Source organism: Nocardiopsis sp. MG754419, assembly GCF_018207095.1.
Classification (GTDB): domain Bacteria; phylum Actinomycetota; class Actinomycetes; order Streptosporangiales; family Streptosporangiaceae; genus Nocardiopsis.
In genome coordinates this window covers 1-47,137 of record NZ_QOCZ01000028.1, presented here as the reverse complement: position 1 = coordinate 47,137, position 47,137 = coordinate 1, and the positions used below count along the sequence as shown (strand labels likewise).

The window sequence follows — 47,137 nt, the reverse complement described above, 5'->3', positions numbered from 1 at the left end:
CTGCGGGCGGGCCCCTCCCGAACCCCGGTCGGCCCCAGGGCCAAGGCCAGGGGCCCGGGTGGTACCAGAACCCCGGTGTGACGACGGGGCACCCCCAGAGCGTCGGCGGGCCGCAGGCCTCCGCCGGTACCGGACACTTCGCGGTGCCCCCGGGCGCCCCGCAGCAGGCGTACCCGGCCGCCGAACCCCGGCGCACCAAGCGCGGGGTCCCCGCGTGGATGGCGCTGAGCGGCATGCTCGCGGCCGCCCTGATCGCCGGCGGCGCCGGTGGCGCGGTCGGCACGATGGTCACCTCCGCCGGCGGCTCGGCAGGGGCGGACCACCCCGACCAGCAGGGGCCGGACATCAACGAACCACCTCCCGAGGCGCCCGAGCGCGACCCGGAATCGGTGGCCGGTGTGGCCCAGCGGGTCAGCCCCAGCGTGGTGTCGCTGCGCAGTGCCGACCCGAGGATCGCCGGCGGCGGGTCCGGGTTCGTCATCGAGGGCGACTACGTGGTCACCAACGACCACGTCTCCTCCGAGCTGGAGGGGGAGGGGATCATCATCGAGTACAGCGACGGCAGTAGCAGCGGCGCGGAGGTAGTGGGCTCCGACCCCAGCTCCGACCTGTCGGTCCTCGAACTGGACGAGCCCAGTGAGGTCGACGCCCTGGAGTTCGGTGACTCCGAGGAGGCGATCGTCGGAGACGAGGTCATCGCGATCGGTGCCCCGCTCGGTCTGGCGGGCACCGTCACCCAGGGCATCATCAGCGCGCTGGACCGCCCGGTGAGCCCGGACGGCGGCGACACCCAGTTCTTCGCGATCCAGACGGACGCGGCGATCAACCCCGGCAACTCCGGCGGTCCGCTGGTCGACCTCCAGGGGCGCGTCATCGGGGTGAACTCGATGATCTACAGCATGGGCGGCGGTCCGTTCGGCGACCAACCGGTCGGCAGCATCGGCCTGGGCTTCGCGATCCCCTCCACCGAGGCGGAGACGGTCATCAACCGGATGATCGACCATGGCGAGGAGTCCACGGCCTACGCCGACCTGGGGGTCGCCTACGACCACGAGAGCACGGTCGTGGGCGCGGCGATCGCCGACGATCCGGACGCCGTCGAGGCCGGCGGGGCCGCCGACCAGGCCGGCCTGGAGCCCGGGGACGTCATCGTGTCCTTCGACGGGCGCCGGGTCAACTCCGGTGGTGAGCTGCAGGCCATGGTGCGCGACAAGAGCCCCGGCGACGAGGTCGAGGTCGAATACGAGCGCGACGGAGAGCGCGCCGAGGTGACGGTGACGTTGGGGCCGGACGAGTAAGGAGCACGCCCCCGGCTCCGGGTCTGCCGGTCTTGGGAACACCCCCGTGACTCACAAGGCGGTGCCCGGGCCGGGGGCGTTCTTCGGCGGGGTCAGCGCCGGGGTGCGAGCGTCTCCAGTAGTGCGGTCCACTCGAAGGCCCCGACCTCCAGATGGCCGTGGTCCCGGTGCCGGGTGTCCCTGATGCCGGTGACGCCGCCCTCGCTCACCTCGACACAGTCGCCCCGGGCACCGCTGTGGCTGGACGTGTGCCACGCACCGGTCGAACGGTCATTCACTGAGGCCTCCTAAGGCTTTCGCTATCAGGTCACGGGAGGCCACAGGGGGCACCGCCCACGTCTGCAGCTCCCCGTACACGGCCACCAGGCGGGTGACCGTGCCGCCGTTGAGCAGTTCCCCGCCCGAGGCGTGTTCCACCTCGACCACCGTGGCCCGGTCCTTGAACGACAGCAGACGAAAAGGACCCGAGGAACCTCCGTGGAAGGGGGTGCTCAGGGGTAGTACGAGGATCCTCACGACGCCGCCGGCGTCGAGTTCCAGAAGGTGCTCCAACTGCTCCCGCATGACGGCCGGTGAACCGACCACGGTGCGGATGACCGCTTCGGAGATGATCGAGAGCAGCCGGGGGTCGTTCTTCGCCCGGAGGGTCTCCAACCGGTCGACCCGCAGGTCGACCAGGCGCTGCACCTCCTCCTCCGAGTCCAGGGGGCCGCCGTCACGGAAGACCCGGTAGGCGTACCCCCGGGTCTGGAGGGGGCCGGGGACCAGGAGCGGGCTCCACATCTTGATCTCGGTCGCCTGCTCCTCGCCGTTGACGACGCGGCGGTGCCAGTCGGGGTCGAGTTCGGAGCGCTTGGCGTCCTCCCAACTGCGGACGAGTTCGCCGTCGGAGTGAAGAACGTTTTCGGCCTTGTCGATGAATGATCTTTTCGGGGATCGGTAAGCATTCTCGTACTTACTGATGGTCGATGATCCATATCCGGTCAGAGTGGACATGGTGTCGATCGTGATGCCGCGCTGGCCGCGAAGCCTGCGGAGATGCTTCCCGAAAGAGGTCCACGCGGGTTGGGGGGTCTCGGGCATGTACAGAACTTTACAGGTCCGCCCGGCGTCCGTGTGCTCTTCCGGTTGAATTGTCGTCGCAATCTGTAAAGCCGTTGAATGCGTCGGAATCCGCACGCACTATGGGAAACCCTGGCACACGAGGTCCGTGCGCGTGGCCGGTGGTCACGAGGGCGCACTGAGGGCCGATGCGGCGCATCCGGGACTCCGCCCCACCGCGAACTCCAAGGTGCAGGTGAGGCGAATGCGGAATATCGTCCCGGAATCCCGGGTCGCAGAGGTGCGATACCCGAGAAGAATAAGATTCGCAGATCAGAGCAAAACAGGCATTGTGCTCGGTGCTGAACAAGAATACCGGCCATTGATCACGTGGTGCCTGCGCGCCCTTCCCGGGATGGACGGACACCGGCTGGCCAAGGTCGCCCTCGCGCTCGTCCGCAACGCCCACCACCACTCCCGCTCGGGCGAGCCCGGAGGCACCGTCCGCGTCGTCCTCGATAGAGGCCGGGCCTGGCTCCCTCACCTGCTGGTCATCGACGACGGGCCGCCGGACCCGCCCCACCTCACCTATCCGCGGTTGGAGCGGGTCTCCGCGCACAGTGGTCTCGCCCTCGTCGAACGGCTCACCGTCTACTGGGACTGGAGCTGGCGCTGGAACGGCGCCGCGGTGCGGCCTCTCACTGTCCACGCGGTCCTGGAGTCCCAGGACCGTTGAGCGCGGCGCCGCACCCGACGGTCCCGGTCCGACTCCGGACACACGGCGGCCCCCCGGTCGGGTGACCGGGGGGCCGTACGTCCGTCCTCCACCGGATCCGGAGGTCGTCGACCACCGGGGCGCCCGCACACCGGCCGAAGCGCGGCGCAGACCCCCGGCGAGAACCTCTAGCGACCGGCGGGGGAGATGCCCAGCTGCATCCCGGCCAGCCCACGCGGCTTGGCGACCAACTTCTCGGCGATCGTGGTGATCACCTGGCCGGCCTCCGAGTCGGGCGTGGTCAGGACCAGTGGCCGACCCTCGTCGCCGCCTTCGCGCAGACGGGTGTCCAGCGGCACCTGACCCAGCAGCGGGATCTCCGCGCCGAGGGTCTTGGTGAGGGCGTCGGCGACCTTCTGGCCACCGCCCTGACCGAACAGGTACACCGGCTCGGCGTCCGGGGTGGGCTGGTAGTACGACATGTTCTCGATGACACCGGCGATGCGCTGGTGCGTCTGCGCGGTGATGGCACCGGCGCGTTCGGCGACCTCGGCGGCGGCCTGCTGCGGGGTGGTGACCACCAGAAGCTCGGCGCCGGGCAGCATCTGCGCGACGGAGATCGCGATGTCGCCGGTCCCCGGCGGCAGGTCCATCAGCAGGACGTCCAGGTCGCCCCAGAAGACGTCGGAGAGGAACTGCTGGAGGGCGCGGTGCAGCATGGGTCCGCGCCACACGACCGGGGTGTTGCCCTCGGTGAACATGCCCACCGAGATGACCTTGATGCCGTGTGCCGTGGGCGGGAGGATCATGTCCTCCACCTTGGTCGGGAAGTCCGACGCGCCCAGCATGCGCGGCACGGAGTGCCCGTAGATGTCGGCGTCGACCACACCGACCTTGTGGCCCTCGGCGGCGAGCGCCGCGGCCAGGTTGACGGTGACGGAGGACTTGCCGACGCCGCCCTTGCCGGAGGCGACGGCGTAGACCTTGGTGAGCGAACTGGGCTTGGCGAAGGGGATCTCCTTCTCGGCCTGCCCGCCGCGCAGCTTGGTCTGGAGGTCCTTACGCTGCTCCTCGCTCATCACGTCGAGTTCGACCTTGACGGAGGTGACACCGGCGACCTTGGTCACCGCTTCCGTCACGTCCTTCTCGATGCGACCCTTCATCGGGCAACCGGCCACCGTGAGATAGATGCCGACGCCCACGGCACCGTCGTCGGCGATGTCGACGCTCTTGACCATGCCGAGGTCGGTGATGGGACGGTGGATCTCCGGGTCTTGCACCGTGGCGAGGGCTGCTTGTACCTGCTCGGTGGTTGGTGTGGAGGACATGTGCCCAATCGTAGGTCAGAGGACGGGGTGTGAGACCTGATGGTGTCGCCCCCAGGTCCACTCGGTTCAACAGGCGGGCGGCGCCCCGCTATTCCGATGGCGGCGCGGTTCGGTTTCGGGTGGATTCGTACTGTGATCAGGTGATAACGGCGTGGCCTTAACGCAGGCAATACACGGCCGGATAGTAGTCTCGGCGCACCATGGGAAATGTGCCGCCACCGCCTGGTTCGTCCTGGCCCGCCGCGCCCGAAGGGCCGGAGGGGCGGGCTTCCGGTGGCCTCGAACAGCCCCAGGAACAGACCTGGGCGTGGCCTCCCGGGGGTGCGAGGCAGACCCCGCCCGGAGGGCATCCGGCGTTGACTCCGGCCCCTTCCGTGTGGGCCTGGCCGCCGCCGCGCCCGGTGCGCACGAACGAGTTCGCCCGCTCGGAGATCCCCGAGGGTGAGTCCTATCACAGGCTGGCCCACACGCCACTGTATCGCTGGTGGGTGCCGCTGCTGGCGGTGACGGTGTTCGCGGTGCTGCTGTTCTTCCTGTGGGTCGGAGTGATGGTCGTGATGACCATCGTCGCCATCCTGGGCGGCAGTGGCCTGGCGCTGGACTCGGTCCGGCTGGGGGAGGTCGCCGGGCTCGCCTTCGGGCTGGCGTCGATAGCCCTGCTCACACCCCTGGCGTTCTTCGTGACCCGGGTGGTGCAGTGGCGCCGGACCGGCTCGCTGGTCTCGGTGACCGGCCGCGTGCGCTGGCGCTGGTTGGGCGGCTGCCTGCTGATCGCCCTGGCGCTGGCGTTACTGTGCGCACTCCTGGTGCCGTTGTTGCCCGGCGCCGCCGCGGCCACGGCCGCGGTCGAGGCCGAACCCGCCGGGACCCGCGGTGGGATCCAGGTCCTGCTCGCGGCCATGACGGTCATCGTCCTGCTGGTGCCGTTGCAGTCGGCGGCCGAGGAACTGACCATGCGCGGGCTCGTGATGCAGCTCGTGGGGTCCCTGGGCTCGTCCGACGGCCGGAGCGCCTTCTCCCGCGTGATGCGATCGCCGTGGCCGGCGATCCTGGCCGGGGGCACGCTGTTCGCCGCCCTGTTCGGCGCCACCCATCCCGGCCAGCTGTGGACCACGGCGTCCCTGGTGGTGTTGGGTCTGGGCATGGCGTGGGTGACCTGGCGGACCGGCGGACTGGAGGCCGCGATCGGCCTGCACATGGTCAACAGCCTGTTCCAGTTCACGCGATGCGTGCTGGAGGGACGGCTCTCGGAGGTGGGCACCGGGATCGTCCTCGGTGCCGGGCTGCCGATGGGCACCGACACACCGCTCACGCTCGTCGTCACCACGGTCCAGGTCGGGCTGTACACCTTCCTGGTCGCGCGCGTCGCCTCCCGCAGGGGCGTGCTGCGCCGCAGTCCTGTGCGTTCCTGACGGAGCGTGTCCGGACCCCGCACCACGCCGCGTCCGGTCACCCGAGGACCCGTCCCGACCGTGGCCCCGCGACGCCCCCGGATCAGGTGTTGCCGCTGTGCTCGGGCCGATCGACCGGATCGGTGACGGTGTCCTCCGATCGGGCCGGGGCGTGTTCCTCGCCCTCGTCCGGCCGGGTCGGAAAGACCCACGCCCGGTAGGAGAAGAACCGGAACAGCGTCCCCAGACCCACCCCCACGACGTTGCCGGCGATGTTGCTCGCCAGACGTCCCTCCAGGCCCAGCACGTACACGGCGAAGCCCAGACAGCCCACCTGGATGAGCATGCCCACCCCGTTCATGACCAGGAAGAGGAAGGTCTCCCGGCCGTAGCCGGTCCGGGCCCGGTCCGCGAAGGTCCAGAAGCGGTTCCCGACGAACGCCACCGCGATCGCGCAGGAGGCGCCGATCATCTGACCGACCAGCAGGGACACGTCGGTGACGGCCCACACGAGGTTGGTGACGGCCACCTGCACCACGTAGGCGACGGCCCCCACGGAACCGAACTTGCCCACCTCGGCGGCGAGCCCGGCGACGCGGGGGTGCCGGGCGAGGAACTCGCGCACGGGATGCGCCTCCAGTCCTGAGGGGGTGCGGCCGGGCGGGGGAGCGGGCCTCGGGTGGCCGGCCCGCACGCCCTAGACTCTAGCCGGGGACTGTGAGGAAGACCCCGGCCGCGGGTTCCGAGCCGAACGGCCAGGTTCCGCCGTGTGCGGGGCCGCCCCGCATCCGCGGTTGACGAGCATTGAGTTGAGGAACTGTGAGCGAGCGTAACCGCATCATTCCCCGCGTGGGAATGGTGGGCGGAGGCCAACTCTCCCGGATGACGCACCAGGCCGGTATCGGTCTCGGGGTGGACTTCTCGGTGCTGGCCGCGAGCCCCACCGACAGCGCGGCCCTGGTCTGCGGAGACGTCACCCTCGGTGACGACCGCGGTCTCGACGACGTCCTGGCGTTCGCCAAGGCGCACGACGTCGTCACCTTCGACCACGAACACGTGCCCGAACCGGTCCTGCGCGCCGTGGAGGAGGCCGGCGGTCTGCTGCGCCCGGGGCGTGACGCCCTGCGCTTCGCCCAGGACAAGCTGCGCATGCGCACGCGCATGGCCGAGCTGGGCGCCCCCTCGCCGCGCTGGCGGGCGGTGACCACCCTGGAGCACGTCACCGCCTTCGCCGAGGACACCGGATGGCCGGTCGTGCTCAAGGCCGCGCGCGGGGGCTACGACGGCAAGGGCGTGTGGGTCGTGGGCGGCCCGGAGGAGGCCCGCGAGGTCGTGGCGCGGGCAGCGGCGGAGGAGGTGCCGCTGCTGGTCGAGGAGAAGGTCGACTTCTCCCGCGAACTCGCCGTGCAGGTGGCCCGGTCCCCGCACGGTCAGGTCGCCGTCTACCCCGTGGTGGAGACGGTCCAGCGCGGCGGGATCTGCCACGAGGTCATCGCCCCCGCGCCCGGACTGGACGAGGAGAAGGCCACCCGGGCCCAGGAGCTCGCCATCGAGATCGCGCACGCGCTGGACGTCACCGGTGTGCTCGCGGTCGAGCTGTTCGAGACCGAGGGCGGGGTGGTCATCAACGAACTGGCCATGCGTCCGCACAACTCGGGTCACTGGAGCATCGAGGGTGCCCGCACGTCCCAGTTCGAGCAGCACCTGCGCGCCGTGCTCGACCTGCCGTTGGGATCGCCGCGCACCAACGCCCCCTACACCGTCATGGCGAACCTGCTGGGCGGCGAGGACCCCGAGGTCTACCGTCGGTACCTGCACGTCATGGCCAAGGACCCCGAGGTGAAGGTGCACTTCTACGGCAAGGACGTGCGTCCGGGCCGCAAGATCGGGCACGTCACCGTGATGGGCGACGATCACCGGGACCTGCTGGAGCGCGCCCGGGACGCCGCCGACTACCTGCGAGGAGACGACAAGTGACCGATGGTGGGCCCCTGGTGGGCATCGTGATGGGGTCGGACTCGGACTGGCCGGTGATGCGCGAGGCGGCCGAGGCCCTGCGCGAGTTCGACGTGCCGTTCGAGGCCGACGTGGTCTCGGCGCACCGTATGCCGCACGAGATGATCTCCTACGGCGCCGAGGCGGCCGGGCGTGGCCTGAAGGCCATCATCGCCGGCGCCGGTGGCGCCGCGCATCTCCCGGGCATGCTGGCGTCGGTCACCACGCTTCCGGTGATCGGTGTGCCGGTGCCGCTCAAGTACCTGGACGGGATGGACTCGCTGCTGTCCATCGTGCAGATGCCCGCGGGGGTGCCGGTCGCGACGGTGGCGGTGGGCGCGGCCCGCAACGCCGGTCTGCTGGCGGTGCGTCAGTTGGCGGCGCACGACCCTCGCCTCGCCGAGCGGATGACCCGTTTCCAGGAGGAGCTCAAGTCCCAGGCGTACGCCAAGGGCGAGCGGTTGCGTCGTGAGGTCGCCGAGGGCGGGAAACCCGCCGGGTTCGGCCGCTAGGTCGCGATCGTTCGGGGCCTCGGCCGCGCTGCGTCGCCGCACCGCCGGTGCACCGCTGACGAGGGGCCCGGTCCACCGAACACGCGACCCCCGTCCGTGGTCCCGCCGCCCCTGGGGTGGCGGGACCACGGCGTGTCCGGGGTCAGTCCTTCGGGGGCAGGAGCGCGCGGAGCCCCTCCACCGCCTGGTCCACGGTGGGCAGGGCGTCGGGCGCCACCAGGTGCTGGAGCACGTAGCCGCCGACGAGGTTGTAGACCATGGAACCCAGGCCCGCGACGGTGGCCTCGTCGACCTCGTCGAGGGGGACGCCGAGGATCAGGGCGCTGAGCTCCCGCCGACTGCCGATGATCCCCTCCGCCAGGGTGGCGCGCAGCCCGTCGTCGAACTGCGCGTGCGCGAACGCCTGCACGCTCGCCACCATGAGGTCCCGGTGTTCGGGGAGGGTGGCGAACAGTGCGGTGAGCAGTCGCCGGGTCCGGTTCTCCGCGGTCGTGGCCCCGGCCTGCTCGATGGCGGCCGCCAGAGTGTCGCCCCATTCGCCGGTGGCCTCGACCAGGGCGGCGTTCATCAGGTTGTCCTTCGACCCGAAGTGGTAGCCGATGGAGGCGAGGTGGGCGCCGGAGGCGGCGGCGATGTCCCGCGCCGTGGTCTTGTTGTAGCCCTTCTCGACCAGGCACGTCTTGGCGCCGGCCAGGAGGTCCTCGCGTTGACTCATGGGCCCATCCTATAGCGCTTTGACGGACGTACATATTGACAGTTGATTTTGACGTACGTACGATAAAGCCATGCGTACACCACCCTCCGGCCGCGCCACCGTCCGCACCTGGGGCGGGCTGGTCGTCCTTCTGGTCCCCGCACTGTTGGTCGCCATGGACCTGTCCGTGCTCTTCGTCGCGGCGCCCGCCATCGCGCTCGACCTGGAGCCCACCGCCACCCAGTGGCTGTGGATGATGGACGTCTACGGTTTCGTGCTGGCCGGCCTCCTGGTCACCATGGGCTCCCTCGGTGACCGTCTGGGCCGTCGTCGGCTGCTGCTCGCGGGGGCCCTGCTCTTCGGAACCGCCTCCGCGCTGCTCGCCTTCGCCCCCTCCAGTGAGCTGTTCATCGCCGGCCGGGTCCTGCTCGGGGTGGCCGGCGCCACCCTGGCACCCTCCACGCTCTCGCTGATCCGCGGGATGTTCACCGACCCCCGGCAGCGGGCCGCGGCCGTGGGCGCCTGGACCGTCGCGTTCACGGGTGGGGCCGTCGCCGGGCCCATCCTCGGCGGCCTGCTGTTGGAGTTCTTCCCCTGGGGAACGGTGTTCCTCATCAACCTGCCCCTCATGGCCCTGCTGCTCCTGACCGCACCCTTCCTGGTTCCGGAGTCACGCGATCCGCGGGGCGCCGGGTTCGACCTGCCCGGGGCGGGGGCGTCCCTGGTGGCCGTCCTCGGTCTGGTCTACGCCGCCAAACGCGTCGTGGAGTACGGCGTCGAGCCCCAGGGGATGGTCGCCCTGGTGCTCGGCGGCCTCTTCCTCGGGCTGTTCGTGGTCCGCCAGCGCCGTGCCGCCCACCCGCTCATCGACCTCTCGTTGTTCGCCCGTCCGGCCTTCAGTACCGCCGTCGGCGGCAACGCCGCGGTGTCCTTCGCCGCCGCCGGGATGGGACTGCTGACCTTCACGTTCCTCCAGAGCGTGCACGGACTCAGCCCGCTGTTCGCCGCGCTGTGGGCGATGCCCACCTTCGCCACCACGGCTCTCGGCGCCGCGGCGGGAAGCCTGCTCGCGCCACGGGTGCGACCCGCTCCGCTCATGGCGACCGGACTGGCCGTGGCGGCGTTCGGGTTCGTTCTCATCGCCCTGGTGGAGCCGGCGACCCCGGTGCCGATGTTCATCGGCGCCTACGGGCTGATCAGCCTCGGGGCGGGGATGGTGGGCACCCTGGCCAACACCCTCATCCTGGCCACCGCGCCGCCCGAGCGTGCCGGAGCCGCCGCCGGAGTGTCCGAGACCAGTGCCGAGTTCGGCGGCGCCCTGAGCATCGCCGTCCTCGGCACGATCGCGACCGGGATCTACCGCTCACGGATGGAGGGGGTCGACGGACCGGCGGGGGAGACCGTCACCGGTGCCGTGGCCGCCGCCCCCGACCTGCCGGTGGAGGAGGGCGTGGCCCTGTTGGACGCGGCCTTCCTCGCCTACACGGACGGTCTCAACATCGCTGCCCTCGCCGCCGCGGCGGTGCTCGCCTCCCTGATGGTCGCGGCGCTGGTCACCCTGCGCCGGTTGCCCTCCGGAGTCGCCGCCCCCGACCCGCACGAGGCCGACCCAGGGGAGGACACCGCCGCGACCCGGGTCGCGGTCCCGGGTGACGGGGCCTGAGGAGACCGACGCGGGGAGGAGACCGGACACGCCGTTCCGTCAGACGGAGTACGGGGCGATCGGACCCCACTGCGGGGTGGCCGGCACGACCACCCCGTGGTGGCCGTCGACCCGTCGCGCCCCGCCCGGCGGGGCGTGCTCGGCGCGCGGCGCCCCCGCCGAGGCCCCGAAGCCCCAGGGGAGTGGGCCGAAGCGGTCCCGCATCCACCCCTCGGGCAGCCTCCGCAGATCCCGGGTCGAGCGCCCGTCGGCCGCCGCGAAACCCTCGTGCCCCGCGTGGTGCCGACTCCGGTCGTCGACCCCGTGGCCGGGGAAGGCGACCGGAGAGGGGGCCCCGGGGCCGTCGTCGGTCACCGGCGTGCCCAGCGCTCCGCCGGTGGACGGCGCAGTCGGCGGTGGGGGCGTGGTCTCCCCGGCGAGGACGGGAGAGGCGCTCAGCAGCAGGGCCAGACCTGTGGTGGCCGCCGCACGATCGAGGAACATCGGACTCCGTTCGGACATGAGTCACGCATGGTCTCATGAAAAACACGGAGAGTAGTAAGCCGTGGCGGGGGCCCGCACACGACACGACGGCCGCCCCCGGGCAGGGAGCGGCCGTCGTTCGGGTGTGCGCTACTGACGACCCAGGGCGCGGTAGGTCCACCCCGAAGCGCGCCAGTACGTCGGGTCCAGCGCGTTGCGGCCGTCGACGATCCGCTTCTGCGCCACGACCGCGGACAGCTCCTCGGGGTTGGCCTCACGGAACTCGGCCCACTCGGTCAGCAGCAGGACCACGTCCGCGTCGCGGGCGGCCTCCAGCATCGAGTCGGCGTAGTTGAGCTGCGGGTGGGCCTCACGCGCCCGCTCCAGCGCCTGCGGGTCGTACACGGTCACCCGCGCGCCCAGCGAGGCGATGGTCGAGGCCACGTCCAGCGCGGGCGAGTCACGGATGTCGTCGGAGTTGGGCTTGAACGCCGCACCCAGGACCGTGACGGTGCGTCCGGCGAAGTTGCCGCCGATCAGCTGGCGGGCGATGTCGATCGTGCGCGCCCGACGGCGCTGGTTGATCGCGTCCACCTCGCGCAGGAACGACAGCGCGGGCTCCACGCCCAGCTCGTCGGCGCGGGCCATGAAGGCACGGATGTCCTTGGGCAGGCAACCGCCGCCGAACCCCAGGCCGGGCCCGAGGAACTTGCCGCCGATCCGGTCGTCGTAGGACAGCGCCTCGGCGAGCTGGATGACGTCGGCGCCGGCCACCTCGGACACCTCCGCCATCGCGTTGATGAAGGAGATCTTCGTGGCCAGGAACGCGTTGGCCGACACCTTGACCAGCTCCGCGGTCTGCAGGTCGGTGACCAGGAACGGGGTGCCCTCGTTCACCGGCTGCTGCCAGAGCGCGCGCACGGCCTTCTCGACCCGGGGGGAGTCGGTGCCGATCACGATGCGGTTGGGGCGCAGGGTGTCCTCCACCCCGAAACCCTCGCGCAGGAACTCCGGGCTCCAACCGAGCTCGGCCTCCTCGCCCACCGGGGCCAGGGCCGCGAGACGGGCGGCGAGGGTGGCGGCGGTGCCCACCGGCACGGTGGAACGGCCCACGACCACGGTCGGTCGGGTCAGGTGCGGGGCGAGGTGGTCCACCGCCGAGTTCACGTAGCTCAGGTCGGCGGCGCCGGACTCGTCGCGCTGGGGGGTGCCGACGCAGATCAGGTGCAGGTCGGCGAAGCCCGCCGCCTCGGCGAAGCTCGTGGTGAAGCTCAGCCGTCCCGACCGCAGGTTGGCCTCGAGCAGCTCGTCCAGGCCCGGTTCGTAGAAGGGGACCCGACCGGAGCGGAGCAAGTCGATCTTGGCCTCGTCGACGTCGAGGCCCAGGACCTCGAATCCCATCTCGGCCAGGCAGGCGGCCGTGGTGGCGCCGAGGTAGCCGGTCCCGATGACGGAGACCCGCATACGTTCCGCTTCGACCACTGGTGTTCCTTCCTTGCTTCCGCGCACGCCTCGTACCGAATGTTCCCGTTCATGGCGGGCGGCATCCCGCACGGGGGCGGATCGCGGACATGGGTTCGGCCGACGTGTGATGCCGGGATGGGGCATCACACTACGGGGCAGGGTGTGGCGCGGGATCCAACAACACGTGAACAGTCAGGCGCACACATTACCGGTGGGTGTTCGGGCCCGGACACGAGGGGACCGATGACGGCGACACGGTGTCGGGACGGGTGTGGACCGGGGTCAGCGGCCCCGTTCGTCGTAGGCCCGGGTGTGGCCGGGCTCGTCGTCCACCGGGGTCCAGACCGCGCCGCCCTCCCCGCGATGGAACGGTGTCGTGGTCTTGTTCGGATCGTCATACTCACGCCTCGGGGAGGAGGGCGGCGGAACCTCCGGGATGGTGTCGCCCACCGGGCCACCGTCGTTCCACGGCCGTGCGACCGGTTCTCCGGGCCCCTGCTCGGCCATCGGAGGCGGCTCCTCGGCCGGTGCCGAGCGGTACCCGTCGCGGTCCACGCTCGCGACCACCCGACCGCGCGGGAGCGGTCCGAGGTCCTCGGCCGCCCGCCACCGAGCGGGCAGCGTCGCCGACCCCAGGAGCAGCACACCCAAGGGCAGCGCCACCCCGAGTCCGTTGCCGTCCGGGTACAGGAAGCTCTCCTCGTTCAGTGCGCTCAGCCCGACGGCGAGCGATTCCGGTGCGAGGATCGGCCACAGGCACAGGGCGGCCAGAAGGAGCCCGGCGGCGCCGGCGACCAGGGGTGAACGGCGAGAGGCGACCAGGTAGGCGCCCACGGCGCCCACCAGACACAGCACCACCACCGAGGACACCGAGGCGACGTCGACCTCACCCTGGGTCGCCCGCGGGAACTCCTCGGCCGACCAGGCGATCCCGACCCACAGGACGGGGGCCAGTGCGACTCCGGCGAGTAGTCCGACCAGGTGGCGGAGCACGTCTTCCCCTCCCCGAGGGGCCGTTCCCGACCCCTCTCTCCTCACAAGGCTATGCGCAGATGTTCTCTTGGGCGGTCGTGGTGGCCGGCCCGTCCGACGCCGCCGGATCCTCCGGTTCCTCCGTCGGTGCCTCCTCCACCGACGCGGGCGGGTTGAACGTGGTGTGGTTGAAGCCGATCACCACCTGGATACCGCCCTCCAGGGTCCGGTCCTCGACCGTCTCCGAACCCGGCAGCATCTCCGCCATGTAGGCGGCCCGTTCCTCGTCCTGCGGGCCGTACCGCACCTCGGTGCGGGCCAGACTCCGGTCGGTCCAGTTCTCCGCCTCGTCGGTGACGTCGAACCCGGCCTCAGTGAACCGGTTGTCCATCTGGGCGCCCAGACCGGGGGTGGCGGTGCCGTTGAACACGCGCACCCGGACGTCGTGCGGAGTGAGCTCGGCGTCCTCCTCCTCGTCCGCGGCCTCGGGCTCGGGCTCGGTGAGCGGCCGGTCGGCGTTGATGGAGGCGAACATCTCCCGCGCCATGGGCTCGTCCCACAGCAGGGCCACGTCCCCACGCGGCGTCCAGTGCTCCATGTCCGCGATCGGGACCTGGGCGAAGGTGATGTTGCCCGGGTCCACGTCGCGCATCTGGTAGGCGAGGTCGTTGATGGTGCTGGTGTCGAGCCCGTCGTCCACGGTCACCGAGGAGAGGGCGCTGTCCAGGAACGCGGTGAGCCGGCCCGGGTCGGAGAGCGTCCGGCTGCTCAGCGCCTTGTCGAACATGGCCGACAGCACCTGCTGCTGACGGTCGATCCGGTCCAGGTCGCCCCGGGCGGTGGCCCGGGTGCGGGCGAACGCGAGCGCCTCGGCCCCGTCCACCTCGTGGGTGCCGGCCTCCATCTGCAGGTGCGCCTTCGGGTCGTCGATGGCCTCGGGCAGGCACACCTCGATCCCCTCCAGCGCGTCCACCACGTCCACGAAGCCGTTGAAGTTCACCTCGACGTAGTGGTCGATCCGCACGCCGGTCGTGGACTCCACGGTCTGCACCGCGAGCTGCGGGCCGCCGTAGGCGTAGGCCGCGTTGACCTTGTCCTCGCCCTCGCCCGGGATGTCCACCCAGAGGTCACGGGGGATGCCCACCACGGTGAGGTGGTCGCGCTCGTGGTTGAGGCGCACCAGCATGATCGTGTCGGAACGCTGCCCGGCGGTGGAACCCACGCTGAGCGCGTTCTGGTCCTCGGTGCTCATCTCGCCGCGGCTGTCGGAGCCGATGACGAGAAAGGTGAGGCCGCCGGTCTCCTCGGGGCGGTCGTCGTCGGACAGACCGCTGAACACGTCGAACCGGTTGATCGAACCCGACATCCACCCCGTGATCGCCCAGGAGGTGCCCGAGGCCAACAGGACCAGCACCGACAGAACGCTCATCATCAGCAGGCCGTTGCGGCGGCGCCGGATCGAGGCCCGCGGCACGGTGATCCGGCCGCTGCGCTGTGACCGGTCGGGTGGCACGGGTGAGGAGCGTTCACGACGGAACTCCCCCGCTGGTCCGTGCCGTCCGGCGCCGTCGTCGCTCATCGACATCCCCGTCCCAACCGTTCCACGGTGTCCTCGTCACCTAGGTTGTCACCCGATCGGCCGAAGGGCGCGAGATGTCAACCCTCGGCGTGTTGTTCTCCCCTTTGCGTGGGACGCGTCGAACAGCGGAAGTGTTCGCCACGACCCGTACGTCTCGGAACCTTCTGCCCCACAGAACGCGGTTCCACACCCGTGTGACACGGATGAGCGGTGGGCCCGCGTGCAGTACGGTTGAGCCCGCGTACACCCTTGGTGCGCAGTTCCGACACGTCTTGAATCCTGGGAAGTGCCCGTGTCCTGGCCGCCTGTCTCCGTCGTCATGCCCGTTCTGAACGAAGAACGCCACCTCGCCGCCGCGGTGGAACACGTCCTCGCCCAGGAGTATCCGGGCGAGTTGGAGGTCGTGCTGGGCGTCGGTCCCTCCGGCGACCGCACGCGTGAGGTCGCCGACGGTCTCGCCGCGGCCGACCCCCGGGTCAAGGTGGTGGACAACCCCACCGGGAAGACGCCCGCCGGCCTCAACGCGGCCATCGGCGCGGCCTCGCACGGCATCATCGCCCGTATCGACGGCCACGCGATGATGCCCTCCGACTACCTGCGGGTGGCCGTGGAGACCCTCGACGAGACCGGCGCGGATAACGTCGGCGGCATCATGGCCGCCGAGGGCACCACCCCCTGGGAGCGGGCCGTGGCCGCCGCCATGACCTCCAAGGTCGGGGTCGGTAACGCGCGCTTCCACACCGGTGGCGAGGGCGGTCCCGCCGACACCGTCTACCTCGGTGTGTTCCGCCGCTCCGCCCTGGAGCGCGTCGGCGGGTACGACGAGGCCTTCCTGCGGGCGCAGGACTGGGAGATGAACCACCGCATCCGCACGACCGGCGGCACGGTCTGGTTCCAGCCGCGCATGCGCGTCTCCTACCGGCCGCGGCGCAACGTCTCCCTGCTGGCCAAGCAGTACTTCCACTACGGCCGGTGGCGGCGTGTGGTCGCCCGACAGCACAAGGGCACCATCAACCTGCGCTACCTGGCCCCGCCGGTGGCGGTGGCCGGGATCGTCGCCGGACTCGTCGGCGGTTTCCTGTTCTGGCCGCTGTGGCTGGTCCCCGCCGCCTACCTGGCCGCGATCACCGCCGCGTCGGTGCCGCTCACCCGTGGATTGGGAGCCGCGGCCTGGCCGCTCATCCCGGTCGCGCTCGCCACCATGCACATGTCCTGGGGCGTCGGCTTCATCACCAGCCCGCCCGGGCTGGGCGCCGACTCGCGCACCGCCCAGAGCGCCCGCTCCTGACCCGAAGGCCAGGGAAACGGTCTCCCATCGCGGCTCCGGTTCTGCTAGCAAGAAGGGTAGGAGAGCCGGAAAGGGAGCCATGGACGAATTGCGCGGGGATCAGGCCGTATGGGTGTTCGACAGTGAGACCGTTCGCATCCGCTTCGAGACCAAGGGTTGGTTCAAGAGTCCGCTGTTCAAGCTCCTGGGCTCCCTGGAGTTGCCGGTCGGGGCCGTCCAGGAGGTGGATTTCCTTCCCGGCGTCGGCCACAAGAACGGCTGGGTCCTCAACCTGCGCCTGCGGGAACGCATGGATCCCTTCGCGGCCGTCGGCTCGATGCTCGACGACAAGTACCAGCCGTTCCGCCTGACCGGCCCCGCCAAGAGCGAACTGGTCGCCGAGTACCTGGCCGACCAGTTGCGCTTCGCCGCGGGGCGCGCGGAGGCGCCCGACCCGCGCAGTGTGATCGACCTGGTCCCCTCCCCGCCTCTGCACGTGCTCACCTCCGAGGGCACGGCCCGCTTCGAGTCGGACCGCCTGTCCCTCGTGTGGTCCGGCGGATACGCCAGCGGCTACAAGAAGAAGAAACAGCGCCGTGAGTTCGACCTCGCCGAGATCACCGGCCTGGAGTGGGCGCCCGTCGACGACTGGGGCTGGGGCTTCGTCCGCGTGGTGGGGCGGGGGCGTCCCGTGGACGCAAAGCCGAAGAACGACCTGAACGTGCTGCGCGCGGGGGAGGAGGGCAACGAGATCCACCAGGCCTTCCTGCTCGCCGCCACCGTCACCGCCCACATCTGGGCGCGGGAGAGCGCGGCCGGGCGGGCGTTCGGGCCCGCGGGCGCTGGGCTCTCGGCTATCGCCCTCGACGACCCCGAGTGGTGGAAGCGGACCGCCCGGGGCGCGGTCGAGGCACTGAGCGGCCGACGTGTCGCCCTCGGAACGTCCGCGGACGGTGGGGGCGCGGAGGTGCCCGTCGAGGCCGGAGACGGCGGATACGAGGCCCTGGAGGCCCCCGCGGAGGAACCGGCGGCCGTTCCGGAGTCCGCGCGGCCGGCCGACACGACCTGGATCTTCGAGCAGATCGAACGCCTCGGTGGGCTGCACGCCAAGGGGCTGCTCACCGACGAGGAGTTCAGCACCAAGAAGGCGGAACTCCTGGACCGGATCTAGGCGCGTCTCCTTTTCTCGGGACTTCCGCTGTTGTGCTCGCTCCGGCCCCTGTTCGGGCGCCTCAAGGCGAGGCGGGAACCCTCGGGCCCCGGCGTGAGGGATCGTTCCTCGCGATCCCACCCACGGCACCTCCCTGGGTTTTCGGCAAACACGGTCCGACGGCGCCCGAACGCACACCCCCCTGACCCGGGGAGCCGTGCGCACACGGGACACCCATGCGGTGTGGGGCCTCACAGGGGGATCGGCGTGCAGGCGTGAGAGCCGTACGGCGGTCGGGCTCAGCCGGCGCGGGTCCCCTTGAGCGCCGTCACCACGCCGGGCACGTCGTCCACCACCACCGCGTCCATCCCCGCCGCCGCGAACCGCGCCGCGTCCACCGGGTCCGGGCACCAGGACAGGATCTCCAGGCCGGCACGGTGCGCGGACTCCACCGTGTACTCCAAGGAACGTCGCCCGGGGCGGGGCTCCTCGTCGGCGAGCCCCAGGGCGCGGGCGTCCACCGCCACGATCGGGCAGCCCAGACCGACGGCGCCGGGGATCGCGGAGTCCGCCGGGTTGCGCACGTACGGCATCCACGCCGTCGGCGCCCCCGGCGCCCCCTCCCGCACGGTCAGGAGCAGCCCCGGGTCGAAGGAGCACACGAACACCCGGCGGCGCTCGGCCTCGCGGCGCAGGTGCGGAAGGAGCAGCGACACGGTCCGTCGTGCCGGTGCGTCCACCGCGTCCTCCATCACCGTCTTGACGTCCACGTCCAGACCGATGTGGTCCGGGAGGACGGAGAGTCCCTCCTCCAGCGTCGCCAGCCCGGCCTCGCGACACTCCGCCAGCGGCAGGTCGACGATGGCGCGTCCGTCGTCGAGGGCGGCGTTGTGGTAGAGGACCAGAGCGTCGTCGCGTGTGCGCCGCACGTCGATCTCGATCCAGTCCGCGCCGGTCCGGGCCGCCAGGTCGAACGAGGCCAGGGTGTTCTCCCGCGCGCCGTCCACCACGCCGCGCCCCGCGCCCCGATGGCCGATCACCTCGGTGGCCTCGAAGATCCCGCTCACGGTGCCACCCCCGGCACCAGACGCTCCGCCGGCGCCGCGTGCGCGCGCATCCGCCGCAGCAACGTCTCGGCGACCTCCACGTCACCCGGGTTGGTCACCTTGATGTTGGTCTCCTCGCCCGGCACGATCCGCACCTCTTCCTCGGGCAGGTACCGCAGCACCACCCCGCAGTCGTCGGTGGCCACCAGATCCGGGTCGGCCATGGCCAGGTCGTAGGCGCGACGCACCACGCCGAGCCGGAAGCCCTGCGGGGTCTGCATCCGGCGCAGCGTCGACCGGTCCGGGGTCTCCGCGATCACCTCACCCCCGGTGCGGCCCTCGGCCACGCGCACGACGGTGTCCCCGCTCGGCACCGCCACCCCCACCGCTCCCGCCTCGCCGAGGGCGGAGACGCACGCCGCGACGGTCGCAGGACGCACCAGGGGACGGGCGGCGTCGTGCAGCAACGCCAGGTCGGTGTCGGCCGCGGCGGACATCGCCGACAGCGCCGCCCGGGACGTGTCGGTCCGCGTCGCGCCGCCCGGCAGCACCCTCGACACCTTGGTGAACCCGGCGTCGGCGACCAGGTCCTCGACCCGACCGACGTACTCGGCCACCATCAACACGACGACCTCGTCCACCTCCGGACTGGCCTCGAACGCCGCGATGGCGTGTTCGATGAGGGGACGACCGGCCAACGGCAGGAGCTGCTTGGGGGCGGGCGCGCCCATGCGCGCGCCGACCCCACCGGCCAGCACCGCCGCGATCACCCGTGGACCTGCGGACATGCTTCCTCCGTGTTCACCCTCTGCGTCGCCCGACCCTCGATGGACGCCCGCGGTGCGGTCCCACCGGCCGCTCGGACCCCGAGGGGCGGGGTGGGCCGCGGGGCTCTCACGGCCCGGCGGCGTCCCCGGCGAGAGCGCGTCCTGTGGTGGGATATCGATGCCAGACCCTAGCCGACGCGGCACGGTCCGGGACGGATGCGCGTGGAACGGCACGTGGTTGGCACGGTCTGTCCGATGCAGCGGTAACCTATGGACGCCTGTTGAGCGTGACCGGTCCCTCCCTCCCATCGATTCGGACGTGGAGCCGGGCGTGGTCCGTGACATCCCCCGACCTTCCGGACAGCCCCCCGTTCCGGTTCGGGTGTGGGCGGGACCGTGTCGAAGGTCCGGTGCGCGCAGGCGAGTTCATGGACGCGACAGTCCGGCACTTCGTGAACCGGACGATCTCAAACCTTGGAGGTGGCGGTGGCGTCAAGGACGCTGGCCGTCTGGGAGCACCGGAAGGTCGTCGGCCTCCTGGTCCGGCGCGACCTGAAGGTCAAGTACCAGCAGTCCGTGCTGGGATACGCCTGGACGATGTTGGAACCCCTCGCCCTGACGTTGGTGTACTTCTTCGTCTTCGGCATGGTCCTCAACGCGGATCGGGGTATCCCCGAGGAGGCCAAGCCCTACGGTGGCTACATCCTCTTCCTCGTCGCGGGCATCCTGCCCTGGACCACCTTCGGTGCCATCCTCAGTGAGGCGCCGCGCGCGATGATCACGCACTCGAAACTCATCACCACCATGAAGGTGCCCCGGGAGATCTTCCCGATGGCCACGGTGGGCACCAAGTTCGTCGAGTACCTGCTGACCTGGCCGGTCCTGCTGATCTTCGTCTTCGCGATGGGCGGGCGGTTCACCTGGGAGGGCATGCTCGTCTGGCTGCCGCTGGCCATCATCCTGACCTTCGTGTTCGGACTGGGTGTGACCCTGTTCCTCGCCTCGGTCAACGTGTTGCTCCGTGACGTGGAACGCCTGACGCGTATCCTGACCCGACTCCTGTTCTACGGATCGGCGATCCTGTTCCCGGCCGCGTTGGTGCTCAACGCGGACGGCGTGCCCGGGTGGGCGAAGACGATCTACGAGCTCAACCCGCTGATGGGTATCTTCCAGATGCACCGCACGGTATGGTTCGCCGGATTCGAGGAACTCACGCCGAGTGCCCTCGCGTTGACCTCTGCGGTGGTCGGTTCGATTCTTATGCTGATCATCGGATACTGGACGTTCCGCCGTCTGGAGATGTCAGTTCTGAAGGAGTTGTGATGGCGTCCACCTATCAGGCCGCGGTCTCCGGCGGCCCGGTCATCGAGGCGAAGAACCTCGGTGTGAAGTTCGCGGTGAACCGCCGACGCAAGCGCAGCCTGCGTGAGATGTTCATCCACGGCAACAAGCGCGACCCCAACGCCGAGGGGAACGACTTCTGGCCCCTGCGCGACGTCTCCTTCGAGATCGCCAAGGGCGACTGCGTCGGCATCGTCGGCAAGAACGGCACCGGTAAGTCCACGCTGCTCAAGATGATCGCCGGTGTGCTCCTCCCGGACGAGGGCAAGGTGAGCGTGCACGGCAAGGTGGCGCCGCTGCTGGAGCTGCGGGCCGGCTTCAACGACAACCTGACCGGACGCGAGAACGTGTACCTGGTCGGCTCGTTGCACGGCATGACCGAGCAGCAGATCGACGAGCGCTTCGACGAGATCGTCGACTTCGCCGAGATCAAGCCGAAGTTCGTCGACACGCCGGTCCGGCACTACTCCAGCGGCATGAAGGTGCGCCTGGGCTTCGCCCTCATCTCGCAGCTGGAGCACCCGATCATGCTGGTCGACGAGGTGCTCGCGGTGGGGGACAAGGCCTTCAAGCGCAAGTGCTACGAGGCCATCGACCGGATGCTCGCCAACGAGCGCACCATGGTCCTGGTCTCGCACAACGAGAAGGACCTGCGCCGCTTCTGCAACCGCGGTCTGTACATCAAGGGCGGCGAGCTCGCCCTGGACACCGACATCGACTCCGCCCTGGCCGCCTACAACGACGACACCAAGGTGGAGATCGAGGAGCGCAAGAAGAAGGACGCGGCCAAGAAGAAGCGCGCGGAGGAGGCGGCAGGCACGGTCCAGGCGGAGGAGAACGCCACCGGGCCCGAGGCCGAGACTCCTAAGGACGACGGTAAGGACGGTGGCCAGGCCGCCTGACCCTAGCCGTTCGCATCGCGGGAAGAGCGCACCACGGAACGTTCCGGAGGTGCGCTCTTTCGTGTCCGGGCCTGTCCGAAACGCCGCTCTGAGGGCCGAAGGGGCGTATCGAGGCCCTTGAGCGTGTCGGTGATGGATTGCGCACAGAGCGTGGGCGACGGTGACTCTCAGTTGAAACCGGGAGGGCATGACCATGGCCGTCGCAAGTGTGGCGCGGGCGACCGCGCGACTCCTCGAACGCAGGTACGTCACCCGTTCGGGGGTCACCCGCATCGGCGGCGTCCTCGCGGTCGTCGCGGCCGTCTGGTTCAGTCGGGCCGACCTGACGGGGGCCGTCGCCGGATCGGTGTTCCTCGGGTCGGTGCTGTTCTGCGACGCGGTCCGGTCCCGGATGCGGGCCCATCGCCGGGACGCCCTCACCCTGTGGGTCGTGTCCATGGCCGCCCGACTGCGGGAGTACGCGGTCTACGTCGGTCTCGCCTTCGGTGCGGCCGCGGCCGGATACGCCAGCGCCTGGGGCTGGGCGGCGGGCGCCCTGATCGCTCTGGCCCTCCGTGACGCGCTCCTGGTGGCGCGCGCGGCGCCCCCCGCGCGGTCGGAGGTGCGTCCCCTCGCCCTTCCCGGCCAGGTGCGCCCTGGGGGCCTCCGAGGGCCCGGGGTGCCGCGCCCCAGAGAGGAGGCGGGGGCGGGTGGAGCGGAGGCGGCCCGGGCCGCGGAGTCCGCCCGGGTGGCCGCGGCGGCGCGGGCGGCCGGGATCGTGGAGACCCACGAGTTCGGGAACGCCCCCCGTTCGCTGCCGGTGCTCACCCGTCGGATCATGGCCTTCGAACAGCCCACCCGTTTCCTGGTCATCGCCGTGGCGACCGTGGCGTGGGACGCCCGGATCGCCTTCGTCAGCCTCATCGTCGGCTGCGCCGTGGCGATCACCGGCGAACTCGTCGACCCCACCTCGAACGGAGCGGACCGGTGAACGGGGCGGCCAGGGGTGAGGACGCGCCGGAGGAACGGGAACCGGGCGAACGGTGGTGGGGCGCGTGGGAATCGCCTGGCACCGGCCCCACGGACGCCGGGGATGTCCGGGAAAGCGATCGTCTCGACCCGGTCATGCCCGACCTGCGATTTCTTCGTGATGACGGTCACATGGGCAGGCTTCTGGGCAGAGTGGCCCCCGGTGTCGCACCACCACTGATCACCGCCGTGGCCGGCGCCATCATCGTGGCGGTCCTGCTCGTGGCGGACCAGGGACGGCTGACAGGCATTACCCTGTTCGCACCGGTCGCTGCCCTGCTACTGTCCGGTCTTGCCTCCGGCCACCCCCATAATGGGCGGTTCGACCGGCTCGTGCCGCCGGTCCTGCGCGCCACCGAGTACGGCTACCTGGCGGTTCTGGGGCTGGCGTCCGGTGTACCGGGTCCCCTGGTGTTCGTACTCTTGATGGCGGTCGTCTGTCACCATCGCGACGACGTCGCGCGACCCGCGGTCGGAATGCGCCGACCGTCCCGGGTCCGCGACGCGGCGCTCGGATGGGACGGCAGGATGCTCGTCATCGCGGCCGGGGGCGCGCTGTCCGCCCTCACCCCCGCCTACGGCATACTCGCCGGATACCTGGTGGTCCTGCAGGTACGGGAGGCCACGCGCACCTGGTGCGCCACCCCGGTCGCCGAAGTGCGCACCGGCTCCGCCGACACCCCCGGCGGAGATGAGCAGTGGGGGGATCGCCCGATCTCCCCCGATGCAGACGGGGGCCGAACGGCCACCGGAACGAACGGGGAGGCATGAGAGCCTCCTCGACCTAAGGAGGAACTCGCCCTCATGCTCGGAATGGTTCTCGCCGCAGGAGCGGGGCGTCGCCTTCGCCCCTACACCGACACGCTGCCCAAGGCCCTGGTGCCCGTCGACGGTGAGACGACCATCATGGACATCTCACTGCGCAACCTGGCCGCGGCCGGCCTCGAGAACGTCGTCGTCGTGGTCGGTTACCGGGCCGAGGCCGTCGAGGAGCGCAAGGAAGCCCTCGAGGAGCGCCACGGCGTCAAGATCACCCTCAGCTACAACGACAAGGCCGAGGAGTGGAACAACGCCTACTCCCTGTGGACCGCGCGTGAGTTCTTCTCCGAGGGCGTCCTCCTGGTCAACGGCGACACCGTGCACCCGGTGAGCGTCGAGGAAACGCTACTCGCCGCCAGGGGTCCGGAACTCCTCCTCGCGGTGGACAACGTGAAAAACCTCGCCGACGAGGAGATGAAGGTGACCCTCGACGAGGCCGGTCACCTCCAGAACATCACCAAGCTGATGGACCCCGCCACCGCCGCGGGCGAGTACATCGGCGCCACCCTCATCGAGGGCGGTCTCGCCTCCCGTCTGGCCGACGCCCTGAAGGCCACCTGGGAGCGCGACCCCCAGCTGTACTACGAGGACGGTTACCAGGAGCTGGTCCGCCGCGGCGAGAAGATCGCCGTCGCCCCCATCGGCGATGTGGACTGGGTCGAGGTCGACAACCACGACGACCTGGCCAAGGCGAGGGAGATCGCGTGCCGCTACTAGCCCGAATGCTCCCGTCCCCCCTGGCGATCGACGTGCGCCGTGGGGCCATCGCCTCGCTCGGCACCGTGCTCGCCGACCGGCGCATCGCCACCGAGGGACGCATCGCCGTCGCGGTGGGCCCGGGCCAGGGGGCGCAGATCGCCGCCGATCTCGACCTGCCCCAGTGCGAGGTCTTCCAGGTCGAGGAGGGCACCGTCGACGCGGCGACCGACCTCGGCAAGAAGCTGCGCTCGGGCGCCTACGAGGCCGTCGCGGGTATCGGTGGTGGCAAGACCATCGACGTCACCAAGTTCGCCGCGACCATGGCGGGCATCCCGATGGTGGCCGTGGCCACGAACCTGGCGCACGACGGCATCGCCTCCCCGGTCAGCTCCCTGGAGCACGAGGGCGGCAAGCCGTCCATCGGGGTGACCATGCCGATCGCCGTGGTCATCGACGTCGACTACGTCCAGGCGGCCCCCGCGCACCTGGTCCGTTCCGGTATCGGTGACGTGGTCAGCAACATCTCCGCCATCGAGGACTGGGAACTCGCCGGGAAGATGAACGACGAGCCGGTCGACGGCATGGCGGTCACCTTCGCCCGCGTGGCGGCCGAGGCGGTCCTGCACCGTCCCGACTCCATCGAGTCCGACGGGTTCCTCAAGGTCCTGGCCGAGGGTCTGGTGCTGTCCGGTATGGCCATGTCGGTCGCCGGTTCCAGCCGACCGGCCAGTGGCGCCTGCCACGAGATCCTGCACGCGGTGACACAGCTCTACCCGGGCACCAGCAACCACGGTGAGCTCGCCGGTCTGGGGGCGCTCTTCGCCTCCTACCTGCGGGTACGGCACCTGGACTGGCCGCAGTCACGGCTGGAGGAGATCCGGTCCTGCCTGCTCCGTCACAAGCTGCCGATCGTGCCCTCCGACGTCGGTCTCGACGAGGCCGCGTTCGTGCGGGCCGTGGCCCACGCCCCGGGCACCCGCCCGGGCAGGTTCACGATCCTGGAACACCTGAACCTCTCCGAGGACGAGATCGGGCGGAGTGTCGCGGACTATGTCGAAGCCGTCGGTCGCTGAGGTCCGCGCGGGCGGCCAGCCCGCGGGGATCAAGGAGCGGGTGAACGAGGAGCACTGGGCGGGGCGTCTCTACATGAGGGACATCTCCCCGTACCTGACCACGTTCTTCGTGCGCCTGCGCGTACCGCCGAACCCCATCACCTACCTGATGATGGTGTTCGGGGTGCTCGCCGGCGTCGTCGTCGCCTTCGGCGGTCTGTGGTCGGCGATCCTGGCCGCCGTGCTCGTGCAGATCTATCTCCTGCTGGACTGCTCCGACGGTGAGGTGGCCCGCTACACGGGGCGGACCAGTGTGGCGGGGATCTACCTCGACCGCATCGGTCACTACGTCTCCGAGGTCGCGCTCCTCGTCGGTCTGGGCATCCGTGCCCAGGGGGAGTTCGCGTCGGGCGGCTGGGTCATCCTCGGGATGACGGCCGCGCTCGGTGTCGTGCTCATCAAGGCCGAGACCGACAACGTGGTGGTGGCTCGGGCCAAGGCCGGCCTTCCGGAGAAGATCACCGAGGAGGCCATGCGGCCGAAGTCGTCCGGCCTGAGCCTGGCCCGACGGTTGGCCTCCGCCCTCAAGGTCCACCGCCTGATCCAGGCCGTGGAGCTGTCCCTGATCGTGGTGGTGGCCGCCGTGGCCGACCTCTTCCTCGGCGACCTCGTGGCCACCCGGTTCCTGCTCGTGGCGTGCGCCGCCGTGGCGGTGCTGATGAGCTTCGCCCACTTCGTGAGCGTGCTCGCCTCCCGGCGTCTGGAGTAGGGCGTCGACGACGTCATCACGGAGCCGCGGTCGATACCCCGCCCGCGGCTCCGTACACTTCGCTTTTATTCATTCGTTAGTCTGTTTCTGCGAACGTTGACAGGTGTCCACCTGTCAGCCGCACGTCGTCCACTGAACGGTCCGCAACCATGGCCACACCCGTGTTCCCACCCGCACAGGACCCCGGTGGTCCCGCCGACCCCGTCGACTCAGGTGTGTCCAGGGTCCGCAAACCCGGAGTACAGGAACGGAGCGGTTCCCAGGTGCCCGGAAAACCCACCCTCTCCTGCGTCCTGCTGACGATGGGCACCCGACCGGCCGAGCTGCGTCGCGCCATCACCAGTGTGTTCGAGCAGGAAGGCGCCGACGTCGAGGTCGTCGTGGTGAGCAACGGGGCCGAACTCCCCGAGCTGCCCGAGGGCGTCGTCACGGTGAACCTGCCGGAGAACGTGGGCATCCCGGAGGGGCGCAACCACGGAGTCAAGGCCACCCAGGGCGACGTGGTCCTGTTCCTGGACGACGACGGTTGGTACCGGTCCATGGATCTGGCCCGACACGTGCGCGACCGGTTCGCCGCCGAACCGACCCTGGGCGCGCTGTCGTTCCGTATCGCCGACCCGGACGGCGGCCCCGACCAGCGCCGGCACGTGCCCCGGCTGCGGGTGGGCGACTCCCGTGAGTCCAGTGTCGTCACCACGTTCCTGGGCGGGGCGTGCGCCATCCGACGTACCGCCTTCGACGAGGGCGGTGGTCTTCCGGGCGACTTCTTCTACGCCCACGAGGAGACCGACCTGGCCTGGCGGATCATGGACGCCGGCTACAGCATCGAGTACGACGCCGACGCCGTGATGTACCATCCGGCGGTCGCGCCGACCCGGCACGAGAACTTCTACCGGCTCAACGCCCGCAACCGGGTGTGGTTGGCCCGGCGCAATCTTCCGTGGCCCCTGGCCGTCACCTACCTGGGCACCTGGGTGGGTCTGACGGTGCTGCGCGAGCGGGACAAGAGCGCTCTGAAGTCCTGGTTCGAGGGGTTCCGCGAGGGCTGGCGTGAGGACGCCGGCCGGCGGACGCCGATCAGCTGGAGGACAGCGTGGCGAATGACACGTGCGGGCCGGCCGCCGATCATCTGAGCCGGTCCATCCGCGTCGACGAGGGGCGCGCGCCATCGGGCGCGCGCCCCTCGCGTGTGCCGGGTGGGGGAGCGTCACGCCGGTGGGGACTTTTCGGACCGGGTGCCGGTCGGTTCCAGGTCTGCCACAGAAACTGTTGCTTCTTGACAATAGTTAATGTTGTGGGCATTGTTTCGGGTGGGACGGGCTCCCAGAGGCTCACGCCGTACGGAAACCCGGCCGGTCCACCTGCTCGGTGCCGCTGTCCATACGGCCCGCCGCCTCCTGGAAGGCGGTGAGCCCTTCCAGCAACATCGCTCGCTTCCTCGGGGGCATGCGCGCGATCACCGAATGGAGCTCCGCCTCCCGCCGGGCGCGGAGGTCACGGAGATAGGACCGCCCACTCTCGGTCAACCAGATCCTCAGCTCGCGACGGCTGCTGGGGCTGGGGGTCCGATGAACGAAACCGACCGCCTGCAGGCGGTCGCACAACCTGCTGACGGATGGAGGAGTGGACCCGAGTCGATCGGTGACGGTGCGCAGGTTGACACCGTCCTCCTCCTCGAGGATGAACAGGACCTTCAGTTGGGAAGGCGAGACCGGCGAGGTCGCGACCTCGCGTCCCCGACCCCACAGCACCTCGATCAGTTCGGTCACCGCAGAAGCCGCCCGCGCGGCGTCCTGTGCCTGTTCCTGCGATTCAGCACTCACTTTCCAGTCTCACCACATCACGGTTGTGAGTCGAACCCGTGCCAAGGTCGGCGGCCGGGTATCTCCAAGACCATAACGGAACGCCCGGTTCCGTGCCCGCCGACCGTACCCGTCGCTTATACCCGGTGGGTGCGCCATAACCCCGTACGGAAGACGCAGGTTGACGAATTTGAACGGTTACGAGGCGGTCGCTCGGGCGCTGCGGAAGGCGAGGCCGGACGGGCTGTTGACGGCCCTCCGCGGCTCACTCGGAGCCCACTACGACGCGGTGCGCGTGGACCTGCTCCTGGCGGACTACGGCATGACCGCCCTGTGTCATGTCAGCGAACCTCATGAGGAGCACCGTCAGTACTCGCTGTTCAACAGCGAGTCCGGTCGTGTGTTCGGTGCCCAGGAGCGCTTGGTCGACCGGAAGGTCGGCCCTGGGCTGATGGTCGTCCGGCTGCCGGTGAGCGTGCGCGGTGACCGTCTGGGCGTGCTCACGGTCGAGTTGCCCGGCCAGGAGGTGGACGAGCGCACCCTCGGTGACCTGGAGTGGATCGCCCAGACCCTGGGCAGGGAGATCCTCGTGGCCGAGCGGGACACCGACTACTACCGTGCGGTACGTCGTCGTGACCGCCTCACCCTGGCGGCGGAGATGCAGTGGGACCTCCTGGCGGGCCGGGCCTACGAGTGTCCGGAGTACAGCATCGGCGCCCAGCTGGAACCCGCCTACGCCATCCGAGGCGACAACTTCGACTGGTCGGCGGCGGCCGACCACCTCCAGCTCAGTGTGAGCAACGGCATGGGCGAGGGCATCGACGCCTCCCTGCTCACCAGCCTCGCTGTCAACGCCCTCCGTAACGCACGACGCGCGGGGGTGCCGCTGGCCGACCAGGTCGCCTTGGCGGACAAGGCCGTGTACGCCCAGCACGGCGGTGAGCGCTACCTGGACGTCCTGGCCCTCTCCTTCGACACCACCGACGGCACGGTCGAGGTGGTCGACGCCGGATCACCCCGTCTCTTCGTGCTGCGGGACGACACGGTGAGCAGGTTCCCCTTCGACGCGCAGATGCCGCTCGGCATGGCCGAGGACACCATCTACACCGCGCAGCACTTCGAGGTCAGGCCCGGCGACCGGTTGGTCTTCATCAGCGACGGAGTCTTCGACGCCCAGGGGCCGGGACCGGAAAGTTTCGGCACCCGGGCGCTGATGCGCTCGATCCTGTCCACCCGCCTCCTGCCGGCGGCCTCGGTGCCCCAGGAGGTCCTGCGTAACCTGAACGAGTACCGACAGGGGATCGAGAGTCTGGACGACGCCCTCGTGGTGTGTCTCGACTGGAGGGGGAAGGGCTGACCTCCCCTCGTCGGGAACCGTCGCCGGGTCGGCGGGTCTGGTAGACAGTTGTCGGGTCGCAAGCGAGTGAGGATGGACAACACATGACCGATGTCCCCCCGGCCGGGAGCCCCGCGCCGATCGTCGCCGGGCTCCTACGGGAGAGGAAGGAGCAGGTCGCCCAGCGGTGGGCGGACCTGCCGTTGTTCCAGGCGGTGTTCACCGTCACGCGTGACGAGGCGGTCGAGGCCTGCCACGCCGTGCTGGAATCGCTCGCGGAAGTGGTCGAGAGCGGGCGCCCGGACGACATCGAGGCCCCCGGTTTCAGCACGATCCGGCGACAATTGGCGGCCATGAGCGCCTCCCGGTCGCACTCCGGGTTGTCCATCGGCCAGATCGATCGTGAGGTCGGCGCGCTGCGTGCCGCTCCCCTCGATCTCCTGGAGTCGGACCCCGGTGACTTCGGCCCGCAGGAGCGACTGCGGGCCGCTCTCCTGTGGTCCGAACTCCTGGGCACCCTCAGGGTCGTGATCATCGAGACCACGCTCCAGGAGAACCGTGAGATCGTCGATCGCCAGCGTCAGCAGCTCATGGAGATGGCCACCCCGGTCATCAAGCTCTGGGACCGTCTGGTGGCCGTACCGCTCATCGGCATGCTCGACAGCGCACGCAGCCAGGTGGTGATGGAGAATCTCCTGGAGGCCATCGTCGAGCACAACGCCACGCTGGTGATCCTCGACATCACCGGGGTGCCCACGGTGGACTCCCTGGTCGCGCAGCACCTGATGAAGACCGTGGCCTCCGCCCGACTCATGGGCGCCGACTGTGTGATCTCCGGGATCCGCCCGGCGATCGCCCAGACCATCGTCCAACTCGGACTCGACCTCGGCCCGGTCACCACCCGGGCCACGCTCGCCGACGCGCTGGAACTCGCGTTGGAACGGCAGAGCGAAGTGCCCAAGGGGCTTCTACCCCGTCAGTGACCGACGTGATCGGACCGAAAACGTGCAGTCTGGAGCATCCCCCGTGCCCGTCCTGGACCTGGGCGGAATCCTGCTCGTCAGTATTCAGGGCGAACTCGCCGACAACGCGGCCGTCGACCTGGCGACGGACGTGACCACCGCCGTGTCCACGACCGGGGCCCGCGGGGTCATCATCGACATCAGCGGTCTGGACATGGTGGACTCCTTCCTCGCCCGGGTCCTGGCCGAGGTGGCCGCCAGCGCACGCCTCCTGGCCGCGCAGGCGGTGCTGGTGGGCATGCGGCCGAGCGTGGCCATCACGCTGGTCGAACTCGGCCTCACACTGCCGGGGTTGGAGACGTCCAGAACGGTCGCCGAGGCCGCCTCGCGCTTCGGTGTCGAGATCCGGGAGGATCCCGAACGGCGCGCCGCACGGGGTACCGATCGGACCCCCACATGAGCACGGACGAGCGCACCGAGACCACGCTCCCCGTCCGCAACGACACCGACCTCATGGCGGTGCGTCAGCAGGTGCGCGCCATGGCCCAGCGGCTCGGGTTCGGGCTGGTCCAGCAGACGAAGCTCGTCACGGCCGCCAGCGAACTCGCCCGTAACACCCTGGTGCACGGGGGAGGGGGCAGCGTCTCCCTGGAACCGACCTCCGACGGTGACGGCCGTGAGGGCCTGACCCTGCGCTTCGTCGACGAGGGGCCGGGGATCCCCGACGTCGAACTGGCCCTGCGCGACGGGTACTCCACCGCCGGCGGCCTCGGTATGGGGCTCAGCGGCTCCAAACGCCTGGTGAACGATTTCTCCGTGGACACCGCTCCGGGGCGCGGTACCACCGTCAGCATCACGCTGTGGTCCCCCCTCGCGCCCTTCGGCCGCCGATGACCAGGGTCTGGGAGGTGACGCTCGGCGACCCCACCCTGGTCCGCCGGGCTCGGGAGGTCACCGAGAAGGCCGCCGACGCGGCCGGCCTGGACCGGGCGAGGGCCGGGGACGCCGCCCTCGTGGCGACCGAACTGGCCACCAACGCCGTCAAGTACGGCGGGGGCGGCAGGTTCGTCGCCGAGGTGTGTCGTGACGGCTGGGGCAACGCCAGCGCCTTGCAGATCCTGCTCCTGGACCACGGTCCGGGCATCCCGGACGTGCGCAGGGCGATGGCCGACGGCTACTCCACCGGCGGTTCGCTCGGTAGTGGTCTGGGCGCCTGCGCCCGGGCCAGCGACCACTTCGAGGTGGACAGCGTCCGTGGTCGCGGGACGCTGGCCCTGGCCAGGATCGCCGCGACCGAACACCGCCACCTGTTCACCGCACCCGCCACCACGGGCGGTCTGCACCTGGCCCTGGGCGAACGCCCCGAGTCCGGTGACGGGCTGGCCTTTCGCAGTGGATCCGGGCATCGCACCGTCATATTGGCCGACGGTCTGGGCCATGGAGCCCCGGCCGCGGTGGCAGCCGAGACCGCGGCGGACGTGGTGCGTCGTCAGGCCGGCGAGGCCCCCGAGACCCTGATCCGCCTGCTGCACACCGAACTGCGCCCCACACGCGGGGCCGCGGTCGCGCTCGTCGACGTCGACGAGTCCGCGCACCGGCTCACCTTCTGCGGCATCGGCAACGTCGGTGCGCGCCTGTACGACGGTCACCGCTGGGAGTCCCTCCTGTCCCGGCCGGGCATCGTCGGTGCCTTCGGGCTGCGCACCCCGACCCCCGCGGTCCGGGAATGGCGCCCCGGCAGCATGCTGGTGCTGTACACCGACGGTCTCCCGAGTCGCTGGTCGCCGGACGGTATCGAGCACCTGGCAGAGAAGGACGCCGCCCTCGTCGCGGCGCGTGTCTTCCGTGACGCGGGCAGCGCCGCCCGTCCGTTGCGGGACGACACCGCCGTCGCGGTCGTCGTGCACACCGAGCGCCCCCACAAGGAGAGGGAATGAGTCACCGCCTGCTGAGCGGACGTGTCACATCGCCGGTGGACGTGGCGCTGGTCCGTGCCCGGATGGGGCACGTCCTGGGCACGAGCGGTCACGTGCCGGAGGAGGGGACCGAGTTCCTGGCCGCGGCCGCCGAGCGCGCCCTGCAGCACGTGGACTCCGGACAGGCCGGCGAGGTCCGTCTGGAGGCGTCGGACGACCGGCGTCTTCTGCGGGTCAGCGTCGTCGATGACGGACACGAGCTGTGGTCCGACACCCTGGGTCTGGCCGGCCCCCTGCCCACCGCCGGCGAGGAGCCGGCCGGCGTCGAACTCCTGGCCGACCAGTTGCTGCGCACCGACCGGGACCACCTGCGCACGCACCGGACCGCTCGCAGCCGGGCCGAGGATCTCGCCCTGCACCAGCGCGAGCTGGAGGAGACCAACCGGGGCGTGCTGGCCCTGCACGCGGAACTCGCCCAGGCCGGTGAGGAACAACAGAGGCTGCTCCGGGCCGAACGGGTCGCACGTGACGAGGCGGAGACGGCCCGCAGCCGGTTGACCTTCCTCTCCACCGCCAGCGCCCGGCTCATGGCCACGCTGCAACGCTCGGAGATCCCCGGGCGCCTGGAGAAACTGCTCATCCCCACGTACGCGCTGGCCGTGGAACTGTGGATGTTCGACGAGGACGACGCGTTGGTCCTCCACAGTGACTCGGGGGACCGGGAGCCACCGGAGGCCGTGGTCCGGGCCGCCGCCGAACGCAGACCGGTGCACGGCGCGCTGTACGACGGGGTGCGCCGCACCGCCTTCCCCCTGCTGCTCGCCTCCCGGACCCTCGGCGTGATGGTGCTGCACCGCATGGTCGACCTGGAGGACGACGACCTCATGCTGGGCGAGCTCGCCCGCCGTGCCGCCACCGCGTTGGACAACGCCCAGCGCTTCGAGCACGAACGCGACACCGCCGCCGCGCTGCAACGGGCGATGCTCACCCGGCTCCCCGAGGTCGCGGGCGTCGAGGTGACCGCGCGCTACCTGCCCGCCGAGAGCGGCATGAACGTGGGCGGCGACTGGTACGACGTCTTTCCGCTCGACGACGGGGAGTACCTGGGGGTCGTCGGGGACGTCACCGGTCACGGTATCCACGCGGCGGCCACCATGGGCCAGTTGCGCACCGCGCTGCGCGCCTACGCCGTGGACGAGCGCAGCCCGGCGGCCCTGCTCGGACTGTTGCACCGGTTGTTGGACCGCCTGGAGCCGGACCTGTTCGCCACCGCCGTCATCGTCCGCTTCCGCCCGGGTGAACCGGAGGTGACCATGGCGATGGCCGGGCACCCCTCGCCCCTGCGCCGTGGCGCGACCGGCGGGGTGGACCCCGTCGCCATCCCCTCGGGCGGCATGCTGGGTCTGCCGGTCGACCTCACCTACACCGAACACGCGGTGGAGGTGCCTCCGGGCGGGGCGCTTCTGCTCTACACCGACGGTCTGGTCGAACGCCGAGGCGAGTCGATCGACGACGGCATCGCCCGCCTGGGCGAGAGCTTCGCCACGGTCTCCGCGACCGGAGCCGAGCCCGAACAGGCCGCGGACGACCTGCTCACACGGGCTCTGCGCGACCATGCCAGTGACGACGACGTGTGCATGCTGGTGCTCGCCCCCGAGTGAGTCCGGTGCCCCGCGGCCGGGACGGGGCGTCCCTCGGTCCGGGCGACACGCGACGGGGGCGGGCGCCGCGCGGCGCCCGCCCCCGTGCTCCGGGATCAGATCTCGGTGACGGTCTGCTCGTAGTCCAGACGCGGCAGCCGGTCGAACCAGGCGTCCGGACCGGGCCTGCCGATGTTCATCACCACGAGCGGTCGCAGGGTGGAGTCGGCGCCGAAGAACTCCTCGCGGACGCCGTCGGCGTCGAAACCGGTCATCGGTCCGGCGGCCAGGCCGGCGGCGCGCACGCCCACGATCAGGTAGGCGACCTGGAGGAACGCGTTCGGCAGGGCGATGGACTCGCGCGCCTCGACCGGCATCCCGGCGAAGTCCTCACGGGCGTTCGGGGCGACCGGGAAGGTCGTCGGGAAGTGCTCGTGGAAGTCGCTGTCGGCGGACAGGATCAGGGCCAGCGGGGCGGTGGAGGTCTTGCCGGCGTTGTTGCCGCCCATGTGCCGCACCAGGCGCTCGCGCGCCTCGGGGGAACGCACCACGGTGACGCGCAGCGGCTGGTTGTTCATCGCCGTGGGGCCGAACTTGACCAGCTCGTGGATCGCGCGCAGCTGCTCCTCGGTCACCGGCTCGTCGGCGAACGTGTTGGCGGTGCGGGCGCTGCGGAACAACAGGTCCTGTGTGGCCTTGTCGACCACCAGCGTGTCAGTCATCGAAGAACCTCGGGCGTGCCTCGTGGATGGGAGTGTCCGCAGGTGGCGGACATGAGGCACAACATGGCTTCCACGGAAGATATTTCTGGAGCCAATGATGAGTGAGGTCATTCACTGAAGGCGCCGCGTGGACGCTTCCTCTGAGAGGGCACCCGACCGGGCACGAAAGGGTGCCTGGGCGTCTGGGGAGGGCCCGGCAACGGCGCGCGGGGCGACTCCGGGCTGGGCCGGGGCGGTACCGGCCCACCGGCCTCGGCCACCCACTCCTCCAACTGCTTCACGAACAACCGGGCCTGGACCGGCCAGTGGAACGAGGTCCGGGCGATGCTGTGGCCGGTCCGCGCCAGCCCGCGGCGCAGGTCCTCGTTCACCCGCAGTTCCAACACGGCCTGGGTGGCCGCCTCCACGTCGTTGAACGGCACCACCAGCCCCGAACGACCCTCGGGGCGCCTCGTGACCAGGGCCTCGGCCATCGGGTTCGGGGTGCTCACCACCGGCAGTCCGTGCGCCATGTACTCCACGACCTTGGTCGGCAGCGAGTGGCGGTAGTTGTCGGTGTCGTGCAGCAGGCTGATCCCGGCCATGGCCCCGGCCGCCATGCGCAGGGCGCGGTCGTTGGGGACGAAGCCGTACCAGTGCAGGGCGTCCTCCTGGTGCGCCTCGCGCAGCAGTGGGCGGACCTCGGCGTCGGCGTTGCCGATCACCTCCAGACGCACCCCGTGGTCGCGCAGCCGTCGGCCCATCCGCACCATCTCGCGCGCGCCCCGGGCCATGGAGACGTGCCCCAGGTAGACCACGCGGTCGTCGCCGGGCGGCCGCAGCGGGAGGTCCGGGACGTCCGTGGTGTTGGGGACCACCGGGTGGTCGCCGCGGAAGCGGGAGCGGTAGCCCTCCTCCGCCAGCATCAGACGCAGCCGCCGTTCGGCACCGCGTTCGAAACCGCGCACCACCCGCCCGAGGGGGCGGCGCAGCGGCCCCGGCACCCACGGCTTGGTGAGCAGTGCCGCCGGGGTGTCCTCGTGGACGTCCCACACCGTCACCGGCCGCTTGGCGGGAAGCGCGAGCAGGAGTTCGGGGTCGTGGAAGAGCAGGAGGTCCGCCTCCGGCGCCAGCCTGGACAGGACGGCCTTGGCCACGCGGAGCGAGGACAGGCGGTCACGTCCCTGGGCGCGGGGTACGTCGACGGACCGGACTCCGTCCCAAGGGGTCACCCCGCACTCCCGGAAAGGAGCGACGTAGGTGACGGTGTGCCCGGCATCCAGAAGGGCCCGAATCTGGCGATGCAGAATCCGGGCGTCCTCCGGGTGGTGCACAATCGTTGCCACGAGCGCGTGCATGAAGATCACCTACGAGTGTCACCGGTTGGCTCCGACTACAGCGATGATCCGACCTGACAGGACGGGATCAGCTGCACGACACGGTATTCACCAGGAGAAACACACCGAGGACAGTCGGATGGACACACGGCGTGGTTCCGGTGAACCTTCGGGTGGGCGAGGGTGAACGCACACAGGCACGCCGTCCGAACGCCCCGGGGGTTCGGACGACGTGCCTTACGCGGTCACTCCGCTCACAGGACCTGGAGGCCCTCCCTGTGGACTCTCCGGCGGGTCTGGCTCGGCACCTCGGGGGTGGCGGCCACGGCCTCGTCGGGCTCGGTGCGACGCAGCACGCCGCGGGTGTCCAGCAGCAGACGCGCGTACTCGTCCAGCAGCTTGGGACGGTACTCGCTGTGGTCGGTGAGCAGGATGGTCAGGTCCGCGTCGGCCATGGCCTGCTCCAGGTCGGTGGAGCGCGGGACGTCCACCCCGTCCACCTGCCAGGACTCCACGTACGGGTCGTGGTAGGTGAGCGTAGCGCCCTTGGCCGCGAGCTTGCGGGCCACAGGGCGGGCCGGCGACTCGCGCTGGTCGGCGATGTCGGCCTTGTAGGTCACACCCAGCAGCAGCACCTTGGAACGCGACAGCGCCAGCCCGGAGTCATTGAGCAGCTCCTGGGCCCGCTGCATGACGTAGGACGGCATGCGGCTGTTGATCTCCTGGGCCAGCTCGACGAACCGGAACGGGTAGCCGAGGGTCTTGACCTTGTAGGAGAGGTAGTTCGGGTCGATGGGAATGCAGTGCCCGCCCACGCCCGGACCCGGGTAGAAGGCCTGGAAACCGAACGGCTTCGTGGCCGCCGCGGCGATGGAGTCCCACAGGTCCACCCCGAGCTCCTGACAGAAGATCGCCATTTCGTTCACCAGGGCGATGTTCACGTGCCGGTAGGTGTTCTCCAGCAGCTTGGCCATTTCGGCCTCACGGGTGCCGCGGGCGCGGACGACCCGCTCGACGAAGGCGCCGTAGAACTCCGCGGCCGCCTCGCCGCATTCCTCGGTGAGTCCGCCCACGACCTTGGGCGTGTTGGCCACACCGAACGTGGGGTTGCCCGGGTCGATGCGCTCGGGGGAGAAGGCCAGGTGGAAGTCGGCCCCGGCCACCAGGCCGGACTCCTCCAGGAGCGGACGCACGACCTCGTCGGTCGTGCCCGGGTAGGTGGTGGACTCCAGGACCACGAGGGTTCCCGGCGACAGGTGCGCGGCGATGGCCTTGGAGGCCGAGGTGACCGCGCCCAGGTCCGGCCCGCCCTCGGCGGACAGCGGTGTGGGGACGCAGATGACGATCGTGCGCGCGGTCGCCAGGCACGCCGGGTCGGTCGTCGCGCTGAACCCTCGGTCCAGCATCGCGTTGACGTCGTCCTTCGACAGGTCGTCGATGTGCGAGTCACCCCGGTTGAGACCGTCCACGACTCGGGTGCTGACGTCGAGGCCGGTGACCTTCAGGCCGGAGGACGCGGCTTCGGCCGCCAGGGGCAGACCGACATAACCGAGTCCGAGGACGACGAGGTCCGCCGAGCCGGTGCTCTGCTCGGGAACATTGGCCGGGTTGGAAGCTGCGGCATCCACTTGTTGGTCACACTCGCATTCATTTCGTGAACGGGCGCAAATATCGAGGACTGCCATTCTGAGCTGGACGTCCGAGTGTAGGCACCCGTTGTCCACGCTTAAGGATTCTGGCCTGGTCCGGACATTTTCCTCATGAGAACCCGATACGCATGGTCGTAGCGGTATGCGGCCTCGGCCCACGTGCGGTCTGTTCCGACACGCTCCTGACCTGCTCGGCCGTAGGAGGTCCGCTTTCGCCGACTGTAGGCGAGATTTATGATCACATCAGCTAGACGTGCCGAATCGCCCGACGGAATTAACTCTCCGGTCACCCCGGGTTCCACGATCTCTCTAAGAGCGGGTAGATCACTCGCAACGACGGGGAGCCCACCCGCCATGGCCTCCACGGGTTTCAGCGGCGTCACCAGACGGCAGACCCGTTCGTCCCTTCTCGGTACCGCGAACACGTCGAGCGCGCCGTGGTGGTGGCGCACCCGGTCGGCCGGGACCCGGCCGGTGAAGTGCATGGACCCGGCCGCCCCCGAACGTTCCGCCCGGGCACGGAGCGCCGGCAGTTCCGGACCGTCACCGACGATCAACGCGTGGACCGGTTCGCCCCGCCCACGCAGCAGCGTCACCGCGTCCAGCAGCACCTCCAGCCCCTCGTAGCCGAAACAGCTGGTGGTGGTGCCCACCACGAAGTCCTCCGGGTCGATGCCCAGCCCCTCGCGGACCTCCACGCCCGAGGGCAGCGGCTCCAGGAAGGACGTGTCGACGGCGTTGGGCACGACCAGCAGGCGTTCCCGGGGCACGCCGCGGGCCTCGATGTCGGCGCGCATCGCCTCCCCGAGCGTCACCACCAGATCGGCGGCGAGCATGCACTCGGTCTCGGCGGCGCGTTCGGCCTGGTAGAAGGCGTCGTCCACGCTGCGGGACGGGTCCCGTGACAGCCAGGACTCCTCCAGGAACCCCCGGACCTCGTAGACCACGGGTAGGTCGAACCGGCGTCCCAGTTCCAGTGCCAGCCGGGCGTTGTGGTGGTTGCTCGCCGCGTGGAGCACGTCCGGGCGCACCGCCTCCACCAGGTCGGACGCCAGCCGCAACCCCACCCGAAGCTCCTCCGCGTGGTCGGCCGGGGCCGTCCACGGCAGGAGCCGGTGGTAGGAGACCCCGTCCACCTCGACCAGCGTGCGGGGGTCCGGTACGCCCTTGGTGAGCGGGTAGCCGGCGCGGGACACCACGTGCACGTCCATCCCGGCCTCGCGCTGGGCCACGGCGATGCGATGGGTGCGCTGGGTGTAACCGGCGTTGGTGTGCGGAAGCGCGTTGGTGACCAGATGCAGGACGCGCGGGGCCGAGCCCGCCGAGGCCGGTCGCCGAGCGTTCACCGTGTCGTCGGGCCGCGTTGGCGCACCGCGGGTTAACGTGATCCCGTGACGGTCAGGCGAAACGGACAACGACGCGGGAACGGCACGTCCGGTGGCCAGGGCGGTCCGGTACTCGGCGGCGGTCCGATGCGATCCCGGCGGTATCCGTTCGACCAGATCACGAGCGGTGTCCGCGTCTCCGGCGGCCAGAGCCGCCGAGACCAGGCGCGCCACCCCGCGAGGGGAGGAGCGTCGGGCCGTGGCCAGCAGCACCTCGCGTGCCTCCTCGCGCCGCCCCTGGTCCCACAGGGCGTAGGCGCGCGGCAGGGCACCCGAGCGGGCGGCCACGGCACGCGCCGAACCGCGCAGCGGTCCGGGCATCAGCCGGGCGGCCAACAACGGCAGCCGGGCGGGTTCGGCCCGCAGGTGTTGCCAGGCGAGGGTCGCGGTGAAGGTCACCGCCCGCGGCCACAGAGTACGTGGACGTGGCGATCGGGGTTCGGGAGTCCGTATGTCTTGCACGGTCAGTCACACAACCACGTGGACGTGACCAAGTGGTGACACCACGGCGTCGCGGGCGGGACGGGTCGGACAAGGAAGTCCGCCGGCCCGAGCACACGACGCCCACACGTCCCATGTCCGGGGGACCAACCCCCGCCCCATCAACGCGAACACCGAAGGAAACAGCAGTGGCAACGAGCGCCCCCCCAGGGAGTCAGGACACCGCGATCGCGCACGTGGTCGGCGCCCGTCCCAACTTCGTCAAGGCCGCCCCGGTGGTCGCGGCCCTGCGCGCCCGTGGCGCCCACCAGCGGGTCGTGCACACCGGGCAGCACTACGACGACCGGATGTCCGCGGTCTTCTTCCGCGACCTCGGCCTGCCGACCCCCGACGTCGACCTCGGCGTCGGTTCGGGATCGCACGCCTCCCAGACCGCCGACCTCATGGTGGGACTGGAACGCGAGTTCGTCGAGAACCAGCCCGGCATGGTGGTCGTCTACGGCGACGTCAACTCCACCGTCGCCGCGGCCCTGGTCGCCGCCAAGCTCGGCATCCCGGTCGCGCACGTCGAGGCGGGTCTGCGCTCCTTCGACGACACCATGCCCGAGGAGATCAACCGGCGGGTCACCGACCAGCTCAGCGACCTCTGCTTCGCGACCAGCCCGGAGGCCGTGGGCCACCTGGCGGCCGAAGGGGTGTCGACGGCCAAGGTGCACCTCGTGGGCAACCCGATGATCGACACGCTCCTGGGCAACCTCGACCGGTTCGACGCGGAGGCGCTGCGCGCCCGCCTCGCACTGCCCGAACGCTACGTGGCGGCCACCCTGCACCGCCCGGCCAACGTCGACGACCCCGACAACGTCGCCCGGCTCACCGAGCGCCTGCACGAGGCCGCCGAGCTCGCCGACATCGTCATGCCCGTGCACCCGCGCGGCAAGGCGGCCTTCGACCGGGCCGGTCTCGGCGACCACCCCCGGGTGCGGTTGCTCGAACCGCTCGGCTACCTCGACTTCGTCGCGCTCACCCGCGGCGCCGCCGCCGTGGTCACCGACTCCGGCGGCGTCCAGGAGGAGACCACCATCCTCGGTGTGCCCTGCCTGACCCTGCGGCCCAACACCGAACGACCGGTCACCATCACCCACGGCACCAACCGGCTCGTCACCGAGGACGACCTCATCGCCACCCTCGACAAGGTGCTCGACGGGCACGTCGACGAACGACTCGGTGACACGCCGCCCCTGTGGGACGGCCGTTCCGGTGAACGCATCGCCTCCGTCCTCACCCGGTGGTCCGGGTGAGGGCGATCGTGACCTCTCCGCGCACCCGCGCCTCCCGGCGCCCTCGAGGGCCCGCCACCCGGCTGTTCCCGGGTCTTCGCACCCGACCCGGCACACGTCGGACCGCACACCCGTCGACACTCCCGCCGACCCCGGGTTCCGCACACCCGGGCGCCCGTGGGACCACCCGACCCGAGTACAAGGTGGCAGACCGTGAAACGGCGTGAACAGAGCCAGACCGAACAGCTTCGGCAAGCCCTGGCCGAGCGCGAGGCCCAGCTCCAAGAGGCGCAGGGCCGCCTCGCCGCTCTGGAGGGGTCCACCTCGCTCCAGGTCGGCCGGGCGCTCACCGCCGCGGCCAAACGCCCGGGGCGTTCCCTGGTACGGCTACCCCGAGACCTCTACCGTCTCTGGCGGCGCAGCGGCAGCACCAACCACGCCGACCGCCGCCGGGTGGAACCCGTCCGGTCCTTCGACGCCGACCGGCAGGAGGCCCGCCTCCTCAGTGGTCTGGGCGGGGGCACCGCCGACCAGCTGGTCGCGGCCACGGTCGTGGGTCCCGCCGTCCAGGCGGCGATCGACCCCTACCTGCGTTCGGTGAGCCTGCGTCCGCACGACGCGCAGATCGTCATGGACGCCGTCGACGTGGACCTGCTCCTGGTGTCGGCCTCGGCCGCCGCGCCCGGGTCGCCCTGGGCGCACGTGGGCGACCCCGCCGCGGTGGACCGTACCCGTGCCCTGCACTGGGTCATGGAGTCCGCCGCCTCCCGGGGCATCCCCACGATCCTGCTCGACGACGCCCCGGCGTCGCCGGCCCTGCGCCGTCTCGGGTTCGACCGCGTGCACAAGGGCGACGCCGGGGTGCCGCTGCACCTGTTCAACCCGGTCGCCGCCGAGCTCGCCCTCGGCCCGGAGGCCGTCTACGTCCGCACCGGCGCCGACGCCGCCGTGCCCGACGTGCTGCTGGAACTCGGTGTGGGTGTGGTCGACGTCGACGCGCCCGGCCTGGCGGACGCCCTGCGCGCCGCCAACGTCGCCGTGATCCCCGAGAACGCTCCGGGTGAGGCCGGTCTGCACCGCCGCGCCTGGGCCTGCGGAACCCGGGTGGTCGTCCACCCGACCGTTCCGGTGCCGGACGGCGAGGACCTCACGGTCAGCGTCCCTCGACTTCGTGCCCTGGAGCCCACCCCGCGCGAGGTCCGCACCATGCTCCGCCAGGTGTTCCTCGACGACGCGACCCCGGTCCGCCTGGCCGCGCTCCTGGAGGGGCTCGACCTGGTGGCGGGCGCCCCCGGACCCGACCTTCCGCTCAGTGGACGCGGTGTGGCCGTGCTGGCCGACCCGGCCGGAGCGGACGCGGCGGACCGGCTGGCCGAGGACCTGCTCTCGTCCCGACTGCGGCCCACCGAGGTCGTCGTCCCCGACACGGCGGCACGCCTGCCCGGTCTCCAGCGCCTGCGCTCGGAGGGCATCACCATCCGTTCGGTCCACTTCGGCACCCCGGACACCCCCGCGGAACTCACCGAGGAGGGCGACGCCGCCCCGGGAGGGCTCACCCCGCGCCAGTGGGCCGACCTGGCCGACCGGGCCACCGCCCCCTGGGCGTTCCTGTGGACCGGGTCGATGGGCCGTCACCGTCTGGTCGACCTCGTCTGCGCGGCCGAGTGCTCCGGCGCCGACGCCGTGGGGACCCCGCGCGCCGCGGAGACGCCCGCTGCGGCGAGCGGCGTGGGGGAGCGTGGCTTCTTCGACCGGGACTCCGGGACCGGTCAGTATGTGTACGTCACCGGCATCGGCCCGGAGCTGGCCCGAACCGACCTGCTGCGGCGCGGTTGGGACCCGCGCGAGTGGAACCGGCGCGGCACCCGGCTTCTGGCTCTGGGCCCCGACCACGGGATCGGGACCGACAGCGGCAGCGAAGGATCCGCGCACGCCGACGCCTCCACCGGCGCCCTCGGGTGACACCCGCACACCGCTCGCCACACCAGCATCCGAAGGGAAGAACGTGAGCACAGCTCCTCCGCGCGCACTCTTGTACGGCGACGTGGACCTGAACATCATCGACGGTTCGGCGATCTGGGCGCAGTCGATGGCCCAGGCCCTGGCCGCCGCCGGGTGCGAGGTCACCGTGCTGCTGAAGGCGCCGGTGCGCACCGACCGGCTCACGGCGCCGCTCGAGGAGACCGCCGGTGTCCGGCTGGTCCGTCCCTACGAGGACCGCATGCTCGCCGACCTGGGCCCGCGCGGGCTCACCCCCGAGCAGGCCGTGGAGCTCATGGGGCGTCTGCACGGGCGCCGCCCCTTCGACCTGGTGGTCGTGCGCGGGCGTCGCCTGGCCGGTCTGGCCGCCCAGGAGGAGTCCCTGACCGGGCGTCTGTGGACCTACCTCACCGACTTCCCGCACAGCGTCGACGAACTCACCGCCACCGCCACCGCCGAACTCACCGAGATCGCGCTGGCCTCCCGGTTCGTGCTCTGCCAGACCGAGGAGCTGCGCGCGTTCCTGGAGTCGACGGTGCCCGCCGCCTGCGGGCGCGCGGTGCTCTTCCCGCCCGTCGTGGTGGTGCCCCAGGGCGTCGCCGCCGACGGCCAGGTCCACGCCCGCGCGCGACTCGCCTACACCGGCAAGTTCGCCCCGCGCTGGAACACCCTGGAGATGACGGGGCTGCCCGAGGAGCTCGCCCGCCTGGGCGTGGACTCGGAACTGGTGATGATCGGCGACAAGATCCACGCCGAACCCGCCGACTGGGCCAAGCGCATGCGCCGGGCACTGGAGAGCACACCGAACGTCGACTGGCGCGGCGGTATGGCCCGCGCCGACGCGCTGCGTCAGTCCGCCGACTGCGACTTCGGGCTGTCCTGGCGCGATCCGGACATGGACGCCAGTCTGGAGCTGTCCACCAAGGTCCTGGAGCTGGGGGCGCTCGGTCTCCCGGTGGTCCTCAACCGCACCCCCATGCACGAGGCGCTGCTCGGCGCCGACTACCCCCTCTTCGCCGGTGAGGAATCCGCCTCGGTGGCGGCCGTCATCGCCCGCGCCTACCACGACCGCGCCGTGTACGCCCTCGCTGCCGAACGCTGCCGCGCGGCCGCGGCCGACCACTCCCTGGAGCGCGCCGCCGAACGTCTGCGCGGTCACCTGGCCGAGGCCCTGCCCGCGGCGCCCGAGGGCATCGACCCCGAGCGGCCCCTGAAGGTGGTCATCGCCGGGCACGACCTCAAGTTCTTCACCCGTCTGGCCGAGTACCTGGACTCCCTGCCCGGCCTGGACGTGCGCATCGACGAGTGGGAGGGCCTGGGCACCCACGACCAGTACCGTTCCCGCGAACTCGCGGCCTGGGCGGACGTGGTCATCTGCGAGTGGTGCGGACCCAACGCCCTGTTCTACGCCAAGTGGAAGCGGCCCGACCAGCGCCTCATCGTCCGCCTGCACCGCTTCGAGCTGTACGCGGAGTGGCCGCGCCGGCTCGACGTGTCCAAGGTCGACGCGGTGGTGTGCGTCAGCCCCCACTACGCCGACCTGACCCGCGAGATCACGGGATGGCCTGCCGACAAGGTGGTGGTCCTGCCCAACTGGGTGGACGATCGCCAGCTGGACCGGCCCAAGCTGGCCGGGGCCGAGTACTCGCTCGGCATGATCGGCATCGCGCCCTCCCGCAAGCGGCTGGACCGCGGGCTGGACGTGCTGGCCGAGCTGCGACGCATGGATCCCCGCTACACGCTGTCGGTCAAGACGAAGCAGCCCTGGGACTACTGGTGGATCTGGAACCGCCCGGAGGAGCGCGCCTACTTCGAGAAGGTGTACCGCCGCATCCAGCGGGACGAACGGCTCGCCACCGGGGTGATCTTCGACGGGTTCGGGCCCGACGTGGCCACCTGGCTGCGCCGGGTCGGGTTCGTGCTCTCCACCAGTGACGACGAGTCGTTCCACCTGGCGCCCGCCGAGTGCGCGGCCTCCGGTGGCGTACCCGCGTTGCTGCCCTGGCCGGGCGCGGAGACCATCTACGACGCCCGGTGGATCCACGACGACCCGGTCGCGATGGCCGAGGCCGTCCACGCCATCGTCTCCCAGGGGAGGTTCGCCGCCGAGAGTGAGCGGGCCCGCGCCGAGATCACCACGATCTACGGCCTGGAGCGGGTGCGTTCCCTGTGGAGCGACCTGGTGGTCCGGGGGAGTGTGCCCGCACCCGTCGCCACCGGTGCCGTCGTCGCCGGAGGCTGATCACGGGGCCGGTGGTCGGCGCCGCCCGGTGCTCCGCGCGCGGTGTGCCGTGTCCTCCGGGGCGGGGCCCGGACGGATGCGTCGCGGCGAGCCGCGTGCGCCGTGCCTCGACGTCCCCCGAACGGGGCGGTCGAGGCGGGTTCCATCCCGTGGTCCGTGCCCGGGTCCGAGGTCAGACGGGGCCGGTCATCTTCGACAGCCCCCCGGCCCCGGCGGGCAGGAACAACGCGAAGGTGGTCGGCTTGGTCTGCACGAGTTCGATCCGGGCCCCCTCGGATTCGGCGATGTGGCGGGCCAGGGCCAACCCCAGGCCGGTGCCGCCGCCCCCGCTGACCTCACGCTCGAAGATGCGCCCGGACAGGTGCTCGGGCACGCCCTCGCCCTCGTCGCTGACCTCGATCCGGACCGACTGGCCGGTGTCGAGGCGTCGAATGGTCACCGTGCCCGCGCCGTGCTTGTAGGCGTTCTCCACCAGGGTCGCCAGGATCTGCGCGAGGTCGGCGGGCACGGTCATGGCCGTCAGTCCCGGGTCGCCGGTCACCAGGAGCCTGCGTTTCTCCTGCTGGAAGACGGGCGACCACTCCGCCTGAAGGTGGTTGAGGACCGGGTCGAGCCCCACCGGCTCGACCTCCGGGTTCTGGCTCTTGCGGGCCCGACCGAGCAGGCTCTCGACGGTCTCCGTGAGCCGTTCGGCCTGGGCGAGGGCGGCCTCGCCCTCCTCGCGCACCACCTCCGGGCTGCTCGCCTCGGCGATGATCTCCTCCAACCGCATGGTGAGCGCCGTCAGCGGGGTGCGCAGCTGGTGCGAGGCGTCGGTCGCGAAGTGCCGTTCGGTGGCGATGAGTCCGGCGATGCGCTCGGCGCTGCGGTCCAGCACCTCGGCGACGCGGTCCGCCTCCGGGATGCCGTAGCGATGGCCCCACGGGGTGGTCACCCCCGAGCCGAGCCGTTCGGCGGTGGCCGCCAGGTCGACCAGGGGCAGGGTGAGCCTGCGCGCCTGGAACATGGACAGACCGACCGCGACCCCGATGGCCAGCAGCGACAGCGAGGCGATCCCGAGCCAGGCCCGGACCACGCTCTCCTGGAGCGCCTCCGAGCTCGACCACACCTCGACGGTGGTGCCGACCTCGGTGGTCGCGGCGGCCCTGATCAGGCCGGGAGAGTCGACGGAACGCGGGTCCAGTTCGGGGTTGCCCGCGGTCAGCACGGCGCCCCCGGAGTCCTTCGTGATCCGGATGAAGCGGTCCGGGTGTTCCCTGTCGAACTCGGCGAGGTCCACCTCGCCGTCACGTTCGAGCATGGAGTCGGTTTCGAAGCCGACCAGCTCCGCCTCGCCTTCGAGCTGGCGGGTGCTCTCGTCGTACACCAGCTTGTAGGTGAGCGCACCCAGGGGCAACCCGAGCAGCATGACGGCGATGACGGTCACCACCAGGGTGGAGAAAACCATCCGCCTGCGCATGTCACCTCACGTTCGTTCGACCCAGGCGAGGTCGACCGAAGAGCGTGTCGAACCCAAGGTCGTGTCAATCTCGTTCGAACCGGAAGCCGACGCCCCTGACGGTCGTGATGTAGGACGGCTGGTTGGCGTCGTCACCGAGCTTGCGACGTAGCCACGAGATGTGCATGTCCAGGGTCTTCGTCGACCCCCACCAGTTGGTGTCCCACACCTCGCGCATGATCTGTTCCCTGGTCACCACCTTGCCGGCATCGCGCACCAGAACGCGAAGCAGGTCGAACTCCTTGGTGGTGAGTTGGAGTTCGCGGTCGCCGAGCCAGGCCCGACGGGAGTCGTTGTCGATGCGGACCCCGTGGACGACGGGCACCTCCGCCCCGCCTCGGCGGAGCAGAGCGCGCACGCGCGCCAGGAGTTCGGCGAGTCGGAAGGGTTTGGTCACGTAGTCGTCGGCCCCGGCGTCCAGGCCGACGACGGTGTCGACCTCGTCCGCCCGGGCGGTCAGGATCAGGATCGGCGTTCCGTGCCCTTCGGCGCGGAGCCGGCGTGCCACCTCGAGTCCGTCCATTTCGGGCAGGCCGAGATCCAGGACCATGAGGTCGATGTCTCCGGCGCGGGCGCGGTCGAGTGTCTCTACGCCGTTGACGGTCACGTCCACCGTGTAGCCCTCGCGGCGTAGTGCGCGCGCGAGTGGCTCGGAGATCGAGACATCGTCTTCGGCCAGCAAAACGCAGGTCATGAAGCCGATCGTAGGACCAGGGTGGCGCATTTCCCTATTATGCGCGCCGGATGCCCCAAGGTTGGCTGAAAATACGCTAATCACATAACGGTCAAATGGGTCAATTGGATATTTCCAGCCCTTTCTTTGCCCCTTCTTGGTGCAACCGTGAAGGAGGATCAGGGGTGGCCGGCCCTCTGCGGTCGCACGGGCCGCGCGGGACGGTTCCCCGACGTTCCATGATCCCTTCTTCGCCGGGGCCGGAATGCACTTCCGTGTGGTGGCGGTGCGCTCTACCTGAGCCGTAAGCGCGCTTCGACGCCCGACTCCGGTGAGATCGACGCCTGACCCACGTCCCACACCA

Annotated in this window: 43 protein-coding genes; 25 read left to right on the top strand and 18 right to left on the bottom strand. The window is 70.7% G+C overall.

The genetic code is table 11. The features are described 5' to 3' along the window. Positions 1 to 233 precede the first annotated feature (233 nt). Complete coding sequence (locus DSY14_RS08410; RefSeq protein WP_211715917.1) at positions 234 to 1,298, top strand: trypsin-like peptidase domain-containing protein; 1,065 nt, start codon at positions 234 to 236, stop codon at positions 1,296 to 1,298. A 92-nt stretch (positions 1,299 to 1,390) separates the two neighbouring features. Here the strand turns inward: DSY14_RS08410 and DSY14_RS08405 are convergent, their stop codons facing one another. Together DSY14_RS08405 and DSY14_RS08400 are read right to left on the bottom strand one after the other, a co-directional pair. Further along, the gene (locus DSY14_RS08405; RefSeq protein ID WP_211715913.1) at positions 1,391 to 1,576 is read right to left on the bottom strand and encodes a DUF397 domain-containing protein; all 186 of its coding nucleotides are present in this window, start codon (positions 1,574 to 1,576) and stop codon (positions 1,391 to 1,393) included. Further along, positions 1,569 to 2,381: a helix-turn-helix transcriptional regulator gene (locus DSY14_RS08400; RefSeq protein WP_211715912.1), complete on the bottom strand. Its 813-nt coding sequence runs from the start codon at positions 2,379 to 2,381 to the stop codon at positions 1,569 to 1,571. The genes DSY14_RS08405 and DSY14_RS08400 overlap by 8 nt, the downstream gene beginning before the upstream one ends. Positions 2,382 to 2,721: 340 nt before the next feature. On the opposite strand from DSY14_RS08400, the gene DSY14_RS08395 reads away from it, so the two are divergent. After that, the gene (locus DSY14_RS08395) at positions 2,722 to 3,075 is read left to right on the top strand and encodes an ATP-binding protein (RefSeq protein ID WP_211715911.1); all 354 of its coding nucleotides are present in this window, start codon (positions 2,722 to 2,724) and stop codon (positions 3,073 to 3,075) included. 167 nt (positions 3,076 to 3,242) lie between these two features. Here the strand turns inward: DSY14_RS08395 and DSY14_RS08390 are convergent, their stop codons facing one another. After that, entirely contained in the window at positions 3,243 to 4,382 is a 1,140-nt protein-coding gene (locus DSY14_RS08390) for an Mrp/NBP35 family ATP-binding protein (protein WP_211715910.1), read from the bottom strand. Positions 4,383 to 4,783: 401 nt separating this feature from the next. Here DSY14_RS08390 and DSY14_RS08385 point away from each other — a divergent pair, with 401 nt between their 5' ends. Then, entirely contained in the window at positions 4,784 to 5,794 is a 1,011-nt protein-coding gene (locus DSY14_RS08385; protein ID WP_307851165.1) for a CPBP family intramembrane glutamic endopeptidase, read from the top strand. Positions 5,795 to 5,876: 82 nt separating this feature from the next. Here the strand turns inward: DSY14_RS08385 and DSY14_RS08380 are convergent, their stop codons facing one another. Beyond that, positions 5,877 to 6,398, bottom strand: a complete 522-nt coding sequence (locus tag DSY14_RS08380; protein WP_211715908.1) for a GtrA family protein — start codon at positions 6,396 to 6,398, stop codon at positions 5,877 to 5,879. A 194-nt stretch (positions 6,399 to 6,592) separates the two neighbouring features. Between DSY14_RS08380 and DSY14_RS08375 the strand changes: the two genes are divergently transcribed. Together DSY14_RS08375 and purE are read left to right on the top strand one after the other, a co-directional pair. Next, the gene (locus tag DSY14_RS08375) at positions 6,593 to 7,750 is read left to right on the top strand and encodes a 5-(carboxyamino)imidazole ribonucleotide synthase (protein WP_211715907.1); all 1,158 of its coding nucleotides are present in this window, start codon (positions 6,593 to 6,595) and stop codon (positions 7,748 to 7,750) included. Between the two features lie 29 nt (positions 7,751 to 7,779). Next, positions 7,780 to 8,280 (top strand): 5-(carboxyamino)imidazole ribonucleotide mutase, encoded by a 501-nt coding sequence (gene purE, locus DSY14_RS08370; RefSeq protein ID WP_249187533.1) that lies wholly within the window; start codon positions 7,780 to 7,782, stop codon positions 8,278 to 8,280. A 142-nt stretch (positions 8,281 to 8,422) separates the two neighbouring features. Here purE and DSY14_RS08365 read toward each other — a convergent pair whose 3' ends face one another. Next, the gene (locus DSY14_RS08365) at positions 8,423 to 8,995 is read right to left on the bottom strand and encodes a TetR/AcrR family transcriptional regulator (protein WP_211715905.1); all 573 of its coding nucleotides are present in this window, start codon (positions 8,993 to 8,995) and stop codon (positions 8,423 to 8,425) included. A gap of 70 nt (positions 8,996 to 9,065) precedes the next feature. Between DSY14_RS08365 and DSY14_RS08360 the strand changes: the two genes are divergently transcribed. Then, the gene (locus DSY14_RS08360) at positions 9,066 to 10,637 is read left to right on the top strand and encodes an MFS transporter (protein WP_211715904.1); all 1,572 of its coding nucleotides are present in this window, start codon (positions 9,066 to 9,068) and stop codon (positions 10,635 to 10,637) included. Positions 10,638 to 10,676: 39 nt separating this feature from the next. Here the strand turns inward: DSY14_RS08360 and DSY14_RS08355 are convergent, their stop codons facing one another. From DSY14_RS08355 to DSY14_RS08340, 4 genes are all read right to left on the bottom strand, one after another. Further along, positions 10,677 to 11,138 carry a hypothetical protein gene (locus DSY14_RS08355; RefSeq protein WP_211715903.1) on the bottom strand — a complete coding sequence of 154 codons (462 nt, stop codon included), beginning with the start codon at positions 11,136 to 11,138 and terminating at the stop codon, positions 10,677 to 10,679. 111 nt (positions 11,139 to 11,249) lie between these two features. Continuing rightward, positions 11,250 to 12,581, bottom strand: a complete 1,332-nt coding sequence (locus tag DSY14_RS08350; RefSeq protein ID WP_211715902.1) for a UDP-glucose/GDP-mannose dehydrogenase family protein — start codon at positions 12,579 to 12,581, stop codon at positions 11,250 to 11,252. A 264-nt stretch (positions 12,582 to 12,845) separates the two neighbouring features. Further along, on the bottom strand, positions 12,846 to 13,556 hold the full coding sequence (locus DSY14_RS08345) for a YIP1 family protein (RefSeq protein WP_211715901.1): 711 nt from the start codon (positions 13,554 to 13,556) through the stop codon (positions 12,846 to 12,848). A gap of 49 nt (positions 13,557 to 13,605) precedes the next feature. Beyond that, entirely contained in the window at positions 13,606 to 15,114 is a 1,509-nt protein-coding gene (locus DSY14_RS08340; RefSeq protein WP_211715900.1) for an LCP family protein, read from the bottom strand. A 292-nt stretch (positions 15,115 to 15,406) separates the two neighbouring features. On the opposite strand from DSY14_RS08340, the gene DSY14_RS08335 reads away from it, so the two are divergent. Together DSY14_RS08335 and DSY14_RS08330 are read left to right on the top strand one after the other, a co-directional pair. Continuing rightward, positions 15,407 to 16,402, top strand: coding sequence for a glycosyltransferase family 2 protein (locus DSY14_RS08335; protein ID WP_211715899.1), 996 nt, complete (start codon positions 15,407 to 15,409; stop codon positions 16,400 to 16,402). Positions 16,403 to 16,481: 79 nt separating this feature from the next. Further along, positions 16,482 to 17,552: a DUF4429 domain-containing protein gene (locus DSY14_RS08330; protein WP_211715898.1), complete on the top strand. Its 1,071-nt coding sequence runs from the start codon at positions 16,482 to 16,484 to the stop codon at positions 17,550 to 17,552. Positions 17,553 to 17,830: 278 nt separating this feature from the next. Here the strand turns inward: DSY14_RS08330 and DSY14_RS08325 are convergent, their stop codons facing one another. Then, the gene (locus DSY14_RS08325; protein ID WP_211715897.1) at positions 17,831 to 18,598 is read right to left on the bottom strand and encodes a glycerophosphodiester phosphodiesterase; all 768 of its coding nucleotides are present in this window, start codon (positions 18,596 to 18,598) and stop codon (positions 17,831 to 17,833) included. Then, entirely contained in the window at positions 18,595 to 19,365 is a 771-nt protein-coding gene (locus tag DSY14_RS08320) for a 2-C-methyl-D-erythritol 4-phosphate cytidylyltransferase (RefSeq protein WP_211715896.1), read from the bottom strand. Before DSY14_RS08320 ends, DSY14_RS08325 begins: the two co-directional genes overlap by 4 nt. A 453-nt stretch (positions 19,366 to 19,818) precedes the next feature. Here DSY14_RS08320 and DSY14_RS08315 point away from each other — a divergent pair, with 453 nt between their 5' ends. The 8 genes from DSY14_RS08315 (at position 19,819) to DSY14_RS08280 (ending at position 27,067) form a co-directional block, all read left to right on the top strand. Further along, positions 19,819 to 20,667 carry an ABC transporter permease gene (locus tag DSY14_RS08315; RefSeq protein ID WP_211715895.1) on the top strand — a complete coding sequence of 283 codons (849 nt, stop codon included), beginning with the start codon at positions 19,819 to 19,821 and terminating at the stop codon, positions 20,665 to 20,667. Next, positions 20,667 to 21,587: an ABC transporter ATP-binding protein gene (locus DSY14_RS08310; RefSeq protein ID WP_211715894.1), complete on the top strand. Its 921-nt coding sequence runs from the start codon at positions 20,667 to 20,669 to the stop codon at positions 21,585 to 21,587. The genes DSY14_RS08315 and DSY14_RS08310 overlap by 1 nt, the downstream gene beginning before the upstream one ends. 193 nt (positions 21,588 to 21,780) lie before the next feature. Beyond that, complete coding sequence (locus tag DSY14_RS08305; RefSeq protein WP_211715893.1) at positions 21,781 to 22,557, top strand: hypothetical protein; 777 nt, start codon at positions 21,781 to 21,783, stop codon at positions 22,555 to 22,557. Between the two features lie 134 nt (positions 22,558 to 22,691). After that, positions 22,692 to 23,366 carry a DUF5941 domain-containing protein gene (locus DSY14_RS08300; protein WP_211715892.1) on the top strand — a complete coding sequence of 225 codons (675 nt, stop codon included), beginning with the start codon at positions 22,692 to 22,694 and terminating at the stop codon, positions 23,364 to 23,366. A gap of 33 nt (positions 23,367 to 23,399) precedes the next feature. Continuing rightward, positions 23,400 to 24,131 carry a sugar phosphate nucleotidyltransferase gene (locus DSY14_RS08295; protein WP_211715891.1) on the top strand — a complete coding sequence of 244 codons (732 nt, stop codon included), beginning with the start codon at positions 23,400 to 23,402 and terminating at the stop codon, positions 24,129 to 24,131. Positions 24,132 to 24,136: 5 nt separating this feature from the next. Then, positions 24,137 to 25,186 (top strand): iron-containing alcohol dehydrogenase family protein, encoded by a 1,050-nt coding sequence (locus tag DSY14_RS08290; protein WP_211715890.1) that lies wholly within the window; start codon positions 24,137 to 24,139, stop codon positions 25,184 to 25,186. Then, positions 25,164 to 25,934, top strand: coding sequence for a CDP-alcohol phosphatidyltransferase family protein (locus DSY14_RS08285; RefSeq protein WP_211715889.1), 771 nt, complete (start codon positions 25,164 to 25,166; stop codon positions 25,932 to 25,934). The genes DSY14_RS08290 and DSY14_RS08285 overlap by 23 nt, the downstream gene beginning before the upstream one ends. 302 nt (positions 25,935 to 26,236) lie before the next feature. After that, the gene (locus tag DSY14_RS08280) at positions 26,237 to 27,067 is read left to right on the top strand and encodes a glycosyltransferase family 2 protein (protein ID WP_211715916.1); all 831 of its coding nucleotides are present in this window, start codon (positions 26,237 to 26,239) and stop codon (positions 27,065 to 27,067) included. 198 nt (positions 27,068 to 27,265) lie between these two features. Here DSY14_RS08280 and DSY14_RS08275 read toward each other — a convergent pair whose 3' ends face one another. Continuing rightward, positions 27,266 to 27,703, bottom strand: coding sequence for a MarR family transcriptional regulator (locus DSY14_RS08275; protein WP_307851164.1), 438 nt, complete (start codon positions 27,701 to 27,703; stop codon positions 27,266 to 27,268). A gap of 223 nt (positions 27,704 to 27,926) precedes the next feature. On the opposite strand from DSY14_RS08275, the gene DSY14_RS08270 reads away from it, so the two are divergent. From DSY14_RS08270 to DSY14_RS08245, 6 genes are all read left to right on the top strand, one after another. Further along, positions 27,927 to 29,093 (top strand): PP2C family protein-serine/threonine phosphatase, encoded by a 1,167-nt coding sequence (locus DSY14_RS08270; RefSeq protein ID WP_211715915.1) that lies wholly within the window; start codon positions 27,927 to 27,929, stop codon positions 29,091 to 29,093. An 83-nt stretch (positions 29,094 to 29,176) separates the two neighbouring features. Beyond that, positions 29,177 to 30,055 carry an STAS domain-containing protein gene (locus tag DSY14_RS08265; protein ID WP_211715887.1) on the top strand — a complete coding sequence of 293 codons (879 nt, stop codon included), beginning with the start codon at positions 29,177 to 29,179 and terminating at the stop codon, positions 30,053 to 30,055. 43 nt (positions 30,056 to 30,098) lie between these two features. Continuing rightward, on the top strand, positions 30,099 to 30,494 hold the full coding sequence (locus tag DSY14_RS08260) for an STAS domain-containing protein (RefSeq protein ID WP_307851163.1): 396 nt from the start codon (positions 30,099 to 30,101) through the stop codon (positions 30,492 to 30,494). Next, a complete protein-coding gene (locus tag DSY14_RS08255; protein ID WP_211715885.1) occupies positions 30,491 to 30,928 on the top strand; it encodes an anti-sigma regulatory factor in 438 nt (145 codons plus the stop codon). The genes DSY14_RS08260 and DSY14_RS08255 overlap by 4 nt, the downstream gene beginning before the upstream one ends. Continuing rightward, positions 30,925 to 31,971, top strand: coding sequence for a SpoIIE family protein phosphatase (locus DSY14_RS08250; RefSeq protein ID WP_211715884.1), 1,047 nt, complete (start codon positions 30,925 to 30,927; stop codon positions 31,969 to 31,971). Before DSY14_RS08255 ends, DSY14_RS08250 begins: the two co-directional genes overlap by 4 nt. Next, on the top strand, positions 31,968 to 33,611 hold the full coding sequence (locus DSY14_RS08245; RefSeq protein WP_211715883.1) for a PP2C family protein-serine/threonine phosphatase: 1,644 nt from the start codon (positions 31,968 to 31,970) through the stop codon (positions 33,609 to 33,611). Before DSY14_RS08250 ends, DSY14_RS08245 begins: the two co-directional genes overlap by 4 nt. Positions 33,612 to 33,706: 95 nt before the next feature. Here the strand turns inward: DSY14_RS08245 and DSY14_RS08240 are convergent, their stop codons facing one another. From DSY14_RS08240 to DSY14_RS08225, 4 genes are all read right to left on the bottom strand, one after another. Continuing rightward, on the bottom strand, positions 33,707 to 34,312 hold the full coding sequence (locus tag DSY14_RS08240) for a malonic semialdehyde reductase (RefSeq protein ID WP_211715882.1): 606 nt from the start codon (positions 34,310 to 34,312) through the stop codon (positions 33,707 to 33,709). A gap of 107 nt (positions 34,313 to 34,419) precedes the next feature. Further along, on the bottom strand, positions 34,420 to 35,649 hold the full coding sequence (locus tag DSY14_RS08235; protein WP_211715881.1) for a glycosyltransferase: 1,230 nt from the start codon (positions 35,647 to 35,649) through the stop codon (positions 34,420 to 34,422). A 233-nt stretch (positions 35,650 to 35,882) separates the two neighbouring features. Continuing rightward, the gene (locus tag DSY14_RS08230) at positions 35,883 to 37,256 is read right to left on the bottom strand and encodes a nucleotide sugar dehydrogenase (RefSeq protein ID WP_211715880.1); all 1,374 of its coding nucleotides are present in this window, start codon (positions 37,254 to 37,256) and stop codon (positions 35,883 to 35,885) included. A gap of 98 nt (positions 37,257 to 37,354) precedes the next feature. Then, entirely contained in the window at positions 37,355 to 39,061 is a 1,707-nt protein-coding gene (locus DSY14_RS08225) for a glycosyltransferase family 4 protein (RefSeq protein ID WP_307851162.1), read from the bottom strand. Positions 39,062 to 39,291: 230 nt separating this feature from the next. On the opposite strand from DSY14_RS08225, the gene wecB reads away from it, so the two are divergent. From wecB to DSY14_RS08210, 3 genes are all read left to right on the top strand, one after another. After that, a complete protein-coding gene (wecB, locus tag DSY14_RS08220) occupies positions 39,292 to 40,401 on the top strand; it encodes a non-hydrolyzing UDP-N-acetylglucosamine 2-epimerase (protein ID WP_211715878.1) in 1,110 nt (369 codons plus the stop codon). A gap of 192 nt (positions 40,402 to 40,593) precedes the next feature. Beyond that, positions 40,594 to 42,342, top strand: coding sequence for a hypothetical protein (locus DSY14_RS08215; protein ID WP_211715877.1), 1,749 nt, complete (start codon positions 40,594 to 40,596; stop codon positions 42,340 to 42,342). 70 nt (positions 42,343 to 42,412) lie between these two features. Further along, entirely contained in the window at positions 42,413 to 44,602 is a 2,190-nt protein-coding gene (locus DSY14_RS08210) for a glycosyltransferase (RefSeq protein ID WP_211715914.1), read from the top strand. 172 nt (positions 44,603 to 44,774) lie between these two features. Here DSY14_RS08210 and DSY14_RS08205 read toward each other — a convergent pair whose 3' ends face one another. Both DSY14_RS08205 and DSY14_RS08200 read right to left on the bottom strand, forming a co-directional pair. Beyond that, positions 44,775 to 46,061, bottom strand: a complete 1,287-nt coding sequence (locus DSY14_RS08205; protein WP_211715876.1) for a HAMP domain-containing sensor histidine kinase — start codon at positions 46,059 to 46,061, stop codon at positions 44,775 to 44,777. 64 nt (positions 46,062 to 46,125) lie between these two features. Beyond that, positions 46,126 to 46,794, bottom strand: coding sequence for a response regulator transcription factor (locus DSY14_RS08200; protein WP_014911258.1), 669 nt, complete (start codon positions 46,792 to 46,794; stop codon positions 46,126 to 46,128). Positions 46,795 to 47,137 lie beyond the last annotated feature (343 nt).

What these genes read in the sequence shown, in the direction of transcription:
- DSY14_RS08410 (WP_211715917.1), top strand. Translation starts at nt 234, where the DNA reads ATGCTCGCGGCCGCCCTGATCGCCGGCGGCGCCGGTGGCGCGGTCGGC.
- DSY14_RS08400 (WP_211715912.1), bottom strand. Translation starts at nt 2,381, where the DNA reads ATGCCCGAGACCCCCCAACCCGCGTGGACCTCTTTCGGGAAGCATCTC.
- DSY14_RS08390 (WP_211715910.1), bottom strand. Translation starts at nt 4,382, where the DNA reads ATGTCCTCCACACCAACCACCGAGCAGGTACAAGCAGCCCTCGCCACG.
- purE (WP_249187533.1), top strand. Translation starts at nt 7,780, where the DNA reads ATGGGGTCGGACTCGGACTGGCCGGTGATGCGCGAGGCGGCCGAGGCC.
- DSY14_RS08365 (WP_211715905.1), bottom strand. Translation starts at nt 8,995, where the DNA reads ATGAGTCAACGCGAGGACCTCCTGGCCGGCGCCAAGACGTGCCTGGTC.
- DSY14_RS08360 (WP_211715904.1), top strand. Translation starts at nt 9,066, where the DNA reads ATGCGTACACCACCCTCCGGCCGCGCCACCGTCCGCACCTGGGGCGGG.
- DSY14_RS08355 (WP_211715903.1), bottom strand. Translation starts at nt 11,138, where the DNA reads ATGTCCGAACGGAGTCCGATGTTCCTCGATCGTGCGGCGGCCACCACA.
- DSY14_RS08340 (WP_211715900.1), bottom strand. Translation starts at nt 15,114, where the DNA reads ATGAGCGACGACGGCGCCGGACGGCACGGACCAGCGGGGGAGTTCCGT.
- DSY14_RS08330 (WP_211715898.1), top strand. Translation starts at nt 16,482, where the DNA reads ATGGACGAATTGCGCGGGGATCAGGCCGTATGGGTGTTCGACAGTGAG.
- DSY14_RS08320 (WP_211715896.1), bottom strand. Translation starts at nt 19,365, where the DNA reads ATGTCCGCAGGTCCACGGGTGATCGCGGCGGTGCTGGCCGGTGGGGTC.
- DSY14_RS08310 (WP_211715894.1), top strand. Translation starts at nt 20,667, where the DNA reads ATGGCGTCCACCTATCAGGCCGCGGTCTCCGGCGGCCCGGTCATCGAG.
- DSY14_RS08305 (WP_211715893.1), top strand. Translation starts at nt 21,781, where the DNA reads ATGGCCGTCGCAAGTGTGGCGCGGGCGACCGCGCGACTCCTCGAACGC.
- DSY14_RS08300 (WP_211715892.1), top strand. Translation starts at nt 22,692, where the DNA reads ATGCCCGACCTGCGATTTCTTCGTGATGACGGTCACATGGGCAGGCTT.
- DSY14_RS08295 (WP_211715891.1), top strand. Translation starts at nt 23,400, where the DNA reads ATGCTCGGAATGGTTCTCGCCGCAGGAGCGGGGCGTCGCCTTCGCCCC.
- DSY14_RS08290 (WP_211715890.1), top strand. Translation starts at nt 24,137, where the DNA reads ATGCTCCCGTCCCCCCTGGCGATCGACGTGCGCCGTGGGGCCATCGCC.
- DSY14_RS08285 (WP_211715889.1), top strand. Translation starts at nt 25,164, where the DNA reads ATGTCGAAGCCGTCGGTCGCTGAGGTCCGCGCGGGCGGCCAGCCCGCG.
- DSY14_RS08280 (WP_211715916.1), top strand. Translation starts at nt 26,237, where the DNA reads ATGGGCACCCGACCGGCCGAGCTGCGTCGCGCCATCACCAGTGTGTTC.
- DSY14_RS08265 (WP_211715887.1), top strand. Translation starts at nt 29,177, where the DNA reads ATGACCGATGTCCCCCCGGCCGGGAGCCCCGCGCCGATCGTCGCCGGG.
- DSY14_RS08255 (WP_211715885.1), top strand. Translation starts at nt 30,491, where the DNA reads ATGAGCACGGACGAGCGCACCGAGACCACGCTCCCCGTCCGCAACGAC.
- DSY14_RS08250 (WP_211715884.1), top strand. Translation starts at nt 30,925, where the DNA reads ATGACCAGGGTCTGGGAGGTGACGCTCGGCGACCCCACCCTGGTCCGC.
- DSY14_RS08245 (WP_211715883.1), top strand. Translation starts at nt 31,968, where the DNA reads ATGAGTCACCGCCTGCTGAGCGGACGTGTCACATCGCCGGTGGACGTG.
- DSY14_RS08240 (WP_211715882.1), bottom strand. Translation starts at nt 34,312, where the DNA reads ATGACTGACACGCTGGTGGTCGACAAGGCCACACAGGACCTGTTGTTC.
- DSY14_RS08235 (WP_211715881.1), bottom strand. Translation starts at nt 35,649, where the DNA reads ATGCACGCGCTCGTGGCAACGATTGTGCACCACCCGGAGGACGCCCGG.
- DSY14_RS08205 (WP_211715876.1), bottom strand. Translation starts at nt 46,061, where the DNA reads ATGCGCAGGCGGATGGTTTTCTCCACCCTGGTGGTGACCGTCATCGCC.
- DSY14_RS08200 (WP_014911258.1), bottom strand. Translation starts at nt 46,794, where the DNA reads ATGACCTGCGTTTTGCTGGCCGAAGACGATGTCTCGATCTCCGAGCCA.